Annotated in this window: 41 protein-coding genes and 1 pseudogene (2 of these 42 running past the window's edge); 12 read left to right on the plus strand and 30 right to left on the minus strand. The window is 68.8% G+C overall.

Features of this window, described 5'->3' with window-relative positions:
• From OHA73_RS35090 to OHA73_RS35110, 5 genes are all read right to left on the minus strand, one after another.
• Positions 1-1,581, minus strand: partial view of an NHLP family bacteriocin export ABC transporter peptidase/permease/ATPase subunit gene (locus OHA73_RS35090; protein WP_266715664.1) — the 5' portion only. Its footprint begins 651 nt before the window's first position; the window shows 1,581 of its 2,232 coding nt (coding positions 1-1,581); it begins with the start codon at positions 1,579-1,581; its stop codon lies off the left edge, out of view.
• Positions 1,578-2,375 (minus strand): DUF2118 domain-containing protein, encoded by a 798-nt coding sequence (locus OHA73_RS35095; protein WP_267068491.1) that lies wholly within the window; start codon positions 2,373-2,375, stop codon positions 1,578-1,580. The genes OHA73_RS35090 and OHA73_RS35095 overlap by 4 nt, the downstream gene beginning before the upstream one ends.
• Positions 2,376-2,525: 150 nt before the next feature.
• Positions 2,526-2,747 carry a type A2 lantipeptide gene (locus OHA73_RS35100; RefSeq protein WP_266715668.1) on the minus strand — a complete coding sequence of 74 codons (222 nt, stop codon included), beginning with the start codon at positions 2,745-2,747 and terminating at the stop codon, positions 2,526-2,528.
• Positions 2,748-3,030: 283 nt separating this feature from the next.
• Positions 3,031-3,756: a YoaK family protein gene (locus tag OHA73_RS35105; protein WP_327657086.1), complete on the minus strand. Its 726-nt coding sequence runs from the start codon at positions 3,754-3,756 to the stop codon at positions 3,031-3,033.
• A 37-nt stretch (positions 3,757-3,793) separates the two neighbouring features.
• Positions 3,794-5,341: a carboxylesterase/lipase family protein gene (locus tag OHA73_RS35110; RefSeq protein ID WP_327657087.1), complete on the minus strand. Its 1,548-nt coding sequence runs from the start codon at positions 5,339-5,341 to the stop codon at positions 3,794-3,796.
• Positions 5,342-5,515: 174 nt separating this feature from the next.
• On the opposite strand from OHA73_RS35110, the gene OHA73_RS35115 reads away from it, so the two are divergent.
• The gene (locus tag OHA73_RS35115) at positions 5,516-6,532 is read left to right on the plus strand and encodes a LacI family DNA-binding transcriptional regulator (protein WP_327657088.1); all 1,017 of its coding nucleotides are present in this window, start codon (positions 5,516-5,518) and stop codon (positions 6,530-6,532) included.
• A 64-nt stretch (positions 6,533-6,596) separates the two neighbouring features.
• A complete protein-coding gene (locus OHA73_RS35120) occupies positions 6,597-7,484 on the plus strand; it encodes an alpha/beta hydrolase (RefSeq protein WP_443063159.1) in 888 nt (295 codons plus the stop codon).
• 22 nt (positions 7,485-7,506) lie between these two features.
• On the opposite strand, the gene OHA73_RS35125 is transcribed toward OHA73_RS35120, so the two are convergent.
• The 5 genes from OHA73_RS35125 to OHA73_RS35145 all read right to left on the minus strand — a co-directional run bounded on the left by OHA73_RS35125 (position 7,507) and on the right by OHA73_RS35145 (position 15,568).
• A complete protein-coding gene (locus OHA73_RS35125; RefSeq protein ID WP_443063160.1) occupies positions 7,507-9,750 on the minus strand; it encodes a glycosyl hydrolase family 95 catalytic domain-containing protein in 2,244 nt (747 codons plus the stop codon).
• Positions 9,747-11,777, minus strand: coding sequence for a beta-galactosidase (locus OHA73_RS35130; protein WP_327657089.1), 2,031 nt, complete (start codon positions 11,775-11,777; stop codon positions 9,747-9,749). Before OHA73_RS35130 ends, OHA73_RS35125 begins: the two co-directional genes overlap by 4 nt.
• A gap of 68 nt (positions 11,778-11,845) precedes the next feature.
• Positions 11,846-12,811, minus strand: a complete 966-nt coding sequence (locus OHA73_RS35135) for a carbohydrate ABC transporter permease (protein WP_266715678.1) — start codon at positions 12,809-12,811, stop codon at positions 11,846-11,848.
• A gap of 13 nt (positions 12,812-12,824) precedes the next feature.
• Entirely contained in the window at positions 12,825-13,880 is a 1,056-nt protein-coding gene (locus OHA73_RS35140; protein WP_327657090.1) for an ABC transporter permease, read from the minus strand.
• Positions 13,880-15,568: an extracellular solute-binding protein gene (locus OHA73_RS35145; RefSeq protein WP_327657091.1), complete on the minus strand. Its 1,689-nt coding sequence runs from the start codon at positions 15,566-15,568 to the stop codon at positions 13,880-13,882. The genes OHA73_RS35140 and OHA73_RS35145 overlap by 1 nt, the downstream gene beginning before the upstream one ends.
• Before the next feature lie 236 nt (positions 15,569-15,804).
• Here OHA73_RS35145 and OHA73_RS35150 point away from each other — a divergent pair, with 236 nt between their 5' ends.
• From OHA73_RS35150 to OHA73_RS35160, 3 genes are all read left to right on the plus strand, one after another.
• Positions 15,805-18,654 (plus strand): glycoside hydrolase family 3 C-terminal domain-containing protein, encoded by a 2,850-nt coding sequence (locus tag OHA73_RS35150; RefSeq protein WP_327657092.1) that lies wholly within the window; start codon positions 15,805-15,807, stop codon positions 18,652-18,654.
• A gap of 72 nt (positions 18,655-18,726) precedes the next feature.
• Positions 18,727-19,434, plus strand: coding sequence for a DUF2470 domain-containing protein (locus OHA73_RS35155; RefSeq protein ID WP_327657093.1), 708 nt, complete (start codon positions 18,727-18,729; stop codon positions 19,432-19,434).
• 11 nt (positions 19,435-19,445) lie between these two features.
• Complete coding sequence (locus tag OHA73_RS35160) at positions 19,446-20,282, plus strand: siderophore-interacting protein (RefSeq protein ID WP_327657094.1); 837 nt, start codon at positions 19,446-19,448, stop codon at positions 20,280-20,282.
• Between the two features lie 192 nt (positions 20,283-20,474).
• Here OHA73_RS35160 and OHA73_RS35165 read toward each other — a convergent pair whose 3' ends face one another.
• Positions 20,475-21,749 carry an MFS transporter gene (locus tag OHA73_RS35165; protein ID WP_267068481.1) on the minus strand — a complete coding sequence of 425 codons (1,275 nt, stop codon included), beginning with the start codon at positions 21,747-21,749 and terminating at the stop codon, positions 20,475-20,477.
• Between the two features lie 183 nt (positions 21,750-21,932).
• Here OHA73_RS35165 and OHA73_RS35170 point away from each other — a divergent pair, with 183 nt between their 5' ends.
• Positions 21,933-23,090 carry a tyrosine-type recombinase/integrase gene (locus OHA73_RS35170; protein WP_327657095.1) on the plus strand — a complete coding sequence of 386 codons (1,158 nt, stop codon included), beginning with the start codon at positions 21,933-21,935 and terminating at the stop codon, positions 23,088-23,090.
• A gap of 71 nt (positions 23,091-23,161) precedes the next feature.
• Here the strand turns inward: OHA73_RS35170 and OHA73_RS35175 are convergent, their stop codons facing one another.
• A complete protein-coding gene (locus OHA73_RS35175; protein WP_327657096.1) occupies positions 23,162-23,347 on the minus strand; it encodes a helix-turn-helix transcriptional regulator in 186 nt (61 codons plus the stop codon).
• A 349-nt stretch (positions 23,348-23,696) separates the two neighbouring features.
• Here OHA73_RS35175 and OHA73_RS35180 point away from each other — a divergent pair, with 349 nt between their 5' ends.
• Entirely contained in the window at positions 23,697-24,110 is a 414-nt protein-coding gene (locus OHA73_RS35180) for a hypothetical protein (RefSeq protein ID WP_327657097.1), read from the plus strand.
• 425 nt (positions 24,111-24,535) lie between these two features.
• Here the strand turns inward: OHA73_RS35180 and OHA73_RS35185 are convergent, their stop codons facing one another.
• The 5 genes from OHA73_RS35185 to OHA73_RS35205 form a co-directional block, all read right to left on the minus strand.
• Complete coding sequence (locus tag OHA73_RS35185; protein ID WP_327657098.1) at positions 24,536-25,624, minus strand: S-(hydroxymethyl)mycothiol dehydrogenase; 1,089 nt, start codon at positions 25,622-25,624, stop codon at positions 24,536-24,538.
• A gap of 70 nt (positions 25,625-25,694) precedes the next feature.
• The gene (locus OHA73_RS35190; RefSeq protein WP_327657099.1) at positions 25,695-26,654 is read right to left on the minus strand and encodes an isopenicillin N synthase family dioxygenase; all 960 of its coding nucleotides are present in this window, start codon (positions 26,652-26,654) and stop codon (positions 25,695-25,697) included.
• Positions 26,655-26,753: 99 nt separating this feature from the next.
• Complete coding sequence (locus OHA73_RS35195) at positions 26,754-27,509, minus strand: alpha/beta fold hydrolase (protein WP_327657100.1); 756 nt, start codon at positions 27,507-27,509, stop codon at positions 26,754-26,756.
• Positions 27,506-28,579: an isopenicillin N synthase family dioxygenase gene (locus OHA73_RS35200; RefSeq protein ID WP_327657101.1), complete on the minus strand. Its 1,074-nt coding sequence runs from the start codon at positions 28,577-28,579 to the stop codon at positions 27,506-27,508. Before OHA73_RS35200 ends, OHA73_RS35195 begins: the two co-directional genes overlap by 4 nt.
• Positions 28,580-28,644: 65 nt before the next feature.
• Positions 28,645-30,027, minus strand: coding sequence for a uracil-xanthine permease family protein (locus OHA73_RS35205; protein ID WP_327657102.1), 1,383 nt, complete (start codon positions 30,025-30,027; stop codon positions 28,645-28,647).
• Positions 30,028-30,130: 103 nt separating this feature from the next.
• Here OHA73_RS35205 and OHA73_RS35210 point away from each other — a divergent pair, with 103 nt between their 5' ends.
• A complete protein-coding gene (locus OHA73_RS35210; RefSeq protein ID WP_327657103.1) occupies positions 30,131-30,694 on the plus strand; it encodes a helix-turn-helix domain-containing protein in 564 nt (187 codons plus the stop codon).
• A 116-nt stretch (positions 30,695-30,810) separates the two neighbouring features.
• On the opposite strand, the gene OHA73_RS35215 is transcribed toward OHA73_RS35210, so the two are convergent.
• The 10 genes and pseudogenes from OHA73_RS35215 to OHA73_RS35260 form a co-directional block, all read right to left on the minus strand.
• Positions 30,811-32,121 (minus strand): right-handed parallel beta-helix repeat-containing protein, encoded by a 1,311-nt coding sequence (locus tag OHA73_RS35215; protein ID WP_327657104.1) that lies wholly within the window; start codon positions 32,119-32,121, stop codon positions 30,811-30,813.
• Positions 32,122-32,249: 128 nt separating this feature from the next.
• Entirely contained in the window at positions 32,250-33,353 is a 1,104-nt protein-coding gene (locus OHA73_RS35220) for a rhamnogalacturonan acetylesterase (RefSeq protein ID WP_327657105.1), read from the minus strand.
• 62 nt (positions 33,354-33,415) lie between these two features.
• Complete coding sequence (locus OHA73_RS35225; RefSeq protein WP_327657106.1) at positions 33,416-36,145, minus strand: exo-rhamnogalacturonan lyase family protein; 2,730 nt, start codon at positions 36,143-36,145, stop codon at positions 33,416-33,418.
• Between the two features lie 156 nt (positions 36,146-36,301).
• Positions 36,302-38,302 carry a DUF2264 domain-containing protein gene (locus tag OHA73_RS35230; RefSeq protein WP_327657107.1) on the minus strand — a complete coding sequence of 667 codons (2,001 nt, stop codon included), beginning with the start codon at positions 38,300-38,302 and terminating at the stop codon, positions 36,302-36,304.
• Positions 38,299-39,435: pseudogene (locus OHA73_RS35235) on the minus strand (LacI family DNA-binding transcriptional regulator); the annotation flags it as partial. The gene OHA73_RS35230 and the pseudogene OHA73_RS35235, both read right to left, overlap by 4 nt.
• Positions 39,436-39,450: 15 nt before the next feature.
• The gene (locus OHA73_RS35240) at positions 39,451-41,100 is read right to left on the minus strand and encodes a sugar ABC transporter substrate-binding protein (RefSeq protein WP_327657108.1); all 1,650 of its coding nucleotides are present in this window, start codon (positions 41,098-41,100) and stop codon (positions 39,451-39,453) included.
• Positions 41,101-41,146: 46 nt separating this feature from the next.
• A complete protein-coding gene (locus OHA73_RS35245) occupies positions 41,147-42,037 on the minus strand; it encodes a carbohydrate ABC transporter permease (RefSeq protein ID WP_327657109.1) in 891 nt (296 codons plus the stop codon).
• Positions 42,034-42,888: an ABC transporter permease gene (locus OHA73_RS35250; protein WP_327658590.1), complete on the minus strand. Its 855-nt coding sequence runs from the start codon at positions 42,886-42,888 to the stop codon at positions 42,034-42,036. The genes OHA73_RS35245 and OHA73_RS35250 overlap by 4 nt, the downstream gene beginning before the upstream one ends.
• Positions 42,889-43,115: 227 nt before the next feature.
• A complete protein-coding gene (locus OHA73_RS35255) occupies positions 43,116-44,066 on the minus strand; it encodes a hydroxyacid dehydrogenase (RefSeq protein WP_327657110.1) in 951 nt (316 codons plus the stop codon).
• Between the two features lie 152 nt (positions 44,067-44,218).
• Positions 44,219-44,845, minus strand: a complete 627-nt coding sequence (locus OHA73_RS35260; RefSeq protein ID WP_327657111.1) for an SGNH/GDSL hydrolase family protein — start codon at positions 44,843-44,845, stop codon at positions 44,219-44,221.
• Between the two features lie 717 nt (positions 44,846-45,562).
• On the opposite strand from OHA73_RS35260, the gene OHA73_RS35265 reads away from it, so the two are divergent.
• The 3 genes from OHA73_RS35265 to OHA73_RS35275 all read left to right on the plus strand — a co-directional run bounded on the left by OHA73_RS35265 (position 45,563) and on the right by OHA73_RS35275 (position 51,550).
• Positions 45,563-48,205 carry an exo-rhamnogalacturonan lyase family protein gene (locus OHA73_RS35265; protein WP_443063161.1) on the plus strand — a complete coding sequence of 881 codons (2,643 nt, stop codon included), beginning with the start codon at positions 45,563-45,565 and terminating at the stop codon, positions 48,203-48,205.
• A gap of 95 nt (positions 48,206-48,300) precedes the next feature.
• The gene (locus OHA73_RS35270) at positions 48,301-49,404 is read left to right on the plus strand and encodes a LacI family DNA-binding transcriptional regulator (protein ID WP_327657113.1); all 1,104 of its coding nucleotides are present in this window, start codon (positions 48,301-48,303) and stop codon (positions 49,402-49,404) included.
• A gap of 376 nt (positions 49,405-49,780) precedes the next feature.
• A complete protein-coding gene (locus tag OHA73_RS35275; protein WP_327657114.1) occupies positions 49,781-51,550 on the plus strand; it encodes a rhamnogalacturonan lyase family protein in 1,770 nt (589 codons plus the stop codon).
• A 336-nt stretch (positions 51,551-51,886) separates the two neighbouring features.
• Here the strand turns inward: OHA73_RS35275 and OHA73_RS35280 are convergent, their stop codons facing one another.
• A complete protein-coding gene (locus tag OHA73_RS35280) occupies positions 51,887-52,948 on the minus strand; it encodes a rhamnogalacturonan acetylesterase (protein WP_327657115.1) in 1,062 nt (353 codons plus the stop codon).
• A gap of 427 nt (positions 52,949-53,375) precedes the next feature.
• Here OHA73_RS35280 and OHA73_RS35285 point away from each other — a divergent pair, with 427 nt between their 5' ends.
• Positions 53,376-55,469, plus strand: coding sequence for a hypothetical protein (locus tag OHA73_RS35285; RefSeq protein ID WP_327657116.1), 2,094 nt, complete (start codon positions 53,376-53,378; stop codon positions 55,467-55,469).
• Between the two features lie 838 nt (positions 55,470-56,307).
• Here OHA73_RS35285 and OHA73_RS35290 read toward each other — a convergent pair.
• Together OHA73_RS35290 and OHA73_RS35295 are read right to left on the minus strand one after the other, a co-directional pair.
• Entirely contained in the window at positions 56,308-57,573 is a 1,266-nt protein-coding gene (locus OHA73_RS35290; protein ID WP_327657117.1) for an ABC transporter substrate-binding protein, read from the minus strand.
• A 60-nt stretch (positions 57,574-57,633) separates the two neighbouring features.
• Positions 57,634-57,671, minus strand: partial view of a carbohydrate ABC transporter permease gene (locus OHA73_RS35295; protein WP_327657118.1) — the final stretch only. The gene runs 784 nt beyond the window's last position; the window shows 38 of its 822 coding nt (coding positions 785-822); the start codon falls outside the window, past its right edge — the gene reads right to left on this strand; the stop codon is at positions 57,634-57,636.

The raw sequence follows: 57,671 nt of genomic DNA on the forward strand, positions 1-57,671 counted from the left end.
GGACAGGAGCGGCTTGTCGAGCGGGCTGTAGCCGAACGTGATGCCGTCCAGCTCGATGTGGCCGCGCAGCCGGCGCGTGCTCTGCACCTGCTCGGGGCGCGCGTACAGCTGGTCGACGGGGAAGTTCTCCACGTCCTTGAGGCGGGCCACGTCGGCGGCGAAGTCCTGGATGCGGCCCGCGACGCCGTTCAACCGGGTCAGCGGCGCCGTGAAGCGGGTCACGAGCGCCTGAAAGGCGACAAGGAGACCCACCGACAAATGGCCCTCGACGGCCCGCATGCCGCCGATCCACAGGATCAGCGCGCTGTTCAGCGTCGCGAGGGTCGGCGCGACGATGCCGAGCCACGCGCTCGGCACCCCGAGCTTCTGCTGCTCCTCAAGGGTCGTCGCGTGCTGGCCCGCCCACCGCCGGAAGTAGCCGTTCTCGCCGCCGGTCGCCTTCATCGTCTCGATGAGCTGGAGGCCCGTGTACGAGGTGTTGGTGAGCCGCGCCGTGTCCGCGCGCAGCTTCTGTGTGCCCGTCGCCCGCAGCCGCACGACGATCCGCATCGCCACCACGTTCAGCAGCGCGATCCCCACGCCGACGGCCGTGAGCTGCGGGTCGTACGAGTACAGCAGCGCCGCGTACAGCAGCACCACGATCCCGTCGACGCCCGCCGCCGTCAGGTCGCGGGCCAGGGTCTCGGCGACCGCGTCGTTGGACTGGAGGCGCTGCACCAGGTCGGCCGGGCTGCGCTGCGAGAAGAACGTGACGGGCAGGCGCAGCAGATGCCCGAAGAAGCGGGCGCTGCTCAGCGTCGAGGAGATGATGCGGCCGCGCAGCAGATTCATCTGTTGCAGCCACGTGAGGACGGCGGTCAGCGCCACCATCGCGCCCATCGACGCGAACAGCGCGCCGAGCAGCGAGGTCTGGTCGCCGATGAGGAACAGGTCGATGTACGTCTTGCTGAGCGCGGGCACCGCCGCGCCCACGCCGACGAGCAGCAGGCTCGCGAGCAGCGCGACGAGCATCGTGCCGGTGGTGCCGCGAAGCCGTGCGGGCAGCGCCGTCATGATGCCCGGCTTGCGCCCGCCCGTACGGAAGTCGTCGCCCGGCTCCAGGACGAGAACGACACCCGTGAAGCTCGTGTCGAAGTCCTCCATCGGCACGAAGCGGCGGCCCTTGTCGGGGTCGTTGATGTGCACGCCGCGCCGCCCGAAGCGGCGGCCCATGCCGTCGTAGACGACGTAGTGGTTGAACTCCCAGAACAGGATCGCCGGGCCCTGCACCTCGGCGAGCGCGGCCGGCTCCATCTGCATGCCCTTGGCGGTCATGCCGTAACTGCGGGCCGCCTTCAGGAGGTTGGAGGCGCGCGAGCCGTCCCGCGAGACGCCGCACGCGATGCGCAGCTCCTCCAGCGGGATGTGCCTGCCGTGGTGCGCGAGGATCATCGCGAGCGCCGCGGCGCCGCACTCGACGGCCTCCATCTGGAGCACCGTTGGTGTGCGCACCTTGCGGCGGCGCTTGGCCGGCGGGGGAGCGGGGCGCGCGCGGCGGCGGTCCGGGCGGTGACCGGCGGGCGGGAGGGAGGTCGTGGTCACGGCTTCAGCCAATCCATCGGGCGCTGATCGGCGAGGTGTACGGAGCCGGAGGCGAGGGTCATGGAGGCGAGCGGATAGGGCGGCCCACCGTCGGAGGACCAGGCGTACCCGGACTTGGTGTCCGCCTTGGTGAGCTCGACGAGGACCGGGACGCGGGCCCCGCCCTTCGTGAACTCGCCCGCCAGCGAGCTGTCCCCGACGAAATCGGTGACCTGCCGCTTCGTCTCGGCGGCGCGGCCGACGGCCTTGACCGTCCCGCGCAGCACGCCGTACTGCTGCGCCTGCGGCACGTTGAGGTCGACGTCGGAGCCCTTGTCCACGTTCCCCGCGCCGGTGGCGGGCACGTACAGCATCGCGAGCAGCGGATCACGCGTCGAGCCGGTCTTCTCCACCGTCGCCACGTCGGAGCCGGTCGTGACGACCGAGCCGATCCGCGCGACGAGCGCCGTGACCCGCCCGGCGTCGATGGCCCGCACGGCCCGGTTGCCCTGCGCGGTCTGCACCTTGAGGATCGGCGCGCCCGCCCGCACCCGCTGGCCCTCCTTCACGTACAGGCCGGTGACCTGCCCGGTGACGGGGGTCTGCAGGACGTAGCTGCCCTGCGCGTACGTGAGGATGCCGTTGGCCTTGAGCGTCGAGGACACCGAACCGGTGACGGCCCAGACGCAGGCGGCGACCATCACGACGACGGTGACGGCGAGTACGAGCAGTCCCTGCGGCCGCGCGAGGCGCACCGGCAGATCGAGCTCCTCCGGCGACTGCAGCTTGGACAGGGCCTGTTGGCGGAACTGCACGGAGTCTTTCCTTACCTAGCTTCCATACCGGGCCGGACCTGAAGGCCCCGTACCCGGACACCCCGAAAGCCCCGGGACACGGGGTCCCGAGGCTTGGGGTGCGCCACCCGTCAGGAGGTGGCGCGGTGATCCCGAGGGATCGAATCCGACTCAGAGGCCGGCCGTCACGCCGCCGACGAGGCCCGTCACGGCGCCGGTGTTCAGGCCGGTGAGGCCCTCGACCGTGTTGGTGACGGAGGAGACGGTGCCCGAAACCGGGGCGATGCCGTCAACGGTGCCCTGAACCTGGCCGACGAGGCCGCCGACGAGACCGCCGGAGACGTTGTCGAGGTCGGCGTCCGAGATCTCAACGGTCTCGATGTGCTTGCTCATGATGAGCCGCCCTTCTTGGGTATGTCCGGGTATTTCAAAATTCGCGGGGCGCGCTGGAAATCGGTGGCTGCGAATCCCTGCGGCCGTCATGCGATGCGGAGGATCAAAGCATGTTGACGCGTCGCTCAGCTAATCCGACCGGGTCCATTCATAGGGGATCCGGGAGGCCAATTGCCTTCGTGTGCCTGGGTGTTCACAGCTGGGTGGCACGTCCTTCACATTCTTCACGGAGAGGAATGTGAACTCCCTGTGTCGCAGGACAGCAAAGGGGGACAGGCGTGCATCAATGGCGTGCGGTGCTTGTATGGGGCAATGTTTTTTTGCGAAGCTCCGTGACTGCCCTGCGCATTCGGTGTGCAGGTTTCTGGCACGCGACCGCGGCGGCGGTCAGGACGGCCGGCGGCACGAATCCCCACGGCGCTGCGGCCTCCCGCACCGCTACGGCGCAGGCCGCGCCGCCGATCACGGCCAACAACCGGCCGATCACCCACAGTTGTTCCCGGTCGCGTCCGGACCCGTCGACCGCCCCGGTCACGAGTGTCGTCAGCGTCCCCGTGAAATACGTGGTGGGCGCGGCACCCGACCCCGCGACCACCATCGCCGCGGACTGCGCGCCCATCGCCACGGCGGCGACCACGAGCAGCACGGTCCGCCAGGCCCCGACCGGATCCCCGTGGAGCAGGCCGCCCGCCACGGCGACGAAGCCGAGCAGCAGGCACTGCGCGGTGAGGCAGGCGACGACCCGGCCCGGCCACTCCGTCGTCCGCGCCTCCCGAATGCCCCGGCACACGAAGGCGGTTGTGGCCGCCCCCACCGCGTACCCGCCGAGCGCGTACAGCGGCCCGGTGACGTCGTGGCCCGAGCCGTGGCCCGCCGAGATGCCGAGCAGTACGAGATTCCCGGTCATCACGCCGGCGAACACGTGTCCGAGGGCCGTGAACGCGAGCGCGTCCACGGCCCCGGAGGCCCCGGCGAGCAGCACGAGGGACACTTGCGCGCGTTTCTTCATGCCAGAGACGGTAGGCGCGGAACCGCCTTCGAATCGCTCAGCCCTCGGCGCGTCGCTCCGGCGCGGTCACGCCGGGCTCCAGGTCCAGCGGCGCGAAGTCGAAGCCCTCCCACAGCAGCCGCGAGGCCTCCTCCGGGTACGGGCCCGTGTGCGAGGGGGCGTCGAAGACACGGGTCGAGCGCTCGCCGGCGGTGAACGGCGCCCACCCCGGGTCCCCGTCCTTCGCGAACGCGGCCCACGCGGCGCCCATCTCCTGCGACAACGCCACGGCCTCGGCCGGGAGTCCACCACCCAGGAAGAGGCCGCCGAAGTCCGATTCGAGCGCACCGAAGACGAGCGGCACGTCCAACGCGTGGGCGGCGCCCATCGTGCCGCCCGCGCCGGGCGCCGCCCAGCACAGCTCGTACGCGTACGCGGTCCCGCCGCCCGCGTCCTGTGCCTCGGCCAGGCGCAGCGACGGCATCCGGAACAGCCAGTCGGACATGACGAGTTCGTGCAGCAGCGTCGGGTCCGCGGCCGGATACGCGGCCCGGTAGTCGGCCTCGGCGGTAGGCCCGGGACCGAACCGGAGCAGTGCCGCTGCCGCCTCTTCCTCGGTCGTCTTCCCGTACCGGCCCGCCATGATGGAGAACAGCCGGTACTCGTCCCGGTTGTGCCCGACGAGCAGCTCGACGTCGCGCGCGGCGCCGCCCGCGAGCGCCTCCCACGGGGTGACGGGCAGCACCTCGCCGTCGACCACCGGCGAGAACGGGGTGGCCGTGTGGGCGACGCGGCCCCAGCGGTCCGCGTACGAGGGCAGCGCGCGGACCAGGTCGTCGGTGGCGTCGCGCAACGTCTTCGGCGCGACCGCGGCGAGCTCGGCGGCCCCCGCGCCCGGCACCCCGAGCCGCTCCGCGATCGCCGCGCCGATGTCCCGCGCGAGGTCGAGCGTGAAGAACGTGCCCGGAACGCTCTGCGCCACCGCGCGGCGCAGCAGACCCTTCGCCGACGGCATCGCGAGCAGCGACGCCACCGAGCCCGCGCCCGCGGACTCCCCGAACACGGTGACCTGCTCCGGGTCGCCACCGAACGCCGCGATGTTCTCGCGCACCCAGCGCAGCGCCGCCACCTGGTCGAGCAGTCCCCGGTTGGCGGGCGCTCCGTCGAAGACGCCGAAGCCCTCGGCGCCGACGCGGTAGTTGAGGGTCACGACGACCGCGCCGCGGGCGGCGAGCGCGGAGCCGTCGTAGTGCGGCCCGTCCGAGGACCCGCTGACGTACGCCCCTCCGTACACGTAGACCATCACCGGCAGGCCCGCGGCGCCGAGGTCCGGGGACCACACGTTGACCGTCAGCCAGTCCTCGCCCTCCGGGACCGGGCGGCCCGTCAGCCCACCCACGAGGGACTGCGGGGGCGGCGGCCCGAAGTCGAACGCGTCCCGCACCCCGTCCCACGGCAACGCCGGCTCCGGCGCCGCCAAGTGCAGCGCCCCGACCGGGGGTTGGGCAAAGGGAATGCCGCGGAAAACGCTCAGCGCTCCCTGCGTGAGCCCGCGGACCCGGCCCGATGCGGTGCGTATGGGGGCGGTGGGGGTGGCGTCGGTCATACGTGTCCTCCCTGGTGGCTCGCCTGGTGCCCACCAGGGCGTCGAAGCGCTTCGACGGACTTCTGGACAGGCACCCTGCGCAAATCATAGGGTCGGCATGCCGAACGACGGGCGGCACCCGCCGGCGCCGGCGCGCTCCCGCCCACCCCCCGGACTCGGCTTCAGGAGAACCCCATGGTCACGCTCGCAGAGGTCGCCAGGCACGCCGGAGTCTCCGCGAGCACCGTGAGTTACGTCCTCAGCGGCAAGCGGTCCATCTCGGCGGCCACCCGCGAGCGCGTCGAGACGAGCGTGCGCCGGCTCGGCTACCACCCCAACGCCGGGGCCCGCGCCCTTGCCAGCAGCAAGTCCAACATCATCGCCCTGATGGTGCCGCTGCGCACCGACATGTACGTACCGGTGATCATGGAGATCGCGACGGCGGTCGCCACCGCCGCCCGCACCCACGGCTACGACATCCTGCTGCTCACCGGCGAGGAGGGCGCCCAGGCCGTGCGCCGCATCGAGGGCAGCGCGTTGGCGGACGCCGTGATCGTCATGGACGTCGAGCTGGACGACGAGCGGCTGCCGCTGCTGCGCACCGCGAGCCGCCCCGCCGTCCTCATCGGCCTGCCGGCCGACACCAACGGACTCAACTGCGTGGACCTGGACTTCGCCGCCGCGGGCGCGCTGTGCGCCGACCACCTCGCGGGTCTCGGGCACCGCGAGATCGCCGTCATCGGCGAGGCCGCCGCCGTCTACGAGCGCCGCACCGGCTTCGCCGAGCGCACGCTGACGGGCCTGCGCGAGCGCAGCGCCGAACTCGGCCTGCGGCTCCTGCACCGCCCCTGCGAGGGCAGTTACGCCTCGGTGTCGGCGACACTGTCACGGATCTACGACGAGCGCCCCGGCACCAGCGCGTTCATCGTGCAGAACGAGGCCGCCACCGACCCGCTGCTCGCGCTGCTGCGCCAGTCCGGGCGGGCGGTCCCCGAGGACGTGTCGGTCGTCGCGGTCTGCCCCGAGCAGGTCGCGCGGCACGCGTCGGTGCCGCTCACCTCGGTCGCCGTGCCCGCGCAGGAGATGGGGCGGCGCGCGGTGGAACAGATCGTCGCGCAGATCGAGGGCCGCGGCTCGGCCGAGGAAGTCGTGCTGCTGACCCCGGAGTTGACCATCAGGGAGAGCGCGGCACAGGCGCCGCCCGCCGCATAAAAGAGCGCGGCACGGGCCCCGCCCGCCGCATAGGATCGACGCATCCGGTCCATAAGACCGCCACATGCGGTCCTGGAAGTGTCAGAAAGCGAGCGTGCCTGTGCACCCGACGTACGTCCTCGTCCATGGAGCGTTCGCCAACTCCTTCTCCTTCGCGCCGCTCCAGGCGGAACTCGGTCTGCTCGGGCACCGCTCGGCCGCCGTCGACCTGCCGGGACACGGCTTCGCGGCGACCTACCCGGCCGCGTACCAGGCCCCGCAGGACGCGGCGGGCCTCGCCTCGACGCCGGGCGTCATCAAGGGAGTCACCCTCGCCGACAACGCCGCGCACCTGATCGGCGTCCTGGAACGGGCCAAGGAGAACGGCCCGGTCGTCCTCGTCTCGCACAGCCGCGGCGGCGCCACCGCCACGGCGGCGGCCAACCAGCGGCCCGACCTGATCGACCACATCGTCTACGTGGCGTCCTGGTGCCCGGTCGACCTCACCGTGGGCGCCTACTACGCCGAACCGGAGATGGCCTCGGTCGACGCCGCCTCCCTGGGCCTTGCGATGGCGGGCGACCCGGCCGAACTCGGGCTGCTGCGCGTCAACTTCCGCACCGCGGACGAGAAGGCGCTCGACGCGTTCAGGGAGGCCTTCATCGCCGACGGCACCGACGACGAGTTCCGCACCTTCCTCAACACCTTCCAGCCGGACGAGAACCTCGACGTCGGCACCGAGGACGACCGCGCGCAGGCCGCGACGTGGGGCCGCATCCCGAAGACGTACGTACGCCTCTCGCGCGACACGAGCCTGCCGCCCGCCCTCCAGGACCGGCTGATCCGCGAGGGCGACGCGCTGACCCCGGACAACCCCTTCCGGGTCCGCACCCTCGACAGCTCGCACCTGAAGTGGCTGGTCGACCCGGCGCCGGCGGCGCGGGTGCTGGCGGAGGTGGCGGAACTCCTGTAGCCACCGGTTGCGGGAGTGGTAACTAGCGGCTGCGGAAGTGGAGTTCGTGCTCCACTCCCGCGTCCAGGCGCAACCGTCCCGCGTCGTCCTCGGGTGTCTTGAGCTCCACGTCCGCGTCCCGGTCGGGACGGACGAGCGCCTTGCATCTGCCGTTGCCCCACCGCAGATCCACGTGCGCCCCGAACCGCGTGCGCAGGCCCCGCACCGCTCCCCGCCGCCAGTCGGCGGGGAGCGCGGGCAGCAGGACCAGGCGCTCGGGCGTGGACTGCAGGAGCGCCTCCGTGACCAGCGCGGGCAGGGTGTGCGCGGCGTCCGCGTTGTAGACGTCGCGGCGCGGGTAGTGCGCGCTCATCAGCGAGGTGTGGAAGTAGTCCCCGGTCAGGACGTGCCGCAGGCAGTCTGCGACGCGTGGCGCGTCGCGCAGCCGGGCCGCGATCAGGGCGTGGTGCAGATGCCCGTGCGCGGAGTCGTTCTCGGCGCCGCGCAGCTCGAGCGCCCGCCGCGCCGCCTTCGCCAGATCCGGGGCGTCGTACGGCGTGATGTCGTGGTGCGGCCACACCGGGTACAGATGGCTGAGGTGCCGGTGGTCGTAGCTGTCGTCGAGGCCCGGCCACGCCCACTCGGCGAGCGCCCCGTCGTCGTTGACCCGGTAGTCGGGGAGCCGGTCGGCCAGCGCCGTCCAGCGGTCGCCGTCGGGGCCCCGGTGCCAGGCGGCGGCGGTGCGCAGCGCGTGCCGGGCCGCCGCGACGTCCATGGTGGCGTTGACGGTGCCCCAGCTCGCGTTCGCGGGCCGGTTCTCCGGGGAGTAGGAGGGCACGATCGCGATCCGCCCGTCGGGCCCTGTTCGCGTAAGGAAGTCCTCGTAGAACAGGGCGAGTTGGGTGACGGCGGCCGCGAGCCAGGTGGGTCGCTCGCCGGTGGCCTCGGCCTGTTCGAGGAGCGGTGTGAGCAGCCAGTCGGCGCCCGCCGTCCACAGATGCATCGGGTACGCGCGCTGATAGTGGTACGCGTGTCCCGACTCGCCGTCGGTGTGCGCGGGCGCGACGATGCCACGGGCGCCGAAGACGAGTCGCGCGTTGTCCCGCCAGTGCGCCAACTGGCCCTGAATGAGCGCACCTTGGGCTTCGACCGTCTCGGGGAGGGCGCAGGCGACCGCCGACGCCGTCTGGAGGTTCAGGTTCGCGTCCGTGGTGAACGCGCCCGACCATGCCGTGTCCCACTCGCCGGTCCACAGCCCGGTCAGCCGGGGCGGCAGGGCGCCCGAGGAGCTGAGCAGGTGGTAGCGGCCTGCCGCGAACAGCCGCTCAAGGAGGGCCGGGCTCTGCGTGCGCTCCAGCAACTCGGTGCCGGGCAGGCCGCGTTGGTGGCGCGGGGCGTCGAGGTCGAAGGTGGCGCGTTCGTAGGCGGTCCTGTGCAGGGCCTCGTGCCGGGCGAGGAGAGCGTCGTACGTCGCGTCGGTGGAGCCGCTCGGGTCGATCAGGTCCGTGAGCGCGCCCGCCTCGCTCTCCGCGTCCAGCTCCCCGACGTGTCTGCGCACCCGCGTCAGGAGCAGCAGCCCGCTCGCGCCCTCGACGCGCAGGCCCGATCCGCCGACCGTCGTGCGCCCGCCCCGCACCAGCGCGAGTGTCACCCCGGTGAAGCCGAGGTCGCTGTCCGGGTAGCGGCAGCGCAGGGTGAGCCGGGCGCCGTACGGGGTCGGGCCGTGCAGGGTCGGGCCGTGCGGGGCCAGGACGACGCCGCGGCCGATGCGGAGCCCGGCGGGGACGCCGCTCAGGCGCGGGTCGAGCGCCACCTCGCCGTCGAGCCCGGCGCCGGTCACGTACTGCACCACCACGTCGTCCGCCCGCGACACGAACACCCGCGAACACCATCCGCCGCAGCGCGCCTCGGCCACTCCCGTCGCGAAGTCGACCGCGCGCCGGTAGCCGCGCCCCGCGGCGTCGTCCCGCACGAAGCGCACCTGGAAGGCGGGATGGAACGCGCGCACCCACCGCAGCGGCCGCCCGTCCGTGAACCGCTCGGCCGCCGTCACGTCACCGGCGAGCAACTGGTCTTGTAGAAGCGGGAGTTGATCAGCGAGCGAGGGCGGCCCCGGCTGCGGGCCGCCGTCCGGGCGGACCAGACTGTGATGGGTGACGATGACCCGGTCGTCGTGCGGATCGCCGAAGGCGAGGGCGCCGTGCCGGCCGTTGCCGCTGAGATAGGCGTCCTCCCAGCGGTCGGCGGGCGCGGTCTCCCACGTGCCATGGGGATGCTCGGGGATCACCGGGAACCCGCGCTCTCCACTGCCGATACCGATGCCGCTGCCGCGCCCGCTTCGGCCTCCAGTACGACGACACCGAACCGCCCGAGCGTCACGGACCCCTCGACCCGCGCCCCGGTCAACAGGTCCCGCCCGCCCTCCGCGAGCGCGACCGTCACCTCGTCCCGCCCGTGGTTCAGCAGAAACAGCAGTTCCCCGCGACGTACGGCCTCCACCCCTGCGGGGAGGCCGGCCAGTGGAGGCCGTACGCCCGCTTCGAGGGAGGCCTCCGCGAGCAGCGCGCGCAGGGCCTCCGGTTGCGGGAGCGTGGACAGATAGCGGACCCGGCCGCGGCGCAGGGCGGCCGGCAGGCCGTCGAGCTCGCCGCCGCGGTACGCCGCCGTGACCTCGGCGTCGGCGGCCACCGTCAGCTCCTCCGACCACAGCGTGCCGGTGAACCCGCCGCAGTCGATGGTCTCCGCGGACTCCAGCGGCCACCACTCGTGCAGGGTGCGGATGCCGAACAGCTCGCGCAGCCGGGCGTCGATGCCGCCGGGCCGCACCCGGTCGTCCGCGTCGGCGATCCCCGTGAAGAACCCGCACACGAGCGTCCCGCCCCCGCGCACGTACGCCACCAGGTTGTCGATCGCCGCGTCCGTCAGCAGATACAGCTGCGGGACGACCACCAACTTGTAGGTGGAAAGGTCGTGTTCGGGGTGTGCGAAGTCGGACGTGAGGTGCGCCTCCCATAGCGCCCGGTGCCAGGCCCGCACCACCTCTTCGTACGTGATGTGTGCCGACGGTCTGCCGTCCTGGCCGCCCGCCCACCAGGAGTGCCAGTCGTGCAGGACGGCGACCTCGGCCGTGAGGCGTGTGCCGGCGACCGCGGGGCCCATCCTGGCGAGGTCCGCCCCGATCTGCTTGACCTCCGCGAACGAGCGACCCTCCTCGCCCGCGTGGCCGAGCATCGCCGAGTGGAACTTCTCCGCGCCCTGCCGGGACTGGCGCCACTGGAAGTAGCAGACGGCGTCGGCGCCGCGCGCCACGGACTGGAGCGACAGGAGGCGGTTGAGGCCGCGCGGCTTGGGAGAGTTGACCGGGCGGAAGTTCACCGCGCCCGCCGCCTGCTCCATCAGCATCCACGGACGGCCACCCGCCTGACCGCGCGTCATGTCGGCGAGCATCGCGTTGTACTGCCCGGCCAGCGGATCGCGCGGATCCGGGTACACGTCGACGGACACGACATCCTCGTGCCGCGCCCACTCCCACGCGTCCTGCCCGGTCCACAGCGGCATGAAGTTGGTCGTCACCGGGATGTGGGCGGGCGTGTGGCGGCGGACGAGATCGCGCTCGGCGACGTAGCAGGCGAGGAGCGCGTCCGAGGTGAAGCGGCGGAAGTCGAGGAGCTGCGTCGGGCCGCGCAGGTACTGGGCGCGGCGCGGCGGGATCACATCGCCCCACGTCTCGATGTGCTGACCCCAAAAGGCGGTTCCCCAGGCCGTGTTGAGCGCGTCGAGGGTCCCGTACTTCGCGCGCAGCCAGTCACGGAAGGCGCGCGCGGACTCGTCGCCGTAGTCGAAGGTGCAGTACTCGTTGTTGATGTGCCACATGCGCAGGGCCGGGTGGTGGCCGTAGCGCCGGGCGAGGTCCTCGGTGATGGCGGCGGCGTGCCGGCGGTACGTGGTGGAGGAGTGCGCGAAGTGCTGGCGCGAGCCCCACCACACGGTCTGCCCGTGCTCGTCGCGCGGCAGCGTCCGCGGGTACAGGCGGCCGAGCCAGGGCGGCGGGGACGCGGTCGGGGTGGCGAGCACGACGCCGATCCCGTGCGTGTGCAGCAGGTCCATCAGCCGGTCGAGCCAGCCGAAGTCCCTTACACCCGGCCGGGGTTCGAGCCTCGCCCACGCGAACACGCCCACCGTGACCGAGTTGACCCCGGCCTCCTTCATCAGCCGGACGTCCTCGGCCCACACCTCCTCGGGCCACTGCTCGGGGTTGTAGTCCCCGCCGAACAGCAGGCGGCCGCCCTGGGACAAGCTCCTGCCCTCGGTCAAGCTCCTGCCCTCGGTCAAGGTCCCGACCTCGGACAAACTCCGGCCCTCGGCCATGGCCTGCGCGCCCCTCACCCCTTCACCGCCCCGATCAGCATGCCCTTCTTGAAGTGCCGCTGGACGAACGGGGACGCGACCGCGACCGGCGCGAGGGCGAGCACCATCATCGCCATCTGGAGCCCGAGCGCGGAGAGTTCACCCGCGTTGACCGCCTGGCTCAGCCCCGTCGGCAGTGCCGTGTTCTTCTGCACGAGCTGCATCAGCACGTTCTGCAGCGGCAGTTTCGTCGGGTCGTCGATGTAGATCATCGCGTTGAACCAGGCGCTCCAGTACGCCACCGCGTAGAACAGCGAGATGACGGCGATCACCGCGCGGGACAGTGGCAGCACGATCGTCCACAGGATCCTGAGGTCGCCGGCCCCGTCGATGCGGGCGCTGTCCGTCAGCTCCTGCGAGATGTTCATGAAGAACCCGCGCAGCACCAGGATGTTGAACACGCTCACCGCGCTCGGCAGGATCAGCGCCAGATAGCTGTCGGTCAGGCCGAGCGTCTGCACCAGCAGATACGTCGGGATGAGCCCGGCGCTGAAGAACATCGTCGTCAGCAGCGCCATCAGCAGCGCGCGGTGCGCGAACGAGCCCGGCCGGGACAGGCCGTACGCGGCGAGGACCGACACCCCCATCGAGAACACCGTGCCGACGCCCGTCACCCCGACCGAGACCAGCATGGCCCGGCTGACCTGGCCGCCGCCGAGCAACTCCTGGTAGTTGACGAAGGTGATGGCCTCGGGCCACAGCACCAGGCCGCCCGCCGAGTCGATGACGTGCCGGGGCGACAGGCTCGTGACGATCACGACCCACAGCGGTCCGAGCACGGCGACGCAGCACACGGCGAGGATCAGGCCCTTGGCGCCGAGGCCCGCCCTGGTCGGCGGCTCCTCCCACACCGGGCGCTCGGGCGGCTGCCACTGCGGGCGCGGACGCGGGCTCCGACGCGGGCTCGGGCCGGAGCGCGGACGTTCGGCGGTGGCGCTCATGTCTCGTACACCTTCACTTCTTGTAGACCCCCTGCTCGCCGAGGAGATGGGCGAACTTGTTGGCCGCCAGGACCAGACAGATCCCGACCACGCCCTTCACCAGGCCGACCGCCGCCGCGTAGCTGAAGTCGCCGTGCTGGATGCCGGTGCTCCACACGTACGTGTCGAGCACTTCGGAGGCACCCGCGCCCACCGCCCTGCGTTGCAGCAGGATCTGTTCGAAGCCCACGGTCAGCGCGTCGCCGACGCGCAGGACGAGCAGCAGCGCGATCACCGGGCGCAGCGCGGGCAGCGTGACGTGCCACATGCGGCGCCACCGGTTCGCGCCGTCCATCGCCGCCGCCTCGTACAGCTCCGGGCTGACGGAGGCGAGCGCCGCGAGGAAGACGATGATGCCCCAGCCGGCGTCCTTCCAGACCATCTGCGCGGTGAGCAGGTACTTGAAGATCCCGGCGTCCGTCATCAGGTCGAAGCCGTCGACTCCGTGGTCCTGGAGCAGCTGCGCGATCAGTCCCGCGCCGCCGAACATCTGCTGGAAGACGGTGACGACGAGCACCCATGAGAAGAAGTGCGGCAGGTAGAGGATCGCCTGCGACAGGGCCCGCACCCGCGGCCTGATCACGCTGTTGATGAGCAGCGCGAGCGCGATCGGCACCGGGAAGAAGAGCAGCAGCTGGATGACGAAGAGGACGAGGGTGTTCTGGAGCGCGTTCCAGAAGTCGGAGTCGCCGACCATCTTCTGGAACTGTTCGAGACCCACCATCGGTGAGTGCAGGATCGCCGTGACGCCGTTGGTGGAGACGTACGGGTTGTAGTCCTGGAACGCGACGACGTTGCCGAGCAGCGGCAGGTAGTTGAAGACGAGCAGCAGGACGATGACGGGCACGGTCATCAGGATGAGTGCCCGGTCGCGGCGCAGCCGGATCCGCCAGGTGACGCCGGCGCCCCTGCCCGCCTTCTTCCCGGTACGGCGCCGCTCCCGGCCCCCGGCCGCCTTGCCGGACCCGGCGGTGTCGGTGGTGTCGGCGGTGGCGGTGGCCCGGGGCGGGCGCTGGGTCCCCAGCGCCATCAGGAGGCGCCGCCGTTCTGGCCGTTCTCGTCGAGGAGCTTCTTGTACCAGTCGCGCAGCTTGTCGCCGCCGCGCGACTTCCAGTCGCTGACCGCCTGTTGGACGTCGCCGAGCGACTTGTTGCCGCGGACGTAGTCGTCCTCCAGCTGCTCGAACTTGTCCTCGAGCGTGGCGTAGCGCGAGGGCTCGACGATCGTCATGCCGTAGAAAGGCGACTTGGTGACGAACGCGCCCATCCGCTGCTGCCACTCGCACATCGCCTTGGTGATCTCGGGCAGATCGGGATAGGCGAAGAAGGGGGCGGGGCCCGACAGCATCTGCCAGGCGCTGACGACCTGCGCGTTGCCCGTCTTGGTCTTGGTCGGAACGCCGTCCTTGACCGTGAAGTGGGTGCCCTCCTGGCCGTAGTACGTGAGCATGTGCTCCTTGGTGCCGACGGGCGCGGCGGCGTAGTTGGCGGCGGCGAGCGCGTTCTTCACGGTCTCCTTGGACGCGTTCTTGCGGACGAACGCCCACACGTTGGCCGGCGTGCCCGCGTACAGCTTCGGGTCGCCGCCGTCGTGCCCGAAGATGTCCATCGCGGCCATCTCGAAGTCGGGGAACGCCTTGCTGCCCTGCATCTCCGCGCTCTTGCCGTACCAGTAGGCGATGTCGGCGTTGCACATCATGACCTTGCCGCTGGTGAAGCGGAGCAGTCCGTCACCGGTCTGCGCCTTCGCCTCGGGGTGCACGACCCCGGCCGCGTACAGCTTGCGGGTCCACTCCAGGGCCTCGAGGTACTCGTCCGTCTCCAGGCGCTTGACGAGCTTCTTGCCCTCCAGCTTCCAGCCGAGCGCCTTCTCGCTGCCGCCGAGCGAACCGAAGAAGTTGAAGGCCGACCACTTCATGTCGTCGCAGCCGTACACCCCCGCCTTCTTGCTGGTCATCTCCTTGGCGAGGTCGAAGAACTCCTGCGCCGACTTCGGCGGCTCCCAGCCCTTCTTGTCGAAGAGGTCCTTGCGGTAGAAGGGCGCGATGTTCGGGAGGTACGAGTACGGGTACGGGATGCCGCGCAGCTTGCCGCCGAAGATGCCGCGCCGCCAGGCGTCCGCCGGGACCGCCGCCAGGTTCGGGTAGTCGCGCACCTTGCTGCCGGCCACGTACGGGCCGAGGTCCATCATCTTCGCGACGAGCGCGGCGGGTATCTTCCCGGACAGCTCCCAGCCGGGGACGATCAGCACGTCGGGCAGCGAGCTGGAGGCGAGCACCGCGCCGATCTTCTCGCCGTAGGTGTTGCCGTCCTGGTTCTGCCAGCTGACCTGCACACCGGAGGCCTCGTTGAGCGCGGTGTAGTACTCGCAGTCGGCCTTCGGCGGCGGCCCCCAGAACGGGGCCATGATCTTCACCTTGGCCCCGGTGCCGAGCTTCTTCGGCACGGACGTCTCCAGCTTCGACAGCTCGACCTTGCTGGTGAAGCCGGAGCAGGAGCCGTTCTTCGACGCGATGTCGGGCGTGACGATGTTGCGCGCCGCGTACGTCGGCAGCAGCTTCTTCGCCGATTTCCCGGAGGTCGTCCCCTCGCCCGTCTCGGCGGTGCTCCCGCACGCGGTGAGCAGGGGCACGCCGCCGGCCACGGCCGCGGCGGCGACCGCGGTGGAGGCGAGGAAGCTTCTCCGACCGGGGCCGGTGGAGGGGGAGTTCGGCGTCATGGGAGCAACCCTTCGGGGATTACGCGGGGGACTACGCGTCGCGCAGATGTCGAAGCGCTTCGATGTTGCCGTGACATTAAGGGAGCGCTCCCACGGTCACAAGACGCCTGCGTCAATTTCCCGAACGCGCTTTTCTTACTTCGCACTTGACACCTGGTCACCGCAGTACTCAGCATCGAAGCGCTTCGAAGCGGCTCCGCTCTCTCCGACTTCTTCTCCGGCCAAGGGACGCGCACGTGACCGAAAGATCTGCACTCCACCCCGGCTCCGCCGCCCCCGACGGCAAGCGCGTCGACGAGCTGCTCGCCCGGCTCTCGCTCGACGAACGCATCGCGCTCCTGCACCAGTTCGCGCCCGCGGTCCCGCGCCTCGACCTCGCCGCGTTCCGCACCGGACAGGAGGCGCTGCACGGCGTCGCGTGGATGGGAGAGGCCACCGTCTTCCCGCAGGCCGTCGGCCTCGGAGCCACCTGGAACGACGAGCTGCTGCACCGGATCGGTACGGCCGTCTCCGCGGAGGCCCGCGCGATGCGGCAGCACGACGACCGGGTCGGTCTCAACGTCTGGGCACCCGTGGTGAATCTGCTGCGCAACCCGCTGTGGGGCAGGAACGAAGAGGGCTACGCCGAGGACCCCCACCTCACCGCCGCGATCGCCACGGCGTACACCCGCGGCCTGCGCGGCGACCACCCCGAGTACTGGCGCACGGCCCCCGTCCTCAAGCACTGGCTCGCCCACAACAACGAGACGGACCGGGACACCTCCAACGCCTCCGTGCGCCCACGGGTGCTGCACGAGTACGACCTCCGGGCGTTCAAGCGGCCCGTCGAGGCGGGCGCGGTGGCCGGAGTCATGCCCGCCTACAACCTCGTCAACGGCCGCCCCAACCACGTATCGCCGTATCTGCGCGAGCAGTTGAGAACCTGGACCGACGACGAGCTCCTCGTCTGCTCCGACGCGGGCGCGCCCAGCAACCTCGTCGACTCCGAGCACTACTTCGCCACGCACGAGGAGGCCGTCGCCGCCGCCCTGCGCGCGGGAGTCGACAGCTTCACCGACCACGGCACCGACTCCTCGACGATCGTCGGGCGGCTGCGACGCGCGTACGACCAGGGGCTGATCTCCGAGGCCGACATCGACGCGGCCGTGCGCAGACAGCTCGAAGTACGGGCCCGTCTTGGCGAGTTCGCGGACACCGACCCCTTCGACCAGGACTGGGGCTTCGACACCGACGCCCATCGCGCGCTCGCCCAGGAGGCCGCCGAGCAGGCGATCGTGCTGCTCAAGAACGACGGCCTGCTGCCGCTCGCCGAGCACACCCGGATCGCGGCCGTCGGCCTGCTCGCCGACGAGTGCAAGACGGACTGGTACAGCGGCACCCTCATCCGCCGCTCGACACCCCTCGACGGGCTGCGGGAACGCTTCGGCGCGGAGCGCGTCACGTACGCGGAGGGCGCGGACCGGGTGCGGCTGCGGTGCGCCGAGGGGTGGGTGTGCGTTCCCGAGGTACGGGACGAGGTGGCCTCCAAGGTCTCCGGTGCCGAGGCCGAGTCCGATGTCTCCGGTGCGGCCCTCGACCCCGCGCTGATCGCCGGTCGGACCGACCTGCCGCCGCTCCACGTCTCGCCGTCCGCCGAGGGCGCCGAACTCGCCCTGGTCGACTGGGGATCCGGCGTCCGCACGCTCCGCGCACCCGACGGCCACTACCTCTCGGTCGCCGACGACGGCTACGTCCGGGCCTCCGCGGAGCGGCCGGGCGGCTGGGTCGTCCAGGAGACGTACACGTTCGAACCGCACGGGAACGGTCACCTCCTCAGGCACGCAGGGACGGGTCGGTACGTGTCGGTCGCCGCCGACGGCCTGAAGGTTGCCGACCAGGGCACGGTTTTCGAGGTCGACGTCGTGGAGCGCGGCGCCGACGCCGTGGCGAGGGTGGCCGCCGACGCGGACGTGGTGCTCGTCTTCGCGGGTAACGACCCGCACATCAACGGCCGCGAGACCGAGGACCGCACGACCCTCGAACTCCCGCCACAGCAGGTGGAGTTGTGGCGCACGGCCCGCGCCGCCAACCCGCGCACGGCCCTCGCCCTCGTCTCCTCGTACCCGTACGCCGTCCCCGACGCGGACACCGAACTGCCCGCCCTGCTGTGGACCGCGCACGGCGGCCAGGCCGCGGGCCGCGCGCTCGCCCGCGTCCTCGCAGGCGACGTGAGCCCGGCGGGCCGGCTCCCGCAGACCTGGTACGCGGCCGACACCGACCTGCCCGGCCTCCTTGACTACGACATCATCGGCTCGCGCCAGACGTACCTCTACTTCGAGGGCGCACCGCTCTACCCGTTCGGACACGGCCTGTCCTACGCGCGGTTCACCTACGACGCGCTGTTCGTGTCCTGCCCGGACGACCTGACGGTGGAGGTCACCTTCACCGTCACGAACACCGGCTCGCGCACGGCCGGCGAGGTGCCACAGCTGTATCTGCGCGCGGTGGACGCCGCTGTCCCACGCCCGCGCCGCCAACTCGTGGGGTACCGCCGCGTCACCCTCGGCGCCGGGGCGTCGGAGCGCGTCACCTTCCGCGTTCCGGTCGCCGAGTTCGGCCACTGGGACGTCGCGCCCGGCCGCTGGAGCGTCACCGAGGGGGCGTACGAACTGCTCGTCGGCGCCTCCAGCGCGGACATCCGCCTCGCCGAGACCCTGCGCATGGACGGCGACGCGCCCGCTCCTCGCCCCGCCCTCACCGAGGGCCTTGCCGCGGCGACGTACGACGAGCGGCGCGGCGACATCGAGATCGTCGACCGCACGAAGACACACGGCGACGCCGTGACCGGAACGGGCGAACTCCTCTACAGGGAATGTGACTTCGGGACAGATGGTGTCTCGGCGGTGCGCCTCGACGTCGCGGGCGAGGGGGCCGTGGATGTGGTCGACGGCCCTCGCGTCGAGGTGCCCGCGACCGGCGGACCGTACGACTACGTCACCGTCGACGCGCCCTTCGTCGCCACCGGAGTGCGCGATCTGCGCGTCCGGCTGGACGGTGGCGTCCGCCTGGCGCGCATCAACTTCGCCCAGCGGGGGACCGGTGCATGAGGGCACGGGGGCGGGGGTGACACCACATCCCTGACGTGAGTAAGGTGAGCCTTACCTAAGTTTGGAGTGGAGATGGTCAACCCAGTGGCGCACCAGGAGCTCACCCCCGCCGAGCGGGCGCGGACGATCCTCGCCGCGGCCGACACCTTGACCCTGACCCTGACCACCACGACCGAGGCCCGGATTCGGCTGGACTGCGTGGGGCTCTACGCCGTGGACGCCGCGTCCCGGCTCATCCTGCTCGACCCCGCGGACCCCCGGCTGACCGCGGCGCTCGCCACGGCGCCGCACTCGGGCCTCGCCGCGTACGCCGAGTTCACGGACGTGGCCCCCGTCGTCGTACGCGACCGGGTGCGGGCCCGCCTCGCCTTCAGCGGGCGCCTCGGGGGTGCGGGTCCCGACACCCTGGTGTTCCGTCCCGCGCGGGCCGCCTTCGCCGAGGACGACTCCGTGCGCGTCCTGGACGTGACGGAACTCGCCGCGGCGGCGCCCGACCCGCTGGCCGGGGTCGAGGCGGAACTGCTCTCGCACCTGGACACGGGCCACGCGGACCTGCTCGTCCAACTCGCGGAAATGGCCGGGGATCTGGACCTGTCCGAGGTGGCGGACATCCGGCCCGTACGCCTCGACCGCAGGGGTCTCGTCCTGCGCCTCGAACGCGCCGCCGAGGAGTACGAGGACGTCCGCATCACCTTCCACACCCCCGCGATCGGCCCCCACGAAGTGGGCCACCGCATCCAGGAACTCCTCGACGTCGCGGCCGCCCGCGCGCACCGCTGAACGGAGGCGCCATGCAGCGCGGCAACATCACCGCCACCCGCGTCAAGCCCGAGTCGGCGCGGCCCCTGCGCCTGCACGTCCTGCGCAGCGAACGCCTCTCGCCGCACTTCGTCCGGGTCACCCTCGGGGGCGGTGACATCGCGCACTTCCGGCCGATGGGCTACGACCAGTGGTTCCGCCTCTTCCTCCCGGCGGGGCCCGACGTGGACGCCTCGCTCGGGCGGGTCCCTGACCGGCTGAGTGCGGTCAGCTACCTGAAACTCCTCGGCGGCCCCAAGGAATCCCGGCCCGTCCTGCGCAACTACACGGTCCGCGCGCATCGTGCCGAAGGCCCCCAAGGCCCGGAACTGGACGTCGACTTCGTGCTCCACGGTCACGACGACGAGGCCGCGGCCGGTCCCGCCGCGACCTGGGCGAGCAGCTGTGGACCCGGCGACGCGGTCGTCCTCGTCGACGAGGGCACCGGCTTCAACATGCCCGAGGAGATCGGCCAAGTCGCCCTCGCCGCCGACGAGTCGGGTGTGCCCGCGCTCGCCGGTGTGCTCGCCTCGCTGCCCGCCGACACCACGGGCTGGGCTGTCGCGGAAGTGCCGACCGCCGAGGACCGCCAGAAACTCACGGCGCCGCCCGGCGTCGAGGTCATGTGGGTCGACCGGGGCGACGACACGACCCCGCCGGTGCCCGGTGCGACGGCCCTGGACTGCATCCGTCAACTTCCGCTTCCCGAGGGTCCGTTGTACGGATGGGCGGTCGGGGAGTCGGGGCTCGCCACCGGGGTGCGTCGGCACTGGGTGGCTCAGGGGGTACCGAAGGACCGCATCATGTTCTGCGGGTACTGGAAACACTGAGCGCCTGCGTCTGCGCCAGGGGGGGGCGGGCTCGGCCGTTCGGACGAACAGTGCCCCATGCACGTCGAGTGGAACACCATGAACTCGCTGCTTTCCCCGAGCGACTACGGGAACGCGGCGTACAAGCGGTCCGGTGCCGGGGGCGTGAGCACGCGGCAGCCGCCGGACGGGGCCCCGGCGGCTGAACCGCTCTCAGCGATCGAGCTCCCGGTGCGCGCTCTCCGGGAGCCGCAGATACACGACCGAGGACACGAGGCACAGCACGGCGACGTACCAGGGGAAGAGCCCGCTGTGCCCGAGGTCCTTGAACAGCGTGCCCATGTACGGCGCCGTGCCGCCGAACAGCGCCACCGTCAGCGAGTACGGGAAGCCGATGCCCGCCGCCCGCACCCGCGCCGGGAACACCTCCGCGTTGACCGCGGCCGAGATCGATGTGAAGCCGGTCAGCAGCACCATGCCGGCGCACTGCGTGAACAGCAGCGAGGCGAAGGAACCCGTCAGCGAGTGCAGCAACGGCACGCTCAGCAGCGCGAACCCGAGCCCGAAGAACAGCAGCAGCGGCTTGCGGCCGAAGCGGTCGGAGAGCATCCCGCCGATCGGCTGCAGCAGCGCGAAGAACGCCAGCGAGATCGTCCCCACGGTCAGCGCCTGCGACTTGTCGATGTCCGTGTTCAGCTCCGCGTACGTCGGCAGGTACGAGGTCCACGTGTAGTACGCGAGCGTGCCACCGGCCGTGATGCCGCAGATGAGCAGCGACTGGCGCGGGTACTGGCGCAGCGCGTCGAACAGCCCCGGCCGCTCGTGCACCTCGCTCCGCGTCTCCTGCGCGCCCTGCCGGATCCAGAACCCGACAAGGCTGAGCACGGCCCCCGCGAGGAACGGCACTCGCCACCCCCAGCCGTCCATCTGCCCCTCGGCGAGCGTGGCCACGAGCACCGCGGCGACGCCGGACGCGATCAACTGCCCGATGGACGTGGACACATACTGGAACGACGAGAACAGCCCGCGCCGTCCGGGCCCCGCGGACTCCACGAGAAACGTCGTCGACGCCGCGAACTCCCCGCCCACGGACAGCCCTTGAAGCAGCCTGGCAAGCACCAGCACGATCGGCGCGAGCACCCCGACCGACGCGTACGTCGGCGTGATCCCGACCAGCAGACTGCTGCCACCCATCAGCAGAATGGTCACCGTCAACGCGGCCCGCCGCCCACGCCGGTCGGCGACGGCCCCCATCAACAACCCACCCACCGGCCGCATGAAGAACCCGACCGCGAACACCGCGAAGGTGGCGAGCAACGGAACGAGCGAGTTCTCGGCACCCTTCGGAAACACCTGATCGGCGATGTACGTCGCCAGAAAGGTGTACGCATACCAGTCGTACCACTCGACGGCGTTGCCGACGGAGGCGGCGAGCAGTTGCCGGACCGGGTGGGTCGGCGGGGCGGCGGTCTTGATCGTCTCTGTCATGATCTCGACGCTATCCCCGGAAAAACCCAGCTCACACATGGTTTGACGGAGTCGAAACATTCCCGTCAACCAGGACGTGCCGGCGCGGCCGACCGGCTGCGCCGTTTGGTGCGGCCGGAGATCGCGAACACAATCACGGGCGCTGAGTCAGCAAAAGGTCAGCGAGAGCCCGAGGTCAGTACATTGCCATCCATCCCCAAGCAGCTCGCCCGCGGCATGGGCACCTTCGCCAAGCCGTGCAGCTGCAGCCAGCCCACCCGTTGCCCGCACCCTTACTTCATCCGCTACCGCGACGCGGCCGGCAAGCAGCGGGAGGAGTCAGGCTTCCGAACCCAGGACGCCGCCAAGGAGCGGCTCGTCGAGCTGTACGCGCGGAAGTCCAGCACTCCCGCGTCCAAGGCCGAGCTCATCCGCCACTACGGGCAGATGCGGTTCGAGGAGTTCATCGGCGACTACATGGGCCGACAGCGACGCCTGGCGTACGGCACGGCGTACGAGTACGAGCACCTCGCGAGGAACCACCTGATCCCGGAACTCGGATCACGGCGTGTGGAGACCTTCAGCCCGATGGTGGTCGAGAACTTCCTCACGACGATGGACCGCCTCGGGACACCCGACCCCACGCAGTTCAAGGTCTACGTCCTCCTCAAGACGCTCCTGCTCGACGCCCACCGCAAGGGCGCGATCGGCGAGCACCCTCTGCAGGATGTAGACGCGCCGCAGTACGAGGCCGAGCGGGCCATCGTGCCCACCAAGGAACAGATCGCGGGGATCAAGACGGCTGCGAACCACGACCGCTTCTCGATGTTCGTGGACATGATGGTCGGCTGCGGTCTGCGCAATGGAGAGGCGTTGGCCCTGAACGTGAACAACATCGTGGCTGACGACGTCTACCGCGTATCGGAGCAGGTCCACTACCGGACGAAGCAGATAGAGAAGCTCAAGCACAGGAAACCGGGGGAGTTTCGCGAGGTCCCGCTACCTCGGAGCATCCGTGAAGCGATTGAGCGCTTCGTCGACAAGCACGGAACCACCGCAGACGGCTACGTGCTGCAAGGGACCCGTGCCAAGCACATGAACCACAGCACGATCAATTACATCTGGTACCGGAAGCTGCCCGGCAAGGACGTGGACATGCCGGAGGGCATGTCCATCTACGGGTACCGGCACTTCTTCGCGGCGAACTGCCTGGCGAACAACATCCCCATCACGGATGTCGCCGAGTGGATGGGGCACAAGAGCATCGAGGTCACGTTCCGGATCTACCGGCATCTCATGCCGGCTTCGATCGGTCGGGCGGCGAGGCTCCTCGATCGAGGGCTTCACGACCTCGCTGCCTGAGGGTGGCTCGGTAACCGACGCGCGGAACAGCGGTGGCTCCGGTAGCGCGAAGTTTCGGAGTCAGCGCTGCATCAGCCCAGACGTTGCTGCCGGGCCCATGCGTCTACATCGGAGACCTTGTACTGCAACTTCGCGTTCCGTCCGGTACCGAACTTGTAGGCGGCCAGGCCAAGCCGAGGAGCGTCCCGGTAGACCCACGTGACGGACATGTTGAGGTACTCGGAGGTCTGCTTGGCATCCATGAACTGCGGGGGCATCGGACCTCCAGATCGGGCGTGGGAGATCAGTGTGGGAGCAAAGCGCGACTTGGCTGTGCCGGAAGCGATCTGATACCCGAGCTAGGAGTCACCCACGCAACCCGGAGCGAGATAATGATGCTCTTCGTCGACCCAAACCGTACGGGTTCGAAAGTGGCAGTTACTGACCTTTCCGGGGTGTTGTCGGGTGGTGGGTGAGGGGTTCGGATGTCCCGTACTCCGTCATTGCAGTGCAGGACCTCGTTGGTAGTAGCTCGGACTGGCCTGACGGCCCTCCGGGAGGGCGCCGCTGGCCGAGGTATACCGTCTGCCGCAGATATGAAGCCGGGGGGCATGAATGCAACATCGTTTGGCAGCCACGATCCTCCTCTGCCTCGCTACTGCCCTTGCCGCCGCATGCTCCCCGGAGCCCGAAGCAGAAGACGTCAACCGCTCCGACCTCGTGGGCCACTGGCATGCCGGCGGGGCCTGCGGCTCCTCTCTCGTGTTGGAGAAGAGCGGTTCGGCCCGATGGAAACACTGGGCGACGGGCTACAGCGTGAGTGAATCCCGCATCACCGGCAGAGAGGACGGCCAGGGGAGCTGGACGCTGGAGACAGTGCACGGCGAGGAGTATTTCGAGGTGGAGACGGACAAAGCCCGTGAATCGTTGACCATGGTGCAGGGGGATGACCGGTTGATCCTCCTACAGACCCCAGGAGGCGACCCGGACAACAGCATCGGGTGCCGTTTCAAGCAAGTCGATGACCGGAAGCACGACTGACACACCCTCACCCACCCCGCGCTGCCTGGCTCGGTCTCTTCCCCGGACCGCTGTCATCCTTCTGCCCCTGTTGCCGCTCGAGCCGTGAGGCCTGCGGTTATTGACTTTTCGGGGTGTTGTTGGGTGGTGGGTAAGGCTGAAGCCGGTGCCGGCGAGGCAGTCATCGATAAGTTCAGGGTGACGTTGGATGCGACGTGGTCCGCTGCGCAGGACAGGAGGGCAGTTGCACGATGGTGAACCAGTCATGGTCCGCGGCGGACTGGCGCATTCCGGCGGCCCGATGAGTGTTGAGGTGCGCAGCTGTGAGCTGACGCTCGTCACATGCTGACCGATTGCCGACGCTACTGGCAGGGCGTCAGCCGAGGTGTGTCGGCGGGTGCGACGCTGTGTCGTCGTCCAAGCTCGGTGGCCTCGTCAGCGGGACGTCACAAGACCACGACGGACCTCAAGACGTCCCCTGTGTGCATCTTTTCGAAAGCCTTCTCGATGTCGTTGAGACCGATTTCCTCGGTGACGAACCGCTCCAGCGGAAGCCGTCCTTGTAGGTGCAGGTCCACCAGCACGGGGAAGTCCCGGGAGGGGAGGCAGTCGCCGTACCAGGACGATTTCAGGGCGCCGCCGCGGCCGAAGTACTCCACCAGCGGGATGTCGGGGGCCATCATCGTGGGTGTCGGTACCCCGACCAGGACGACCGTACCGGCCAGGTCGCGTGCGAAGAACGCCTGTTTCCAGGTCTCCGGACGTCCGACGGCGTCGATGACCACGTCGGCGCCGAAGCCGTTGGTGATCTCGCGGATCCTCTCGACCGGGTCGGTTTCGCGCGCGTCGACGGTATGGGTGGCGCCCAACTCGGTAGCGGTCAGGAGCTTTTGTGGGTCGCGGTCGACGGCGATGACGGTGGTGGCGCCGGCCAGCCGCGCTCCGGCCACGGCCGCGCTGCCAACTCCTCCGCATCCGATGACGGCGACACTGTCGCCACGACCGACGCCGCCGGTGTTGACGGCGGCACCGATGCCGGCCATCACGCCGCAGCCGAGCAGCCCGGCGACCTGCGGGCTGACGGCGGGGTCAACTTTTGTGCACTGGCCGGCAGCGACGAGAGTCTTTTCGGCGAAGGCCCCGATTCCCAGGGCGGGGGTGAGTTCCCTGCCGTCGGACAGAATCATCCGCTGGACGGCGTTGTGCGTGTCGAAGCAGTACTGCGGCTTGCCCTTGCGGCAGGCTCGGCAGGTTCCGCACACGGCACGCCAGTTGAGGATCACAAAGTCCCCAGCTGCGATGCCGGTGACGCCGTCGCCGACCGTTTCCACGAAGCCGGCGGCTTCGTGTCCCAGCAGGAAGGGGAAGTCGTCATTGATGCCCCCGTCCCGGTAGTGCAGGTCGGTGTGGCAGACACCGCATGCCTGCACCTTCACCACGGCTTCACCCGGTCCCGGCTCGGGGATCGTGATGGTTTCCAGTGAGACTGGACGGCCTGCGCCGAGCGCGACGACGCCGAGAACGTTCTGAGACATGCGGGCCTTTCTGGGGCGGAGTGCCGTCACGCGGGATGGGCCGCTGCGGTGCCCGCGGTGAGGGGCGTAGTCAGTTGACGGTGGCGGCCAGTGCGCGCTGGCGCATGTACTCCCCGGCTGTCACAGCGGGTTCGGCGGTGTCTCGGCCGATGGGCTCGATGAGGGTGCCGACGTTCGCGTCGCAGAACTGGATGAGGGAGATCAGCTCCTCCTGCGGCATGTCGGGCTGCGGGGGCAGCACGCGGTGGCGTGTGGAGCGCCAGCGGTCACCGGTCCAGCGGGCCATGAGGTCACCGATGTTGATGACGAGTGCTCCCTCGACGAAGGGAGCGTCGAACCAGGCTCCGTCGCTCTCGATCTGCAGCCCGCCGTAGCCGGGCTGCCGGTCCAGGAGGGTGAAGATGCCCCAGTCGGTGTGCGGGCCGACCCGGAACTGGCCCTCCTGCGCTGCGCCGGACTCCTGGAGGGACGGGTAGCGGTTGATGTTGAGAGTGCGGGTGCCCTGAGAGGTGCGCTCGATGAACCACTGCGCGTCCAGGCCGAGCGCGAGGGCGCAGATCTGTAGGAGGTCGTCGTACACGTGGCACATCGCATCCATGAAGCGGAGGGCGTTGTGTTGGAGGTCCGGCACTTCCTTGGGCCACACGTTGGGGCGGAACCAGGTCGCGTCGACCTTGGCGTCGCCCGTGAGGTGGTCACGGCCGACGGTGTAGGTCTCCTTCATGTCCGGCCGGGAGACGTCCGCGTCCACGCCGAGGAAGGAGTTGGCCTCCTTTCCGGTGGGAATCCACCCGCGCCCGCCGACGGTCGTCGCGTAGCCGTTCTTTGCTTCGGTGGGCAGCGAGAAGAACTGCTTGGCGCTGCGCCGCAGTTCAGTGAACATCTCCGCGGGCACCTGGTGACCGCTCAGGAGGAGGAATCCCGACGTGCGCAGCGCGTGGTCCAGTTCCAGGGCGAGTTCCTTGCGGATGGCGTCGTCCCCGGTGCGCCACACACTGAGGTCGAGAAGGGGGATGTGGGGCTCGTTCAAGACATGCTCCTTGTCAGTGGTGTGCGGCCGACGGACGTGCGGGGGCGCGGCTGTTGCCGCTCGTGTGAGGGGCGCGGCGGCAAGTGGTCCCTCGGCGGCTCAGGTTGTCCGCGTCGCGCCGGACACAACGGTGCAGAAGGAGGCGAGAGCCTCGGCGAGCGGGCCCGCCGCCGACAGTTGCGGGGCGTGGTCGCAGTCGAGGGAGACCACCGCCGTGTTCGGCGTCAGGTACTGCATGTGACGCTGAGCGGCGAGCGGGATGGAGCGGTCCTGCCGCGCCTCGACGTAGAGGCGGGGTAGTCGTCCGTAGCGTTCGGGGGTCCACGTGGGAGTGATGAGACGGGCCGTCTCCATCTGTGGAACCATCCGCCGTGCCGCCGCGATCGCGGCGGCGGGTGGCGCCTGAGGGAAGAAGACCGCCGCAGCCGCCTCCGGGGAAACGATGCTGTGCCGGCCGTCGGGTGTCAGCGTCAGATGGGTGCCAATGCCGACGTCGGAGGGAAGGCCTGCTTCGGCGCAGACTTCGGTGAAGGGCCGGTCGGACGGGAGCATGATCCCGGCGACGTGCACGACACCGACGACCCGGTGGGATATCTCCTCCGCGACCTGGGTGGCGACGACGCTGCCTCCCGAATGGCCGACCAGGATCAACGGCTTTTCCAGGTGGTCCACTTGGCTGATCACGGCCCGGGTGAGGGTGTCCAGCGTGACGTTCTCCGGCTGCCCGAGGCCGGTGCCGGGCAGGGCCACGGCGTGGGGGGTGTGGCCGGCGGCTGCCAGAGGTTCGGTGATCGTGTCCCATACCCAGGGGCCTGCCCACGCTCCATGGATGAGTACGACATGGGCGCCGCTCACGCCGTGGCGCTTTCCGCGGCCGCCAGCACGCGAGCCGCTTCGCGGACGGCCGTGGTGTTGGCCTTGCCCTGCCGGGAACCGGCGAGCTTGGCCTTGATGTGGTCCCGGATGATGACGGGCTCGTAGGCCAGGCCGTTGTCGGCGTCGAGGTGGCTGGGCAGCGTGGAGATGACGGCGTCGACGTTGCCGTCGTGGAAGAACGCGACCGAGCGGCGGCGCTTGATGGTGCCGTCGATGACCGGCGGCTTGACGCGGTGCAGAGTGGACATCCAGCGGTCGTTGGTCAGACGGGCTGTCAGATCACCGAGGTTGACCAGCAGGGCTCCGTCGGTGGGCTGTACGTCGTGCCATGCGCCGTCGCTGCCCAGAACCTGCAGACCGGGGACCTGGTCGGCCCACAGGACGGTGAGGATGCCGAAGTCGGTGTGCTCGCCCATGCCGGTCAGGTCGCCGTCGAGGGTGACGGTGCCTTCCGGCAGTGCGTAGTTGTTCATGCGCAGGACGTCGACCGAGTGATCGGTGAGGTACTCGAAGAAGTCGCCGGGCAGGTCCAGTGCGTCGGCGAGGACGGTGGTGAGTGTGCGGGCCACTCGGCCCGCCTCGCCGTAATAGGACTCGACCTGGTCCCGGAAGGCTTCGATGCTGGGCCAGACGTTGGTGCCGTAGTCCTCCTCGGAGAGGTCGAGGAGCGGGAACGACCGGGCTTCCGTACCGACGTTGAACGCTTCGAAGAAGTCGTTCATGCGACTGGCCGACTCCACCCCCAGGCTCAGGCTCAGCGACTCGCTCTTGGGTGGGCTGTACCCGCGGTTGGCGCCCTCCACCCGGTATTCCTTCTTGGCGGCCAGGGACAGGGAGAAGAAGGAATCGACCGCGTCGGTCAGGCCGTCGAGAGTGTCCTCGGGAATGCCGTGGCCGAGGACCTGCACGAATCCGACTGTGGCACAGGCGGCGTCTATCTGCCGGCTGACCTCGGCCTTCTCCTCTGGGGTACCGCCGAGGACGTAGGCGCTGATGTCGACGACCGGCACGGTGAAGGCACCAGCGTTGTCAGCGGTGTGCTGCGACATGGGGTCTCCTGTCGAAAGGGGGCGGGAGGAAATCCGAGGGCGATCGGAGTCGAGTCCGATGGCTGTCAGAGGGGAGTGGGTTCCGGAGAGGCTGCGGTGCTGAAGGCGCGGCGGGCGTTGGCGCCGAGGCGCGTGTGGTTGAGCAGCAGGTTGAGTGCGAAGGCCACGATGGCGGTGAGCGTGATACCGCTTCCGAGGATGATCTGCGCGGAGTCCGGGAACCTGGCGAACATCCCCGGTACCAGGGTCGGCAGCAGACCCACGCCGACCGATGCGGCGGCGATGGTCATGTTGATTGAGTCGGACAGATCGACCTTGCGCAGGGTGTCGATGCCGACGACCGCTACGACGGAGAACATGATCAGCCCCACACCCCCGACGACGGGCTGGGGAAGGCCCGAGACGAGGGCTCCCAGTTTGGGCATGAGGCCGAGCACGATGAGGATGCCGCCGCTGACGGCGGTGACGTACCGGCTGTGGACCCGAGTGGTGGCGACGGCGCCGACGTTGTTGGTGTAGACGGTGTCGACAAAGGAGTTGAAGACGGCGCCGACGATTCCGGAGAGGCTGTCGCCGGTCAGACCGCGGGCGAGATTGGCCCGGTTGACGGGCTTGCCCGTGATCTCGCCGAGCGCGAGCATGCTGGCGGTCGATTCGGCGAACACCACGATCATGACGATGCTCATCGCGACAACTGCCGTCAGGGGAAACTGCGGTGCGCCGAAATGGAAGGGCTCGGGGACACCGAACCAGGCGGTGCGTGCGAGGGATCCCAGGTCGTACAGGCCGAGCGGCAATGAGATCACCGTGCCCACCAACAAGGCGATGAGCACGCCCAGTTGACGCCAAAGGTTCCTGCCCAGGCACAGCAGGGCTATGGCCACGAGCATGACCACGGCGGCGAGTCCCAGGTTGGCGGGCGCGCCGAAGCTGTCGGATGTGGGGTCCTGGCCCACGATGAGCCCGCCTGCCACCCCGATCAGGGACAGGCCCACGACGGTGAGCACGGAACCGGTGACCAGTGCCGGGAAGAAGCGCAGCAGTCGGGCGAAGGCCCAGGCCAGGGGGATGCCGATCAAGCCGCCGACCAGCATTGATCCGTAGACGGCGGGCATGCCGTATTGTCCGGCGATCAGGATCATCGGTGAAAGTGCCGCGAAGGAGCCGCCGCAGACGACCGGCAGTCGTACTCCGACGGCCTTGCCGAGGCCGAGGCTCTGGACCAGCGTGATGAGGCCGGAGATCAAGAGGTCGGCGCAGATGAGCATTGCGGTCGTGTCGGCGTCGAGGCCTACGGCGGCGCCGAAGACCAGCGGCACGCTGACACATCCGGTGTACATGATGAGGACGTGCTGGAGGCCGAAGGCCAGGAGCCGCGGCGCGGGAAGGTGGCTGTCGACGGCCGAAGGCGGGATGCGGGGCTCCACTGGGGAGCGGGGCTCTGGCATGCCGATATTCTTGGAAGTAATTATTTCTTTCTGTGGGTAATGTTGTGACGATGGTGTTACGGGCGTTCCCCAGGCAGTGACATCGCCTTGATAGCGTCCGGCCATGGAGGACGAAGAACACCAGGACCTCGCGCGATCCATCGGAGCGTCCATTCGTGCGGCCAGGCGGGAAGCCCAGCTCACGCTGACGCAGCTGGCCAAGGAAGCGGGCGTGTCCCAGCCCTTCCTGAGCCAGGCCGAGAACGGCAAACTGATGCCGAGTGTCATCAACCTCCACCGGATCGCGCAGGCTCTCAACACGACGGCCCACGAGATCCTCGAGCGCGGTGCTCGCCCGGCCGTCAGGGTTGTGCGGGCGACGGAAGGGCGCTCCTACCCGCTCGGGCCGGATGCCACTGTCCGTTTCTGCGTCGGACGCAACCGCCTCATGGACTGCAACGAGGTGATGGCCGGCCCCCACAGTGCCGCGGAATCGGCTACCACTCACCAGGGCGAGGAATTCGTCTACGTGATCGACGGAAGCATCCGCATGGTCATCGGGGAGAGCGAACACCTGCTGGGCGCAGGCGACACGGTCTACTACGCCGCCACCGTGCCCCACCAATGGTTCAACGACTCCGACACCCCGGCCAGGTTCTTGTTCACCAGCTCCCCGCCCGGTTTCTGACGACTGCGGGGACGCTCACGACCGCGGCCGAGGGCAGCGGAGCTGGATTCGGTGGCTCTCCGCCCGTTGCCGGCACCGGCAACGGGCGGAGAGCCACCGAAGGTTGCACAGCAGGATCAGCCGACCTCGAATGCACCGAGGTCGGGTGCTTCGCCCTTGTACGGCAGTCCGACGTCGCTGCCCTGGTCGATCAGGTCGCTCGTCGCCGCAGGGCGCAGGTTCGGCAGAGACGGGAGGCTGCCGTCCGACTGCCGGGGGGCGTCCCACCCGGTGCTCGACGTGCTCTGGAACTGTCCGTCGGACAGCGGTGTACCGAGGTCCCAAGTGTTGTGGGCCGAGTCGGTGCCGGTCAGGTTCGAGGTCAGGGTGCCGCCGTAGGCGATGTTGTTGCGGAGTTTGCCCAGACCGGTGGACTCGCCGCTGGGCGAGACGCCGAGCATGTTGAAGTCGGGGTGGTTGTTGAATCCGGTGTTGTTGAAGAAGTCGTTCGCCACGGTGTGGTGGTTCGCGTAGAAGCCCGCTGCCCCGTTGTTGAAGGCGACGGACTGACGCACGGTGTGCTTGACCCCGTAGTCGACGTAGTCGCCGCCGTAGCCGCCAGCCTTGAAGCCGTTGCCGTCCCCGGCCCGTGTGTTGGTTCCCGGGACGTATCCGCTGGACCATGCCCACGACGACTCGATGGTCACCGAGGAGCGGGCGTTGATGAGGTCGAAACCGTCGTCGGAGTTGTTCCAGGCCCGGTTTCCCCGGAAGACGTTGCCGGGATTGTCCGCGGGGATGTGTGCGCCGAAGCCGTCGGCGTTGGTGCCTGCGCCGCTGGAGCTCTTCGCGTCGTAGTTGTCGTGCGAGTCCGTGTTGAGGACGAGGTTGTGGCCGCCGTCCTGCAGGAACAGGCCCGGTCCCGTGATGTCGTGGATGTCGAGGTTCTCGTAGGTGTTGTTGCTTCCGGAGCTCCAGACGCCCCAGGACTCGTGGTTGAGGATGTTGTTCTGCGGAACCCCGGCTATTTCCAGGCCCTTGAGGTGGATCCAGCTGCCGGTGACGTCGAAGCCCTTGATACGGCAGTCGTCGGTCATGTCAGAGAAGTCGAAGACCGGCTTCTCTCCTGGGTAGGCCCAGTAGCGGATCGGGCTCCCCGAGGCGCCGCTCTTGTTCAGCGTGACGGCATCGACCCGGGCTGTCTGGCTCGAACAAGTCGTGTTCGCGTGGGTGTACTTGTACGTGCCGCTGCGGAAGTAGACGGTGTCGCCCGGTTCGGCGACTTCCTGGGCATGCGCGAGCGAGGCCCAGGGGGCGTCCTTCGTGCCGGTTGCGCTGTCGCTGCCGCTTGGTGCGACGTAGTACACGCCGCCGGCCAGCGCATGCGGGTCGCCAGTGGTTGTCTCGCTCGCGGCTGCCGAGTTGGTGACGACAGCGAGGACGCTCATGATTGCGACCGAGCCCAACAGAGCTTTCGTCGTGCGCTTTGACGTTGTCATTCGCTTACTCCGAATTGTCTGGTTGTACAGGTGAGTTGGGGGTTGATGACTCAGGACATGTCAGGGGCCGCCCTGGGTCACCGCTCGTCTGTCTTCTGTGGTGCGTTGAGGGATCGCGCCGCCGGCAGGTGCGCCCGGGCGATCTCACGTGCCACGAGACCGGCCACGGTGGTGGCGCCCGAGGTGTTGAAGTGGGTCTGGCTGCGACCTGCGGGAAGTTCGGCGTACAACTGCCAGGAGGCGTCCGGGCCGAGCTGTTCCATGAGTGCCGTGCTGTCGGCCGTCAGGTCCAGCAGCGGTACGTCCTGCTGCTGCGCGACATCGCGCATGACCGCAGGTAGATCCACACCGAGGCTGTTGACGATCCGCCCGGTGTCAGTGATCTTCCCGTTGGCGTCGTACAGATGCCGCACCGGCGGGGTGACCAGGACGGGTCGGCCGCCCCTGGAGCGGACACCATCGAGGAGGCTGAGGAGATTGGCACGGTAGGTGTCTTCGGCGGTGGTCTTGTCGTTGTGCGCGAGCTGGATGAGCACCGTGTCGCCCCGATGGATCCGGGGCTTGAGTGCCTCGAACAGCGCGGGGTTCTGCAGCCACGAGACGGTACTGGATCCGGCGGCAGCCCAGTTGGCGACAGCGAGGCCCGGGCCGAAGTACTGCGGCAGCTCCTGTGCCCAACCCCGCTGGACAGTGTTCAGCCAGTCACTAGCCGTCGAGTCGCTGACCACGAAGAGCCGTGGTGCGTGCGGCCGGGGAGTCACCCGCAGGTCGGTGAGTGCGGGCGCCGAACCGGTGAGCTTGAGCTGCAGGCCCGCGGTGCCATCGCCCTCCTGCCCGTCGGGCATGCTTTCGGGGGTGCGTACGTCGACGGTGACGGACCGTGCGGCAGTGTGGCCGGCCCGCGTGGTCACCGGGGCGAGCACGGTCCGGTTCGCTTCGACCTCTAGCCCGGTGTTCGCGGCGGCGGTGCGACTGCCCAACGTGACGCGCACGTCGTAGGCCCCCGGAGGGACGTCGAACGAGCAGGTCAGACCAGTGCTTTCGGTGCTTTGTGTGCAGTTCCGGCGTATCTGGTCACTGAGTAGTGGGGCACCGGCGGTCGCGACAGCGGTACCTGGCACCGTGACTGCGGCGACCGTGGTGACGGTCAGCGCGCCCAGCAGGCGGCTGAATCTCTTCATGAGCACTCCTGTTGAAGGGATGGGGCGAGAGACAGGTGGCGTGGAGATGGGCCGATGGGCGGTCACGGGGCCTGGTCCGGGGCGACGGCGAGGAGCGCGATGATCGCCAGGTTGTTCTGGGCGACATCGTTGGTGCTGAAGCTGGTCCGGGGCATCTCGTCGACCTTGCTGAACACCGCGGACCCGTCGACGTGCACAGGTTCGGGCCAGCTCTCGTCCCCGCCGTTCTTGAGGAAGGCATCCCAACCGCGCTGCTGCACGGCCGGTTCCTTGGTCTGCTCGCCGGCCCACGCCGTCATCCGGGAGTAGAAGACTCCGGGGGCACTGGTACTGAACTTGAAGCCGAAATGGTCGGTGATCTCGGAGGTCGGTGCCTGCACGTAGCGGCAGAACTCGACCAGCTTCGCCCGGAATTCGGGTACGTCGATCAGGTCGGTGGTCTCCCACATGATCTGCTCGCCGCAGAAGACCATCGACAGGTTCACCTTGCCCCAGTCGCCGCCGAGCTTGAGGTCGCTGATGTGGCCGGTGGCCGGGTCGTAGCCGACGGCGCCCCCTTGCTGCCCGGTGAAGAGTCCGGCCGGGAGCTTGGCGATGTCCCGCATGCCGGTGACGATGCGGTCGCGCCACTTGCTGTCGCCGGTGCGCTCCCATTCGGTGAGCCAGTTGCTCACGAGCGCGTACCAGTCGGGGCCGAGCCGAATCACGGTCGGGACACCTGCGGGGGCGTCGAGGTAGTCGCGCAGCGGCGGGTACTTCAGCAGGGTCGAGTCCAGCTGCAGCGGTACGCGCATGGCGTCGCCGATGAACTCGTCCGCGGTCAGGTAGTACATGAAGCGCTTGGTGTAGGCCTCGGAGACGCGGGGTTCCTTGCCGCCGTCGGCGTAGTGCTGCACGTCGTGGCGCGAACCGAGCCCGGCGAACGGCCCGGCGTGGATGGTGTCCGTCTCGGTCACGTGCCGGGTCATCGCCCGGGCGAGGTGGAACGTCTGCGGGTCTCCTGTGCGCAGGAACTGGTACCAGAGCGCCGCGTCCGAACCGAGTTCCGCGTTGTCCCAGGCGTAGCCGCCGACGTCGTAGCGCCAGGTGTGCCGGTCACTGTCGTAGGTGTGCATGATGTCGCCGTAGTCCCAGAACCCGTACCAGTGGCGCTGCTTGACCTGCTCGGTGTAGAAGTCGACGCTGCCGGCGATCGAGTCCTCGAGCTGCTTGCGGGCCGGGGTGCTGCGGTCGGGAAGGCTCCACCGGCCGAACACCTTGACGCCGTGGTAGGTCTTCGGGTCGGCGACCAACTGGGGGCGGGCGAGGGTGGAAGCGAGGGTGGCCACATCGCCCCGGGAGGGCGTGGCGTCCAGCGCCCACAGCTGCATGTCCGTGGAACGGGCCATGCCGGTGGACACTCCGAAGCCGTAACGCTCGTCCTCGTAGGCCAGGTCGAGGCCGTGGCTGGACGCGTCGTAGGAACGCAGGTCCATCGCCTCGGCGTGCGGCGACCAGGACCACAGGGTGACCGTCGCCGTGTCCTTGGTGGCGTCACGGACGTCCAGGGCGCGCGGAAACTGCTGCCAGAAGTCCCGCAGACCGACCCCAAGACCGCCGCTGACCCCGCCGACGTACCCGATCCCGGGTGCACGGTCGGCGAAGCCGGCGTGCTTGAGCCAGGCAGCCTTGTGCGAGGTGCGCTTCCACACCGCGCACTGCGTGGCTGAGTGCTGGATCAGGCTGAAGTCCCCCCACTGCGGAAGGTCCTTCCAACCGCCCTGAACGGTGGACTCCCATTCCGACACCGGCGGTGTCGCGGTGCCGGCGATCTGGGCCGACCGCACTGCTTCACCTGGGTCGCGGCGCAGCCCCGTCAGTCCGACGACCGCCTCGCCCCACACACCCTTGTCGGGGCCGGCGAAGCGGATGTGCCGGTTGTAGGGCTGGTCACTCATCGGTACGGACAGTTGCAGGCCCAGCCCTCGGATGAAGTCGCTCGACGCCTTGCCGTCCCAGACGAACTGGTGCATCACCCGCAGCGACTCGTCCCCGGCACCCAGGTACACGCGCATCGTCCAGGGGAGGATCGCCCGGTTGCCCTTCCCGTGACGCGAGGACGAGTCCTGCCGGTACCTGCCGGTCAGCTTTACCACGGCACGCACCGGTCCGGACTGCTCGATCTCGGCCTTCTCGACGACGCCGCTCCACGCGGTGTGTCGGGGGCTCGCCGTGTCCTCGGGCTCGTCCTGCAGCATCAGTATCAAGCGGCCGTCGTGCGCGATGGTCCTGCTGCCGCGGGCTATCGAGCGGATCGCCACGGGGCCGCTGCGCGCGATGCGGATGTCCACGACGCCGTTGGCCAGCCGGATCTCGTCCCCACTGCGCTTCGCCGTCACCGGCTGCTTCGGGGCTGATGGCTTTCCCGGGGCCAGGTGGAAACCGTCGGCGAGGGCGGAGGAAGCCACGGCGTGGCCGGTCCACTTCAGCGTCCCGTCCGGCCAGTACGCCAGGGGCCAGGACTGCACCGGCACCTGGTCGTTGTCGTGGTCCTGCAGCGCGAACGTCGTGTCGGCTGCGACCTTGCCCTCGGGCCAGGGGACGCCCCAGGCGGTGCCGGTGGTGGCGGCGGGCCGGCCGTCCAGCCAGTGCAGGTCCACCCCCTGAGCCGTATCGCTCGACGATGCGGCCGTTGCGGCACGGGGGCCACCGGCAGCGGCTGCCCGGCCACCGGGGCCGAGGGCGAGGGCGGCCGCGGCGATCGATGCGCCGCTGAGGAACGTGCGTCGGTTGAGGGGGGATCCCTCGGACATGGGGTGCCTCCGGTCGGAACAGATCTACGTAGGTGAAGGGGGGGGTGTGGGGGAGCCGGGGTGCGCGAGCGCCGACAAGTGGCTCCGGGGGAGATGCCGGAGCCGGCCATGTGCCGGACGACCCGTGGTCGGTGAGCTGTTGTCAGGGCGCTCCGCCTATGAGGGCGGCGCGTCACCGCTGACGGAGCGGGCCAACAGCTCTGCTGAGACACGGCGTTGGGCGCCGTCGGGGAACGTCAGTACCAGTTCCTGACCTGTCCCGAACGTGGCGCGTGCGCCACGGTGAAGCGTCTGTGTGTCGTGCCGGACGGCGGGATCACGGGTGAGTACGACCAGCGTGACCAGTACTTGCACGCCGGCTGCGGTCGTGGTGAGCAGCGGGACCGCCGAATGCCGGCCGAAGGCGTTGAGCCCCTCGTCGCGAACGATGTCGGCCGTGTCCGGCCGTCGCTGTCCTTCGCGCGCCCAGCCCAGCAGCCCGGCGACGACGCTGGTCAGTCCGTCCGGGCGGCGGGCCAGCGCCCATCCGTCGCCGGTTTCGCCGGCCACCATGGGACGGTCGTCGGCCACCGCCCACCCGCTCTCGCGGATCGTGACAGCGTGCTCGGTCTCGACGCGGTGCAGACGCATTTCCCAGGGGCCATGAACCACGCTGACTGTGCTGATGACCACGTCGGGGTGGTCAGAGAGCGTGGAGGCGCTGTGCCACGATGCGGCGCGATCGTCCTGGCAGTGCAGCGGGTGGATCCGGCCGCGGCGCGTTGCGGGCCCCGTCTGCGCCTCAGCCCAGATGTGGTTGTCCGCGACCATGGGCACATCGTCGGGCGGAGTCTGAGGGGCGGTGGCGCTGGAGTAGGCGAACCGTGTGTAGTGCGGGCTTTCGGGGAGTGCAGAGGGCGCGGGCGGCTGTCGGTCGCTGCCGTGGTTGACCAGGCGGACGATTCCGTCGCCGGCAGTGGAATGCAGCAGCCAGCCGGGCGCGGGCAGTGACACCACCTGGTCGTTGCTGTCGACCGGTCCCGGTTCCTCGGTCGCTGTCCACACCGGATGGTCGGCATCCAGCAGCAGCCCCAGGAACGCCTTGCTCGCCCAATACGGGGATGCTGGGCCGGAATAGGCCTGGGTGGCGGGAAGGTAGGGCCGGTACCAGCCCAACGTGAGCAGGCCGTCCTCGCCCGGGACCCCGCGGTCGGCGAAGTGCTTGAGTGCCCCGGACGCCAGACGTCGGGTACGGCCGGGAGACAGAGGATTGGCATCGGCCAGGGCCGCCACCCACAAGGGCGCCGCGGCGGCGTAGCGGTACGTCAGGGATCTGCCCTGGTGGATCGGCGCACCGTCGGAGCCGAAGAAGTGCTGGTGTGCAGAGACGAATGCGCGCAGGCGTTCCTGGTGCACGGCCACGAGCCCGGCATCCGCGCGCGGTCCGGCGATGCGAGCCCACAGAGCCGGATACAGGTGCAGGGCCAGCGCGTTGTAGTAGTCGAACTTCTGGCCGTCGCCGTCCGTGTACCAGCCGTCTCCCCGGTACCAGTCGTCCAGCCGCGCCAGCCCGGCGTCGATCTCGGCTCGACTGTGCGGGGCATCGATCGAGGCGAGGAACTCCTCCACGACAACCTGGAAGAGGCGCCAGTTGGAGTCATTGGTCGTGGCGCCGACGAAGCCGCCCAGCCATACCGCGGTGTTGTGCCGTACCCGTTCGTCGAGGTGTTCCCACAACCACTGCCGGGTCTCGTGCAGCGCGACGGCGATGGACGCTGCCTCGACCATGGACTGCGAGCGGTCGGTGATCGGTGGCCAGTGCTCCGGGTGCGCCGGATCTGTTCCGGCGGCCAGTCCGGCCGCGTACCGCTCGATCAACTGCGAGATCACGTTGCTGCCGACGGCGTCCTGTCCCTTGGCTCCCGCGATGCGGAATGCCGCGAGCATGAAGGACCGTGCGTAACCTTCCAGGCCGTCGGACCACGCCCCGGCATACCCGGTCCGCCCGGGAAGGCTGTACTGGGCCCGTGCCGGCGAGGCGTGAGGGAGAAGCCCCGCGAGGAGACGGTCGGCCGCCGACTCCCAGTGCCCGCGCGTGTAGCCGGTGTACGGGGACAGGCCTCGGTGCAGAGTGGGCGAGGCAGAGGTGACGTTGATGCTGTGTTGCGGCGCGGTCATGCTGGTGTGGCCTCTTCGCTGGTGAGTAGCGCGCTGGGCGGGCGTCGCTGCTGGTCGTCCGCTGCCCGGCCGGGGTGAACGCGGCGCGGGGCCACGCTGTCGCGCAGGACCACGCTGGTGGGAAGCACGAGAGCGGGGGCAGCGGGATCGACCGCGAGCTGTACTGCGGCGCGTCCGAGTTCTTCGGTGGGAGTGTGGACCGTGGTCAGGGCGGGGCTGAGGTCCTGGGCGAGCGGGAGGTCGTTGAATCCGACCACGGAGATGTCGTGGGGAACCCGCAGCCCGTGTTCTCTGACGGCTCGGATGGCACCGGCGGCGCCCAGGTCGTCTCCCGCGACCACCGCAGTGAAGTCCGGCTGTCGAGCCAGACGTTCACTGATCGCCAGATACCCCTGCGTACGGCCTCCGCCACAGTTGATGACCGAGGCCGCATCCGGAGGCAGCCCATGAGCTGCGAGCGCGGCACGGTACCCGGCCACCCGGGCATCGAGCACCGTGTTCCCGGGGGTTCCACCGCAGAAGACGATGCGTTCGTGACCGGCGGAGAGCAGGTGGCCGGTGATGGCACGGGTGCCTCCGGCGTTGTCGTACTCGACCACGGAGACAGGCAATTCCGGCCCGGGGGAGGGACGACCGCACAACACCAGCCGGGATCCGATGGACTGCAGCGCGTCAGCGTAATGGGCGATGCGTCTTCGATACATGTGATCTTCCGTGGCATCTCCGACCAGGATCACGGCTTGCGCGCCCTCTTCTCGCATCAGCCGTATGAAGTCGGCCTCCCGGCGAGGGCTGCCGTCCGTGCTGGAGATCAGGCACAGCCAGCCGTGGCGGGCCGCCTCGGCTTCCACCGCCTCGGCCACCTGCGCACTGAAGGCGTGCGTGACGTGGCGCAGGACCACTCCGACACTTGCCCGGCCCGCGCCGACCAGGGCGCGGGCATGGGTGCTGGACACATACTCCAAGGCGTGAGCCGCTTCGAGTACGCGTGCACGGGTGGTGGGCGGCACAGGGTGGTTGCCACTGAGTACCCGTGAGACCGTGGCCGGAGACACCTGTGCTCGCGCTGCCACGTCACGGATGGTGATCCGGCCGCTGGCCGTCATCTCCACGATCCTTTCTCGCGTCGGTGTGTGTGGTCTGCCGCATCACGCGTTGGCGGCGTGCTCCTTCGCGAGCTCTTGGGCGATCTTGTCGCCGCCGCGCGAACGCCACTTCTTCACTGCAGCGTCCAGGTCGGAAATGGAGGAGCGGCCCGCGATCACGGCCGTGATGGTGTCGTCCATCAGCGCACGCAAGGTAGCTCCCTGTGCGACGTCGGTACGCGAGACGAGACCGAACGCGGCGTTACGGATGGTCACCGGCACGACCTTCTCCTGCCAGGCGTGCAGGGTGCGCACCGCTTCAGGGCGCCCCGGCACGAACAACACCTGTGGGCCTTCGGCCAGGTATCGGAACGGCAGGTTGGTGATGTTCTCCACCTCGCCCAGCTTGGTGCGCTCCGGGGTACCGTCCTTGGCACGGTCGAAGTGCACGCCCTCGACACCGAACTGAAGCAGCTCCCACTCCTTCGTGCCGAAGGGGGACGCCAGGTAGTCGAGGACGCGGAGCAGCATCTGGATGCGCTCCTTCTTGGCCTTCTTGAGGATGGTGTAGCCGAACGAGCGGCGCGCGGCGACCTGGCCGCCGGGCGTGCCGTCCACGGCGTACGGCAGCGCGGGGGTCGGCGTCAGAAGCCCCTTCGAGTCCGGGTACAGCGTGGTGTACGCGCCGAAGCCGTTCTGCATGGAGGCCACGGTGCCGTTCAGGAACAGCGTGTTGAGGTCGGGCGAAGAGAGCGAGGTCGCGTCGGGGTGGTACAGGCCCGCCTTGCGCAGCTGCGCCTGGTACGCGATGGACTTCCGGAACCGCTCGTCGGCGTAGTTGGACTGGAAGTCACCGCTCTTGTCGACGGCCCAACCCTGCGGGGCGTTGTGCGCGGCGGAATGGACCGCGTTGCAGAAGTTCGAGCCGATCGCGGCGCCCAGCGCGTACTTCTTGCCGTGGGTGGCCTTCTTGGCGACGGCGGCGAAGTCGTCGGACGTCCAGCCCGCCTTCATTCCGGCGTCGGTGAAGACGCCCTGGTTGACCCAGAGAGTCGAGCCGGTCAGTGGGCGCTCCAGCGGGACGCCGTAGATCTTGCCGCCGATCAGGCCCATGTCGCGCCAGGCGTGGGTGGGGATGCCGGCCAGGTTGGGGTAGTCGTGAATCGCGTCGCCGGACAGGTAGGGGGTGAGGTCCTGGGCCCGGCTCTGCACGAACTGGGCCTCGCGGGGCAGGGTGTAGCCGGAGAACATGTTGATGATGTCCGGCAGCGCGTCGGGCTCGCCGGCCATGACCGTGGCCATCTTCTTCTGGTAGTCGGCCTGCGGAATGACCGTGTACTCGATCTTCACGCCGAGAGCCTTCTCGACGGCTTTCCAGTACTGGTTCTGGGCGGCCGCCTTCGGCGGGGTGCCGAAGGTGACGGACATGACCTTGATGGTGCTGCCGTCACCGGGTGTGCGCTTGACCGCTGTGGCCAGGTCGGACGGGTAGTGGGTGTAGCCGGACTGGACACCCGCCTCCGTCGGAGCGAGGTCGGGCTTGGCGCCGGTGGGTGCCTTGTAGGCGGGCCAAGTGGCCTGCTTCTTGCCCGCGTTGGTGACGTCACCGCCGCCGGAGGAGTCGGAGCAGGCGGTGAGCAGGGGCGAGGCGGCAGCGGCGGCTCCCGCGACGGCCGCGGTGCGCAGGACGGTTCTCCGCGATATTCCGGGCATGGCTGATCGACCTTTCGGGTGCGGCTCGTACGGAGGAAGGAGAGGTTCAGCTCTTGATGGCGCCGGTGAGCACGCCCTTGGTGAAGTACTTCTGCAGGAACGGGTACACGACGAGGATCGGCACGGTCGCGATCACCAGCACCGCCATCTGAACGGTCTGCGGGGCGTTGACCTTGCCCTCGCCGGTGGTGGTGTCGGTGAGGCCCTCGCCCGCCACCACGTAGGTGCGCAGCACCTGTTGGAGCGGCCAGTGCCCGCTCTCCATGTACAGCGACGCGTAGAACCAGGAGTTCCAGTACGCCACCGCGTAGAACAGTCCGACGACGGCGAGCGCGGCCTTCGACAGCGGCAGCACGATCGACCACAGGATGCGCAGGTCGCTTGCTCCGTCGAGGCGGGCCGCCTCGTACATCTCCTCGGGAATGCCCTGGAAGAAGCCGCGCAGAACGACCAGGTTGAACACGTTGACCAGCACCGGAAGGATCAACGACGTGTAGGAGTCGAGCATCCCGAGTTCCTTGACGACCAGGAACGCGGGGATCATGCCGGGCGGGAAGAGGAAGGTGAACAGGACCAGGAGCAGGATCGGCTTGCTGCCGTAGACGTTCGGCCGTGACAGCGCGTAGGCCAGGATCACCGTGCAGGCGAGGCTGAGCGCCGTGCCGATGACGGTGACGCCGATGCTCACCCACAGGGCGTGCGTGACGATGCCGCCGTCGAGGATGTTGCGGTACGCCTCCAACGTCGGGTGCTGCGGCCACAGGACCCAGCCGCCGTTGTCGACGACCTCGGCCTGCGAGGCGAGCGAGGTGGACAGGATGGTCAGGAACGGTACGCACACGAGGGCGACGACGACGACCAGTGCGATCGCCTTGCCGGCCTGCGTGAGCGGCTTCGGCTTTTCCATCCAGCCGGGGCGTGCCGATGTCGTACTCATCTGTAGACCCCCTGCTCGCCGAGGCGATGTGCCACCTTGTTCGCGGCGTACACGAGTGCGGCTCCGATGAGGCCCTTGAACAGGCCCGCCGCAGCCGCGTATCCGTAGTCGCCGCCGACGATGCCCTGGTAGTAGACGAACGTGTCGATGATCTCGGCGGCCTGAGGGCCGACAGCGTCGCGCTGCAGCAGCATCTGCTCGAAGCCGACGGAGAGGATGTCCCCGAGTCGCATGATCAGCAGGAGCACCACGACGGGACGGATGGCGGGCAGCGTGACGTGCCAGAAGCGGCGCCAGGGCCCCGCGCCGTCGATGGCGGAGGCTTCGTACTGCTGCTCGTCGACCTGGGAGAGGGCGGCGAGGAAGATGATCGTGCCCCAGCCCGCGTCCTTCCAGATCACCTCGGCCACGACGAGCGGCTTGAACGCGTCCGGGTTGCCGATGATGTCGACGGTGTGCAGTCCGGCGTCCCCGAGGAGGCCGTTGACCATCCCGGTGTCGCCGAGTACCTGCTGGAACAGCGCGACCACGATCACCCACGACACGAAGTGCGGGAGGTAGGCGATCGACTGGACGAAGCGGCGCACCGTGCTCGAGGTGAGGCTGTGCAGCAGCAGGGCCAGGGCGAGCGGGACGGGGAAGTAGAAGACGAGCTGGAGCACGGCGATCACCATGGTGTTGGTGACCGCGTGCCAGAACTCCCCGTCCTCCAACATGCGTTGGAAGTTGTCGGTGCCGACCCAGGGGCTGCCCCAGATGCCGTCGAAGGGCGCGTAGTCCTTGAAGGCGATGACGTTGCCGACGAGTGCTCCGTAGTGGAAGACCACGAAGTAGGAGAAGCCTGCGAGCATGAGCAGGGACAGCGCGAGCGTGCGCCTGTTGTGAAGGCCCGATCGCTTGAGTTTTCGTTTGTTCCGAGCGCCGGACGGACGGTGGGAAGGGCGGCGGGGTGCCGTTTTCCCGGGGCGCTCGCGCAGCAGTGCTGCCACGGAGCCTCCTCGGTTGTGAAGGGATGTTGGACGGGGCTGGAGCGTTCTCAGGGAACTGATGACGCGTGGTGTGGAGAGGGCCGGACCGGTCAGGCGCGGAGAAGCAGGGCGCGTGAAGAGACGGAATGCTGAGGATCGGATCCCGCGCTGATGCGGCGCAGTTCAGCGATCACCAGCTGTCCCATGCCGCGCCGCTCGTCGCCGACGGTTCCGGCGACGTGTCCGGTGAGCATCACGTTGGGAAGTGCGTACAGATACGAGGAGGCAGGCAGCGGCTCGCACGTGGTCACGTCGAGCACGGCGTACAGGTCGGGCCGCTCCTGCAGCACGCGAGTGAGACCGTCCTCGTCGACGACTGCCCCGCGAGCGGTGTTGATCAGCGTGGCGTTGCGTGGCAGCAGGCGCAGCAGGTCCTCGCTGATCAGGTTCTCGGTCTGCCCGGGGATCAGCGGAGTGTGGACGCTCAGGACCTGGGACCGGGCGAACAGTTCGTCGATACTGGCCACCCGTTCCACCTGCAGGTGGTCGAAGGTCTCCTCGGGGACGAAGGGGTCCCAGGCGATGACGTTCGCCTCCAGTCGGCGCAGCAGAGCGGCTGCCTTGCGCGCGACGGACCCGAAGGAGATCAGCCCCACGGTCTGTCGATAGATGCCCGGGATGTGTTCCAGGGACGGCAGCCCGGTCTCGGACTTGATGCGATGCGCCCGCCGGTGCACGTCTTTGAGAGCGAGAACGGTCTGGGCGTAGACGTACTCGGCCACCGGTTCGTTGTTGGCCTCGGCTGCCGATATGACGACGATTCCGCGCCCCCACACGGCATCGCTGACGATCTTGCGGACGGAACCCGCGGCATGCACGACCACGCGCAGCGAGGGCAGTTCACGCAGGAAGTCCTCGGTGAGCCGGGGCATCCCCCAGGACGTGATGAGTACGTCCACCTCACCGCGCCGCGGGTGCAGGGCCAGAGCCGGGCTGTCCTCGCAGTCGGCCACGATGTCGACCAGACCGGCCAACTCTTCCCACTGAACCGGGCCGAACACTTCGCTCCTGAGCGCGGAACTCAGGACTACAGCGGCCCGAAGACGCGAGGACAACCGGTGCTCCTTCGAATGATGGGGGGCACCCTCGCCCGATGCCACGGGCCGAGGGAGGCCGGCGAGTTCCGGCGAACGGTGCTGTGCCAAGGACGGCTTCATGACACGCCGGCCAGCTTCAACCAGGCTTCGGCGAGAACGTCGTGACCCGTATCCGTGAGGTGGACGCCGTCACCGGTGAGCGCCGACGGGTCCCCATGGTCCCGGGCGGCCTGATTGAGAATCCCGTCGGCGGCGAGCAGCGGTGCGTCGAACTCCCAGGCCAATCGCCGTACCACGGCGATGCGCTGGTCGAGATCCTCGCGCCAGGCCCACTGTTCGGCCCGTACGGGAATCAGGAACGGCTCGACCAGGACCAGCGCGCTGCCCTGCTCGGCCGATCGGATCAGGATGTCGCGGTACGACCGTTCGTAAGTCCCGGCCGAGGTGGGGTCGTTGCGGTCGAAGCGGCGCCAGGTGTCGTTCACCCCGACCATGATCGACACCAGGTCCGGTTGAAGCGCGAGGCTGTCGTCCTGCCAGCGCCGGACCAGATCCGCGGCGCGATTGCCGCTGACGCCTCGATTGGTGACGCGCAGGTTCGGATGGGTGCCGGCCAAGGTCTGGGCAATGCGGACGACGAAGCCGTGCCCCAGGTCGGAGCTGTCGTCAAGGTCGCGTTTGGCGGCGGTGATGCTGTCGCCCTGGAACAACAGGCAGCCGGTCGTGGGCAGTTGGAGGGCCATCGCCTCTCCTCTCATCGCGCAGGTTCTTGCCCCGGACGGCACGCCTGCGGTTCTGCCGGGAGGCACTGGAAAAACGATTCAAGAGCCGCTGACGCCGCGGCGATACGCATTGTGCACGTGACGTGGAGCTTGGACAATATTCTTCACAGAGAATCATGTTGATTCATGGCGGGTGGGTGTGGAGGCGACTGCCGTCACCGGGTCGCTGGGACGACTGGCCGGTCAGAGAAGGGCGTTGTTGAGGCAGGCCGCGCCAAGTCCCTCTGTGGTGTGGTGACGTGCCGCAACGGCCGAGTCCACGTGAATGCACATAACGCACCTTGCGTCAGATCTGGTCCAACTGATGCGTTTGGTGTAAGCATGTGCGTCGGCAGCGAGTCATCGCCCGGACCTCAAACGCCCCTCGCGTCACGTCACTTCATGCTGCTCGGCGTTGCCATTCCTCGCGCGCCGGTCAACCGGGTGTCTCCGGGGAACTCCTCACGATCACCGCATCCACCGGCGGGGCGGTGGTGTCGGCACGGCCGGCCCTGAACGGGGCGCGTCGTGGCTGCCTTCTCAGCGCTTCCTCGCCTCATCCCATGGCGCCATCGTGCCGCCATCACAAGGGAGTTGAACACTGTGGTTCAGATCAGCCGACGCTCAGTACTCGCCACTGCCGCAGCAGGCGGAGCAGCTGCCCTCCTTGTCCCGTCCGCAACGGCGCGCGCCGATCAGATGCGCACTCAGTCCGCGAGCGCCCCACTCAGAGCGGAAGGCCACGACCCCGTCACGCTGCACTGGCTGGAGAAGGAGGCACCCGCCGAACTAACCGGGGGAGCTACCTGGGGAGTTCCGTGGCCGGCCGGTTCGTTCAAGCCGGACCAGGATTTCTCCCTCACCACGGCGTCCGGCAAGCAGGTCCCGGTACAGAGCTGGCCGACGGGCTGGTGGCCGGACGGTTCGGTCAAGTGGACAGCCCATGCCATCAGTTCCACGGCCGAGCGCAGTGACACCTACACGCTGGCCGCGGGAGAGTCGGCCCAGCAGACCAGTGCGGTCACGGTGCACACCGGCCGCGACCAGTACACCGTGAGCACAGGCGTGATCGATGTGGTGTTCCCGCGCAAGGGCGACCGCCTGATTTCGTCGATCCGGCGTGGTGACACGGTGATCGCCAAGGACGGGCGCCTGGTCGCCTCCCGCCAGGACCGACCCGATACCGACGGGGCGACGGTGATCAAAACGGAGCCCTTCACCGGCTTCGTCAGCTCGGTCAAGGTGGAGCAGGAAGGCCCCGTCCGCGCGGTGGTCAAGGTGGAAGGCAAGCACCAGAAGGGACGTCGCGCCTGGTTGCCCTTCACGGTGCGGTTCTACCTCTATGCCGGCTCCGACGCGATCCGCACCGTGCACACCTTCGTTTTCGACGGCAACGAGAACAAGGACTTCCTCAACGGGCTCGGCATCCGGTTCACCGTACCGATGCGCGGCGAACTGCACGACCGGCACATCCGGTTCGCCGGCCAGGACAAGGGCGTGCTCTCCGAAGCTGTGCGCGGCATCACCGGCCTGCGACGCGACCCCGGAGCGTCGGTCCGCACCGCGCAGCACGAGGGCAAGGCGACGCCGGCGACCAGCACCTGGGACAGCCGGGTCACCTCCCGCCTGCAGTACATTCCCGCATTCGGCGACTACAGCCTCAGCCAGCTCAACGCCCATGGCTTCGAACTGCGCAAGCGCACCAAGCTGGGGCGCTCCTGGATCCGGGTCGACGGCGGCAAGCGCGCCGAGGGCCTGGCCTATGTGGGCTCCCCGAGCGGCGGGTTCGCCTTCGGTATGCGCAACTTCTGGCAACTGCACCCCACCGAGCTGCAGATCGAGGGCGCTGCCAGTGAAGAGGCACAGACGACCGTGTGGATGTGGTCGCCGCGGGCCGGCGCGATGGACCTGCGTTTCTACCACGACGGTATGGGCCAGGACACCTACCCTGAGCAGCTGGAGGGACTGGAGATCACCTACGAGGACTACGAGCCCGGCTTCGGTACCCCTTACGGCGTGGCCCGCACCACCGAAATGACCTTCTGGGCCCTGGGCGCGACGCCGACCGCCGAGCGCTTCTCGCAGCTCGCGGCGGCCAACGCCACACCGCCGCAGCTGGTCGGCAGTCCCGAACATCACCACTCGGCCAAGGTGTTCGGCTCCTGGAGTCCGGTCGACCGGTCCGTGCCGGCCAAAGCGAAGTTCGAGGACAGGCTTCAGGCAATGCACGACTACCACCGCGGCCAGGTGGACCAGCGCTCCTGGTACGGGTTCTGGGACTACGGCGACATCATGCACAGCTACGACGGGGACCGGCACACGTGGTCGTACGACGTCGGCGGCTACGCCTGGGACAACTCCGAGCTCTCCACGGACCTGTGGCTCTGGTACCACTACCTGCGCACCGGCGACGCCGAGGCCTTCCGCTTCGTCGAAGCCATGTGCCGCCACACCAGCGAGGTGGACATGTACCACATCGGCAAGTACCAGGGTCTGGGCACGCGGCACGGTGTCATGCACTGGGGAGACAGCGCCAAGCAGGTCCGCATCAGCAACGCCGGGTACAAGCGGTTCTACTACTTCCTCACCGGCGACGAACGCGTCGGCGACATCCTGCACGAACTCGTGGACGCCGACCGCAGCTTCCTCGTCCTCGACCCCGGTCGCAAACTCCGGGAGGGCGATCCGTTCGAGCCCGACCCCAAGGCGATGCCGGTCGGCACCACGACCGACTGGGGATCGCTGGCCATGGCCTGGCTCGCCGAGTGGGAGCGCAATGGCAACCCCATCGCCAAGAAGAAGCTCCTCAACGGCGCCCAGAGCATCGCCGCCCTGCCCAACGGCTGGGTGCAGAGCGGCGACATCACCTACAACCTCGCCGACGGGAAGTTCACCGGACCCAGCGAGCCGAGCGTGTACGTGGGCTCGCTCAGCTCGGTCTTCGGACTCGTCGAGGTCATGACCGAAGTCGTCGCCCTCACCGACGACGAGACGGTGAAGAAGCAATGGGTGACCTTCTGCCGCCTCTACAACGCGACCAAGGCCGAGCAGAAGGAGGTCACAGGATCGGACTGGGGCAATCTCAACCTCCGTCAGGCCTACGCGCGGGCCACCGCCTACGCCGCCAGCCAGCTCGACGACACCACCCTTGCCAAGCGCGCCTGGCAGGAACTGCGAACGGGCCACGCCGGCTACCCGGATGACCACGACTTCTCCGCCCACCGCATCGAGGGACCCGACGCACTCAACCCGGTCGACGAGGCGAGCCTTTCCGCCAACGCCAGCGCCCAGTTCGGCCTCGCCACGATCCAGTGCCTGGCCCTTGTCGGCGACGAAATCTGACATCGGAGACAAGCTGTCGCCGGAGCGCCCAGCTCGGAGCATGATCGAGCAGCTTCCTCTACGATCGTTAAGAACTGTTCACCAGAGGGGGCCCAATGACTGACATGCTCGTCGCCCAGCGGCGTGAGCAACTGCTCAACGAGCTGCAGGCGTCCGGCGGCCTCAAGGTCATCGATCTCGCAGCGCGCCTGGGTGTCTCCCGGGCGACCGTCCGGCGTGACCTTCTCGACCTGGAAAACGAAGGAAAGCTGAGCCGTGTACGGGGTGGCGCCATGCTGGCCACCAGGCACGACAGCGCAGCGCCCGCGCAGGCCGTGGTGCCCGCACCCCGCTCGGCGCCGCCGCAGGACGGGCCGACCGTGGGCCTGATCGTGCCGTCGGCGACCTACTACTATCCGCGGGTCGTCGCCGGGGTGCAGGCCGTTGCGGCCGAGCGGGGGGCACGGGTGGTCATCACGCTCTCCGACTACAGCGGGGACGGTGACGCGCAACGCATCGAGGAGCTTGCCGGCTCCGGGGCCTCCGGACTGCTCGTCGCTTCGCCGGGCGGCCACGAACTGCCCGAGAAGAACCTGCACCAGCTCGAGGACCTGGGTCTGCCCTTCGTCCTGTTGGAGCGGCAGCCTCATGACCCCTTCACCACCTGCGAGTTCGTCGCCTCCGACCACCGTCAGGGCGCATACGCGGCCGTGCGTCACCTGGCGCGACTCGGCCACCAGAAGGTGGCCTTGTTCACCAACGGGAGTCCCACCGCGGCGCTTCTTCACGACGGGCACAAGGCGGCGCTGCGACGCCTGGAACTTGACGGCGATGTCCCCGTCGTGGACAGCGGCCGCCCGACCCTGGGCTCCGATGAGGCCACCCAGTGCTACGACCGCTTCATCAGTGCTTGTCAGGAGAGCCAGGTCCGGGCGGCGCTCGTCCACTCCGACCACGACGCCATTGAACTGATGCGCAGAATGCGACTCCAGGGCCTTCAGGCCCCCAAGGACCTCGCACTCATCGCGTACGACGACGAGATCGCCTCGCTCGCCGATGTACCGCTCACTGCTGTGGCCCCGCCGAAGCGCACCATCGGGGAGTACGCGGCACGCCTGCTCCTGGACCGGCTGGCCGCCCCGGACCCGGACACCATCCCTGTCCGCCAGATGCTCCTGCAGCCCCGTCTGACGATCAGAGCCTCCTGCGGTACGGCCTGACCCGCCTTTGTCTGGGGCCCGCTCGTCATGACGAGCGGGCCCCAGACATGTTCATGGCGAAGAAAACTGCCGCAACTTGGCTGTAGGCATTGACGGTTGAGTCAGGTGTGGCCACTATGCGCGGAAGCGAAGCAATTCGACGCATCAGAATGCGGCTGCATACATGACGCTTCATCAGCGTCCACTTCGCGACGAAGGTGGCAGCCCTCCGGAAGCAAGCCCGGAACCAAGCAACGAAGCCAGGGAGGCTTTCGTGCGCCATAATCATCAACGGAGAACAACCCGCTGGCTGGCGTTAGCCGTAGCCGCGGCTGTTTCCGTAGCCGCAGCTCTCATCGCCGGCCTGAGCCCCATCGAGGCGGCGCAGGCAGAGCCCGTGGAGGGCCAGAAGACGTCCGCTGCCGCTCCAGCACGCGCCATGGAGAACCTCGACCGCGCAGTGGTCGCGGTCAGAAGCAGCAGCACCGACGTCCTGGTCTCCTGGCGGCTGCTCGGCCTGGATCCGGATGGCATCGGCTTCAACCTCTACCGCTCCACCGGTGGTGCCTCATCCACCAAGCTCAACAGCGAAGTGCTGACCGGCAGGACGAACTTCGTCGACACCACCGCCGATCTGACCAAGTCCAACAGCTACCGGGTCCGGCCCGTCGTCGACGGCAAGGAACAGTCCTCCAGTAAAACCTTCACCCTCAGCGCCGACCACGCCCAGGAACCTGCGGTGCGCATTCCGCTGCAAGCCGGGGGCCCCATCAAGTTCACCTGGGTCGGAGACCTGGACGGCGACGGCACGTACGACTACGTCGTGGACCGGCAGACCTCACCGCAGAGCATCGAGGCCTACCGCAGCGACGGCACCCTCCTGTGGAAGATGGACCTGGGAGCCAACAGCACCAATCAGACCAACATCGAGCCGGGCTCGTCGACCATCGACGTCGGCAACTGGGACGGCGTCACCGTCCACGACCTCGACGGCGACGGCCGAGCCGAGGTCGCGATCCGTATCGCCAACGGTGTCACCTTCGGCGACGGCAAGAAGTTCACCTACAGCGACGACACACACCAGTTCATCGCCATCCTCGACGGCCGGACCGGTGCCGCCCGCGCCACCGCCCCAGTCCCCGACGACTACATCGCGGACGGCCCCATGGGCGCACGCTTCGGCGTCGGCTACCTGAACGGCTCCACACCGAGTCTCGTCGCTTTCATGAAGAACCGCGTCGGCAGCGGTGACTTCAACCTGATGTACACGGCGTGGCAGTTCGACGGCAGCACCGTCAAGCAGCAGTGGAAGTGGCTGCGCGGCGACCAGGATGCCCCCGACGGGCACAACACCCGCATCGTGGACGTGGACGGCGACGGCAAGGACGAGATCGCCGAGATCGGCTTCGTCCTGAACGGCGACGGTACGCTGCGCTACTCGCTCGCCTCCAAGGGCGTCGTCCACGGCGACCGCTTCTACATCGGCAAGATGGACCCGGACCGCCCAGGCCTGCAGGGGTACGGCATCCAGCAGAACAACGCCAGCGGCCTGCGCGAGTACTACTACGACGCCACCGACGGCAAGATGATCTGGCAACACAGCGCTGACGGTGTCACCGACGTCGGCCGCGGCCTGGTCGGCGACATCGACCCTCGGTACAAGGGCATGGAGGCCTGGTCGTTCTCAGGCATCTACAACGCCCCCACCAACAAGCTGACCGAGTCGGACACGTCACTGAGCCCGTGGCCGTCGCTCGGCATCTGGTGGGACGGCGACCTGGGCATGGAACTCCTCAACAACCAGCGGATCGAGAAGTGGGACCCGGACAACCCCGCGTCGAGCAGTTCGCTTCCCCGCCTGGAGAGCCTCTACAAGTACGGTGCCGTCGGAGTGGGAAGTCCGGGCAACCCGACCCTCGTTGGCGACCTCATGGGTGACTGGCGCGAAGAAGCGGTGTACCCCAACGCTGACAACGACGGGCTCGTCGTCTTCACCACCGACCAGCCGACCGACACCGGCCTCTACACGCTCGCCCACAACCCGGCCTACCGGAACGCCATGACGGTCAAGGGATACCTGCAGTCCCACGAACTCGACTACTACCTGGGCAACGGCATGAGCACCCCGCCGCGGCCCAATATCACCTATACGTCCAGCGGCTCCTGACGCCGCATCGAACCCCTGCCTGCTGTGCGCCGCCGTCTCGCTCAACCGGACCGGCCCACGGCGGGCAGGGGCCACTTGTACGCAGGCTGCCCGGCGCGCGGAGTCGGGCGACGGCCCCTCCCTCGGGGAGTGCGCGAGAACAGGCACACCCCGAGGGGGAGGGCCAGCCGGTTTCCGGCGCCTGGCCGAGGTGGCTGACCGTCCGAGGCCGGCGGTGGTTCGGTCAGAACCCTGTGGCGACGACGGGCGTTGGCGCTGCCCAGCGTGCGGAGGGCTGCGTCCGCATGAGGTGGTGAGGGCGAAGACCACGGTCCTGCCAGTGCGAACGACCGCTGATCACCGGATGACCCGAGCGGGGATGAGACGCTGCGCCTTGAGATCCTCAAGCACGAGATCGGCGAACGTGGTGGCCCCGTACACCGACGTGTGGGTGTTGTCGCCGTTGATATTGGTCAGGTAGAGGTCACCGGAGCCGGCCGGACCCAGGCTCTCCACAAGCTTCTGCGTCATGGCCGTCAGGTCGACGAGCGGGACGTCCAGTTCCTTGGCCAGGGAACGCATCTCCACGGGCAGGTTGGCGGCCATGACGTGCAGGGCGACGTCGTTGAGGGTGCCGTCGCTGTTGAAGCGGCGACGCACGATGGGTGTGACGAAGACAGGCTCGCCGCCCTTGGCCCTGACCCGCTCCGCCATGCTCGTGAGGTTCCTGCGGTAGTCGGCCGCCGTGGTGGTCTTGTCGTTGTGGGCGAGCTGGATGAGTACCAGATCTCCCTTTCGGATCCGGGCCTCGAGGGTGTCGAACAGGGCCGGGTTGTCCAGGAAGCTCTGCGATGACTCGCCGGAATCCGCGTAGTTGGCAACCGAGATGCCGTGCCCCAGGAACTGGGTTATCTCCTGCCCCCACCCGGTGTATGGCTCGGCGGCCTGGTCGCACACGGTGGAGTCGCCTGCGAGCAGGAGCTTGGGCACGTGATGAGCCGGAGCGACGTTCAGGGAGGCGAGTTGGGGCGCGGAGCCCTCGAAGCGCAGATCCAGCCCAGGGCTTCCCGACGGGCCGGTCGGCTCGCCTTCGGGTTCGCGGACGTTCACGGTGAAGCTGCGTCGCGTCAGATGGCCGGCCGCGGTCGACGTCTCCGGCAGCATCGCGCGGCGTGTCTCCGCCGAGACGCTGGTGCTGCCGGCGTTCCGTCCGCCGAGCAGGGCGCTGACGTTGTAGTCGCCGGGCGGGACGTCGAAGTGGCAGACGATCGGCCCACTGCCGGTGCACTCCTTGGGCAGGTGAGCTCCGGCGGCGCTGTGTGCTTGTGCCGGACCGCTCAGCAGTGTCGAGATGCCGACGACCGCGCCAATCAGCGCGGTACAACTGGCGGTTTTGCGCCTGGAGATGGAGAGAGGCATGACGGTAACCCTTCGCTGTGGTGGTGTCTCAGGTGCTTTCGACCATGGAGGTCTCGAGGAGAAGAGAAGACGGCCCCTGCACGGGGCAGCACGGAGCTATGCGATAGCCGGGGGAGCGGCTTCGGGCTCAGGAGGACGCGGGCAACGGTGCCGGGCCGCATGCAATCCGGCGAATGGCACTTTGATTCAGAACTGAGCACCCGTCAATGTCTACGTACAGATTGATTCAGCTGGGATCGCACCTGAACGTTGAGATCCGCTGCTCTGAGTGGTCAACAGGTCTGTTGGAAAGGCAAGTTGATGTCCAGCGGCTTCCCTGTGAGTACGGTCAGACCCGTTGACACGGTCCATGACGGTTCATAGCGTTCACATCAGTTCAAAGACCTGTAACGTTTCAAGATCGGCTCGTGGGCCGAAGGGGGAGACCGTGGGATCCCATCCCGAACACTCCACACACAGCTTCGTGTTCGGCGCCGGGGCGGTGGACCTCTCCGCGGAGACCGGTGCTCCCACGCGGTTCACCGATCCCGACGCCCCAGAGCGCAACTATCTGCTGGACCCGCGTACGACGCCCTGGCACTCGATCGAGCACCAGTGGGGGTCGGGGCACCTGGTGAGCGACCAGGGAAGTGCCCGGTGGTGCCTTCCCGATCAGCTCCAGTTCGACGGGGCAGGATCGCGATCAGTCCACCGACTGCTCCCGTCTCTACAGCTCCACGTGGAGCGCTCAGCGGCTGCCGAGACGTTCACCGAGCAGTACACCCTGCGCAACACCGGGCCGGAGCCCGTCACGATCAACGCGTGGGGGATCCAGACCCCTTTCGGTGACCTGTACGACGGTGCCGAGCATGCGCTCCAACAGGCAGTCCACGCACATGTCTTCACCGGCGGAACCTGGGCCTGGGCGCTGGCCCAGCCGATGGACGCCCGCGGTCGCCATCTCGGCCTGGTCCTGCGGGAGGGCGCGCTGCACGCCTACGCTGTGGAGTCCAGGAACAAGAACTCCTTGTCCAACGCACGAGGGCACCTGGTCCTCCTGGCCACCGACCGCGCCCGCAACCCCCAGGCGTTCGGTGGTCAGCCCCGCCTCGTCCTCGCGCCGAACCAGGAGACGACGGTGCGCTGGGAGATCGGCTGGTACGACTCGCCCGCTGATTTCCTCCACACGGTCCGTCCACCGGCGCGCCTGTCCCACTACGCGATGCAGATCGGTGATCCCCTCACGGTCGAAGCGGCGGAGGTGTCCAGCCCGTCCAACGAGCTGCACGTGGCGGAGGACAGCCCGGGCCGATATCGCATCACCGCCGCGCACCCCGGCATGTACGACCTGCACTTCGGCACCGCTCGGACCCAGGTGCTCTTTCACCCGCCCCTGCGGCACGTGGTGGAGCGTCGAGCCGACTACATGCTGCGGCATCAGCGCGCTGACACGCGGCCGGGACTCCTCGCTCATGCCTTCGTGCCGCTCGACACGCGCACTCTCCTCACACAGGCCACCAACGGCTGGTCCGACTGGAGCGACGGATCCGAGCGGATCGCCATGCCGCTCCTGCTGCAGCTGGCCACCGCGCGCGGCTGGCTCGATCGCACACGGACCGAGCCTGCGCTGAGGAAATGGGCGCTGTTCGCACGCGCCCACCTGCTGGACGAGACGGCCGCACCACGGCGCGGCTCCCAGGACAGGCACACCGGGGTGCGACTGTACGACTCACCCTGGCTCGCCCAGTTCTTCCACGACCACTACCGCCTTCTCGGCGACGCCGATGACCTCGACGTCGCCGCCCGCATCATGGAACGCAACTTCGAGCTCGGCGGACGCGAGTTTCTGGCCCTGACCCTCTCCACGACCACCCGAGCCATTGCCGACTCCCTGGACACCGCAGGCATGCCGCGCCGCGCCCAGGCGCTGCGTGCCCAAGTGGTCGACAGCGCAAGGCACTTCGTCAAGGCCGGCATCCACCTGCCGCACCATGAAGTCGCCTACGAACAGTCCATGGTCGCCCCGCTCCTGGACCTGTTCACCGACGCCTACGCCCTGACCCAGGACCCGCAGTTCTACGACGCTCTGGCAGACCGACTGCCCTGGCTGCTCGCCTTCAGCGGACCGCAACCGCACGCCCGCCTCCACGGGATCGCGATCCGGCACTGGGACGGCTACTGGTTCGGCGCCAACCGTCTGTGGGGCGATGTCTTCCCCCACCACTGGAGCACGCTCACCGCCAACACCCTGCTGCGCCTGCCCGAAGGGCTGCGGACCGAGCACACCGCCCGTCTCGCTGAGGCAATCCTGCATGCCAACATGGCCAATTACTACGAAGACGGCTCTGCGACCTGCGCCTTCGTGATGCCGTCCACTGTCGACGGACGCCCGGCGCACACCGCAGATCCGTTGGCCAACGATCAGGACTGGCATCTGGTGTTGTGGTTGCGTCTTCTCGACGAACTACCTGAGGGCGTCTGCTCCGACGCTGCGGAGTGTGCCGCCGGTACCCCTGAGGGGACGACGGCCGCCTCCTTGTGAACGTTCCCGGCTCCGGGCCGAGGGGAAGGCCAGGGCGATTCGTTCGGAGATCGGCGCCTGAGCCGGGGCGGGCCGGGGGCGGCGGTTCTGTCGCTCACCACTTCCAGCTGCCGCGCCGGCTGATCCAGAGGCCGCGCTGCGCGGGACACGGCACATGCCGATCGCGACCTCGACGGCCTCCACGGTGAGCTGAGACCCCATGAGCCTTCCCGGCGTCGGTGCCGTGAGTGCGGAGCGACTGCGTGAGCAGCCCCTCCCAGTCCTCGAATGTCTCGGCGGCGGCGAGCGCTGACGGGACCCAGTACCCTGCGTTCGCCGCGCGGATCGGCGAGTGCGGTCGTGGGTTCGTCCGGTACCGGGTTGGCGATCTCCACGGCGGACGGCCCGATCGCGCGGCCGATGCCGCCGCCCTCCATGACCCTGGGGCCGTAGGTCGTACTCATGTCCGGCCCCTTCCAGAGAGTTGGGGTCAGGCCGACCGCGGGAGCTGGTACGGGGCACTGCTCTCCTTCGCGGGCCCCATACGCGAAACCGCAGCCCTGGCCGGCATGCAACTCGGGATCCAGGCGCTGGGCACCAATGCGCGCAGGAGCGCGAAGACAGGAGCCGGTGGGTGGGGCGAAAGGCGTTAGCCATAGGCCCCGCAGCGGCATGTCGCGGCGTGCTGGGCCGAGACTCTGCCGGACGTTGTCGACGACGGTCGAAAAGTGAACCGGGATCGACGCGCGGAACCTATGGAGCCCTGCGCCCTTTATGCCGTACTCGAACAAGAAGGTGCTGGCTGCGGCTACCGCTGGGGTGCCCGGCTGATGCGCACTGGGAGACATGCGCTCCGGCCTCACTGCGATGTGGTTGCCTTGTCCATGCTCTTCAGCGCGTCATCGATGGTGGCGTCGCCGGCGAACAGCTTCTGGATGGCGGTGAAGTGGGCCTGCTGGATTTTGGGGTTCGGCCAGCGCTGGTCCATGAAGGGAACGGTCTTGCCGTTCTTCTGCATCGCTATGAGTGAGGCGAGCGCAGGATCGGCCTTGAAGGAGTCGTTGGGCAGCGCGGGAAGCGTGCCGCCCTTCTCCGCATAGATCTCCTGGCCCTGTGGCGAGCCGAGGAACTCGGCGAACTTCTTGGCGTCGGCCATGTGCTTGCTCTGTGCGTTGACGCCGTAGGCTGCCGACACCGCGCCGGGGATGCGGGTGTCGGCAGCGGCGTTCGAGGCGGGCAGCGCGAACAGTCCCAGCTCGGCGTCCGCCCCGGCTTCCTTCTGGACCTGCGGGATGCTGGTGGTGACCTGGACGACGCCGACGGCCTTGCCCTGGGCGACGTCGGTGATGGAGGTCTCGTAACTGGTGCCCAACGCGTTCTTGGTGAAGCAGCCCTCCTTGTTGAGCTTCAGGTACTGCTTCAAGGTGTCACGCCATGCCGAATCGCTGAACGTGGCCTTGCCCGCGCTGAGCTGTTCGTCGAAGTCCGGTGTCTTGGTGTAGACGGTGGTCGCGGCCAGGGAGTAGTCGACGAGCTGGGTGATCCATGGGGTCTGATTGCCGAGGGCGAACAGGACCTTGCCCTTCCTCTTGGCCTTGCCGCAGAGGCCGATGAGGTCATCCCAGGTTCTGGGTTCGCTGCCGCCGATCTCCTGCAGTGTCTCCTTGTCGTAGATGGCTCCGATGCCGTTGAACGTCACGGGGACGATGTAGGTCTTGCCGTCGACCTGGGTGACGCTCTTGTCGCCGTCGGCGATCTTGGCGGCAAATGGTGCCTTGCTCAGATCTGCGAGGTATCCAGCTTTTTGGAGGATCTGCAGGGCGGCCGGGTTGCCGTTGCCGGGCCACACGGTGAAGACGTCGGGCGCGGTGCCTGAGGACAGCTGGGTGCGCAAGGTGGACTGAAGCTGGTCCGTGTCGGCGTAGGTGATCTCCACCTTGGTGTCCGGGTTCTTCTTGCGGAAGGCCGCGACAACGGCGTCCATGGGAATCCGGTCGGTGGAACTGGCAGCCACGCGCAGCCCGCCACTGCCCCCGCTACCGGCTACGTCGGAGCTGCAGCCCGTGCCGAAGACGGCCATGCACAGCGCGGCAGATGTGGTCGCGAGCAGACGGTTTGTTCTCATGACGGCTCCTGAAAGTACGTGTGGGTGGAGAGTGGTCTGATGGTGTAGGTGGGAGAACGTTCAGCCCTTCAAGCCCCCCGCGAAGCCCTGGATGATGC

Origin of the sequence: Streptomyces sp. NBC_00483 (genome assembly GCF_036013745.1) — a bacterium.
Classification (GTDB): Bacteria; Actinomycetota; Actinomycetes; order Streptomycetales; family Streptomycetaceae; genus Streptomyces.

Coding starts and splice junctions, on each gene's coding strand:
- OHA73_RS35100 (WP_266715668.1), bottom strand. CDS start 2,747: ATGAGCAAGCACATCGAGACCGTTGAGATCTCGGACGCCGACCTCGAC.
- OHA73_RS35105 (WP_327657086.1), bottom strand. CDS start 3,756: ATGAAGAAACGCGCGCAAGTGTCCCTCGTGCTGCTCGCCGGGGCCTCC.
- OHA73_RS35110 (WP_327657087.1), bottom strand. CDS start 5,341: ATGACCGACGCCACCCCCACCGCCCCCATACGCACCGCATCGGGCCGG.
- OHA73_RS35115 (WP_327657088.1), top strand. CDS start 5,516: ATGGTCACGCTCGCAGAGGTCGCCAGGCACGCCGGAGTCTCCGCGAGC.
- OHA73_RS35120 (WP_443063159.1), top strand. CDS start 6,597: ATGCGGTCCTGGAAGTGTCAGAAAGCGAGCGTGCCTGTGCACCCGACG.
- OHA73_RS35135 (WP_266715678.1), bottom strand. CDS start 12,811: ATGAGCGCCACCGCCGAACGTCCGCGCTCCGGCCCGAGCCCGCGTCGG.
- OHA73_RS35140 (WP_327657090.1), bottom strand. CDS start 13,880: ATGGCGCTGGGGACCCAGCGCCCGCCCCGGGCCACCGCCACCGCCGAC.
- OHA73_RS35145 (WP_327657091.1), bottom strand. CDS start 15,568: ATGACGCCGAACTCCCCCTCCACCGGCCCCGGTCGGAGAAGCTTCCTC.
- OHA73_RS35155 (WP_327657093.1), top strand. CDS start 18,727: ATGGTCAACCCAGTGGCGCACCAGGAGCTCACCCCCGCCGAGCGGGCG.
- OHA73_RS35160 (WP_327657094.1), top strand. CDS start 19,446: ATGCAGCGCGGCAACATCACCGCCACCCGCGTCAAGCCCGAGTCGGCG.
- OHA73_RS35165 (WP_267068481.1), bottom strand. CDS start 21,749: ATGACAGAGACGATCAAGACCGCCGCCCCGCCGACCCACCCGGTCCGG.
- OHA73_RS35175 (WP_327657096.1), bottom strand. CDS start 23,347: ATGCCCCCGCAGTTCATGGATGCCAAGCAGACCTCCGAGTACCTCAAC.
- OHA73_RS35185 (WP_327657098.1), bottom strand. CDS start 25,624: ATGTCTCAGAACGTTCTCGGCGTCGTCGCGCTCGGCGCAGGCCGTCCA.
- OHA73_RS35200 (WP_327657101.1), bottom strand. CDS start 28,579: ATGTCGCAGCACACCGCTGACAACGCTGGTGCCTTCACCGTGCCGGTC.
- OHA73_RS35205 (WP_327657102.1), bottom strand. CDS start 30,027: ATGCCAGAGCCCCGCTCCCCAGTGGAGCCCCGCATCCCGCCTTCGGCC.
- OHA73_RS35210 (WP_327657103.1), top strand. CDS start 30,131: ATGGAGGACGAAGAACACCAGGACCTCGCGCGATCCATCGGAGCGTCC.
- OHA73_RS35215 (WP_327657104.1), bottom strand. CDS start 32,121: ATGAGCGTCCTCGCTGTCGTCACCAACTCGGCAGCCGCGAGCGAGACA.
- OHA73_RS35220 (WP_327657105.1), bottom strand. CDS start 33,353: ATGAAGAGATTCAGCCGCCTGCTGGGCGCGCTGACCGTCACCACGGTC.
- OHA73_RS35225 (WP_327657106.1), bottom strand. CDS start 36,145: ATGTCCGAGGGATCCCCCCTCAACCGACGCACGTTCCTCAGCGGCGCA.
- OHA73_RS35230 (WP_327657107.1), bottom strand. CDS start 38,302: ATGACCGCGCCGCAACACAGCATCAACGTCACCTCTGCCTCGCCCACT.
- OHA73_RS35240 (WP_327657108.1), bottom strand. CDS start 41,100: ATGCCCGGAATATCGCGGAGAACCGTCCTGCGCACCGCGGCCGTCGCG.
- OHA73_RS35245 (WP_327657109.1), bottom strand. CDS start 42,037: ATGAGTACGACATCGGCACGCCCCGGCTGGATGGAAAAGCCGAAGCCG.
- OHA73_RS35250 (WP_327658590.1), bottom strand. CDS start 42,888: ATGCTCGCAGGCTTCTCCTACTTCGTGGTCTTCCACTACGGAGCACTC.
- OHA73_RS35260 (WP_327657111.1), bottom strand. CDS start 44,845: ATGGCCCTCCAACTGCCCACGACCGGCTGCCTGTTGTTCCAGGGCGAC.
- OHA73_RS35265 (WP_443063161.1), top strand. CDS start 45,563: ATGCGCACTCAGTCCGCGAGCGCCCCACTCAGAGCGGAAGGCCACGAC.
- OHA73_RS35270 (WP_327657113.1), top strand. CDS start 48,301: ATGACTGACATGCTCGTCGCCCAGCGGCGTGAGCAACTGCTCAACGAG.
- OHA73_RS35280 (WP_327657115.1), bottom strand. CDS start 52,948: ATGCCTCTCTCCATCTCCAGGCGCAAAACCGCCAGTTGTACCGCGCTG.
- OHA73_RS35290 (WP_327657117.1), bottom strand. CDS start 57,573: ATGAGAACAAACCGTCTGCTCGCGACCACATCTGCCGCGCTGTGCATG.